General features: G+C 58.1%; 55 protein-coding genes, 1 tRNA gene and 3 pseudogenes (2 of these 59 cut by a window edge). 37 read left to right on the forward strand and 22 right to left on the reverse strand.

Annotated features, from left to right (window positions below):
* From flgG to O9X91_RS01370, 10 genes and pseudogenes are all read left to right on the forward strand, one after another.
* Positions 1–14 carry the end of a flagellar basal-body rod protein FlgG gene (gene flgG / locus O9X91_RS01325; RefSeq protein WP_077983409.1) on the forward strand. 775 nt of this gene lie to the left of the window's left edge, so the window shows 14 of its 789 coding nt (coding positions 776–789); its start codon lies off the left edge, out of view; its stop codon occupies positions 12–14.
* A gap of 20 nt (positions 15–34) precedes the next feature.
* Positions 35–523 (forward strand): flagellar basal body P-ring formation chaperone FlgA, encoded by a 489-nt coding sequence (gene flgA, locus O9X91_RS01330; RefSeq protein WP_080791378.1) that lies wholly within the window; start codon positions 35–37, stop codon positions 521–523.
* A 65-nt stretch (positions 524–588) separates the two neighbouring features.
* Positions 589–1,641 (forward strand): annotated as a pseudogene (locus tag O9X91_RS01335) (flagellar basal body P-ring protein FlgI); the annotation flags it as partial.
* Positions 1,638–2,174: a MotE family protein gene (locus tag O9X91_RS01340; protein WP_077983412.1), complete on the forward strand. Its 537-nt coding sequence runs from the start codon at positions 1,638–1,640 to the stop codon at positions 2,172–2,174. The pseudogene O9X91_RS01335 and the gene O9X91_RS01340, both read left to right, overlap by 4 nt.
* Positions 2,171–2,890 (forward strand): flagellar basal body L-ring protein FlgH, encoded by a 720-nt coding sequence (gene flgH, locus O9X91_RS01345; RefSeq protein WP_077983413.1) that lies wholly within the window; start codon positions 2,171–2,173, stop codon positions 2,888–2,890. Before O9X91_RS01340 ends, flgH begins: the two co-directional genes overlap by 4 nt.
* Positions 2,891–2,917: 27 nt before the next feature.
* Positions 2,918–3,418, forward strand: coding sequence for a flagellar basal body-associated FliL family protein (locus tag O9X91_RS01350; RefSeq protein WP_077983414.1), 501 nt, complete (start codon positions 2,918–2,920; stop codon positions 3,416–3,418).
* Positions 3,415–4,152: a flagellar type III secretion system pore protein FliP gene (gene fliP, locus O9X91_RS01355; protein ID WP_059760555.1), complete on the forward strand. Its 738-nt coding sequence runs from the start codon at positions 3,415–3,417 to the stop codon at positions 4,150–4,152. Before O9X91_RS01350 ends, fliP begins: the two co-directional genes overlap by 4 nt.
* A 372-nt stretch (positions 4,153–4,524) precedes the next feature.
* The gene (locus O9X91_RS01360; protein WP_077983415.1) at positions 4,525–5,400 is read left to right on the forward strand and encodes a flagellin N-terminal helical domain-containing protein; all 876 of its coding nucleotides are present in this window, start codon (positions 4,525–4,527) and stop codon (positions 5,398–5,400) included.
* Positions 5,401–5,806: 406 nt separating this feature from the next.
* A complete protein-coding gene (locus O9X91_RS01365) occupies positions 5,807–6,769 on the forward strand; it encodes a flagellin N-terminal helical domain-containing protein (RefSeq protein ID WP_142912751.1) in 963 nt (320 codons plus the stop codon).
* A gap of 241 nt (positions 6,770–7,010) precedes the next feature.
* A complete protein-coding gene (locus O9X91_RS01370; RefSeq protein WP_077985423.1) occupies positions 7,011–7,952 on the forward strand; it encodes a flagellin N-terminal helical domain-containing protein in 942 nt (313 codons plus the stop codon).
* 190 nt (positions 7,953–8,142) lie between these two features.
* On the opposite strand, the gene O9X91_RS01375 is transcribed toward O9X91_RS01370, so the two are convergent.
* Positions 8,143–8,217 (reverse strand) — tRNA-Thr (locus O9X91_RS01375).
* A 155-nt stretch (positions 8,218–8,372) separates the two neighbouring features.
* On the opposite strand from O9X91_RS01375, the gene O9X91_RS01380 reads away from it, so the two are divergent.
* The 10 genes from O9X91_RS01380 (at position 8,373) to O9X91_RS01425 (ending at position 15,222) form a co-directional block, all read left to right on the forward strand.
* Entirely contained in the window at positions 8,373–8,639 is a 267-nt protein-coding gene (locus tag O9X91_RS01380; protein WP_142912719.1) for a hypothetical protein, read from the forward strand.
* Between the two features lie 101 nt (positions 8,640–8,740).
* Positions 8,741–10,033: a UDP-N-acetylglucosamine 1-carboxyvinyltransferase gene (gene murA, locus O9X91_RS01385; protein ID WP_077985421.1), complete on the forward strand. Its 1,293-nt coding sequence runs from the start codon at positions 8,741–8,743 to the stop codon at positions 10,031–10,033.
* A 114-nt stretch (positions 10,034–10,147) separates the two neighbouring features.
* Positions 10,148–10,588 carry a DUF2948 family protein gene (locus O9X91_RS01390; protein WP_080791387.1) on the forward strand — a complete coding sequence of 147 codons (441 nt, stop codon included), beginning with the start codon at positions 10,148–10,150 and terminating at the stop codon, positions 10,586–10,588.
* A 133-nt stretch (positions 10,589–10,721) separates the two neighbouring features.
* Positions 10,722–12,020 (forward strand): histidinol dehydrogenase, encoded by a 1,299-nt coding sequence (gene hisD, locus O9X91_RS01395; protein WP_142912718.1) that lies wholly within the window; start codon positions 10,722–10,724, stop codon positions 12,018–12,020.
* Positions 12,021–12,023: 3 nt separating this feature from the next.
* On the forward strand, positions 12,024–12,497 hold the full coding sequence (locus O9X91_RS01400) for a UPF0262 family protein (RefSeq protein WP_137409753.1): 474 nt from the start codon (positions 12,024–12,026) through the stop codon (positions 12,495–12,497).
* Between the two features lie 2 nt (positions 12,498–12,499).
* Complete coding sequence (locus O9X91_RS01405) at positions 12,500–12,988, forward strand: arsenate-mycothiol transferase ArsC (protein WP_004432476.1); 489 nt, start codon at positions 12,500–12,502, stop codon at positions 12,986–12,988.
* 143 nt (positions 12,989–13,131) lie between these two features.
* Positions 13,132–13,350: a translation initiation factor IF-1 gene (gene infA, locus O9X91_RS01410; RefSeq protein ID WP_003503453.1), complete on the forward strand. Its 219-nt coding sequence runs from the start codon at positions 13,132–13,134 to the stop codon at positions 13,348–13,350.
* Positions 13,351–13,383: 33 nt separating this feature from the next.
* Positions 13,384–14,007, forward strand: a complete 624-nt coding sequence (locus O9X91_RS01415; protein WP_077985417.1) for a Maf-like protein — start codon at positions 13,384–13,386, stop codon at positions 14,005–14,007.
* Positions 14,008–14,010: 3 nt separating this feature from the next.
* A complete protein-coding gene (gene yacG / locus O9X91_RS01420; protein WP_077985416.1) occupies positions 14,011–14,238 on the forward strand; it encodes a DNA gyrase inhibitor YacG in 228 nt (75 codons plus the stop codon).
* Between the two features lie 147 nt (positions 14,239–14,385).
* Positions 14,386–15,222: a DUF6030 family protein gene (locus O9X91_RS01425; protein ID WP_162520461.1), complete on the forward strand. Its 837-nt coding sequence runs from the start codon at positions 14,386–14,388 to the stop codon at positions 15,220–15,222.
* 12 nt (positions 15,223–15,234) lie between these two features.
* On the opposite strand, the gene galE is transcribed toward O9X91_RS01425, so the two are convergent.
* From galE to mscL, 3 genes are all read right to left on the reverse strand, one after another.
* Entirely contained in the window at positions 15,235–16,266 is a 1,032-nt protein-coding gene (galE, locus tag O9X91_RS01430; RefSeq protein ID WP_142912717.1) for a UDP-glucose 4-epimerase GalE, read from the reverse strand.
* 327 nt (positions 16,267–16,593) lie between these two features.
* Positions 16,594–17,760 (reverse strand): pyridoxal phosphate-dependent aminotransferase, encoded by a 1,167-nt coding sequence (locus tag O9X91_RS01435; protein ID WP_269834267.1) that lies wholly within the window; start codon positions 17,758–17,760, stop codon positions 16,594–16,596.
* Positions 17,761–17,911: 151 nt separating this feature from the next.
* On the reverse strand, positions 17,912–18,340 hold the full coding sequence (gene mscL / locus O9X91_RS01440; RefSeq protein WP_077985413.1) for a large conductance mechanosensitive channel protein MscL: 429 nt from the start codon (positions 18,338–18,340) through the stop codon (positions 17,912–17,914).
* 218 nt (positions 18,341–18,558) lie between these two features.
* On the opposite strand from mscL, the pseudogene O9X91_RS01445 reads away from it, so the two are divergent.
* Positions 18,559–21,610, forward strand: a pseudogene (locus O9X91_RS01445) (sensor histidine kinase); the annotation flags it as partial.
* Between the two features lie 74 nt (positions 21,611–21,684).
* Positions 21,685–22,068 (forward strand): annotated as a pseudogene (locus tag O9X91_RS23855) (response regulator); the annotation flags it as partial.
* A 56-nt stretch (positions 22,069–22,124) separates the two neighbouring features.
* Here O9X91_RS23855 and O9X91_RS01450 read toward each other — a convergent pair.
* The 13 genes from O9X91_RS01450 to O9X91_RS01510 form a co-directional block, all read right to left on the reverse strand.
* A complete protein-coding gene (locus O9X91_RS01450) occupies positions 22,125–23,972 on the reverse strand; it encodes a methyl-accepting chemotaxis protein (RefSeq protein WP_142912714.1) in 1,848 nt (615 codons plus the stop codon).
* A 149-nt stretch (positions 23,973–24,121) separates the two neighbouring features.
* Complete coding sequence (visR, locus tag O9X91_RS01455) at positions 24,122–24,823, reverse strand: transcriptional regulator VisR (protein WP_162520484.1); 702 nt, start codon at positions 24,821–24,823, stop codon at positions 24,122–24,124.
* Between the two features lie 53 nt (positions 24,824–24,876).
* Positions 24,877–25,608: a transcriptional regulator VisN gene (gene visN, locus O9X91_RS01460; protein ID WP_162520460.1), complete on the reverse strand. Its 732-nt coding sequence runs from the start codon at positions 25,606–25,608 to the stop codon at positions 24,877–24,879.
* Positions 25,609–25,975: 367 nt separating this feature from the next.
* The gene (gene fliF, locus O9X91_RS01465) at positions 25,976–27,655 is read right to left on the reverse strand and encodes a flagellar basal-body MS-ring/collar protein FliF (protein ID WP_162520459.1); all 1,680 of its coding nucleotides are present in this window, start codon (positions 27,653–27,655) and stop codon (positions 25,976–25,978) included.
* 128 nt (positions 27,656–27,783) lie between these two features.
* Positions 27,784–28,167 (reverse strand): chemotaxis protein CheT, encoded by a 384-nt coding sequence (cheT, locus tag O9X91_RS01470; RefSeq protein ID WP_142912712.1) that lies wholly within the window; start codon positions 28,165–28,167, stop codon positions 27,784–27,786.
* Positions 28,168–28,181: 14 nt separating this feature from the next.
* On the reverse strand, positions 28,182–28,727 hold the full coding sequence (cheD, locus tag O9X91_RS01475) for a chemoreceptor glutamine deamidase CheD (RefSeq protein ID WP_077985407.1): 546 nt from the start codon (positions 28,725–28,727) through the stop codon (positions 28,182–28,184).
* Positions 28,724–29,113, reverse strand: a complete 390-nt coding sequence (cheY2, locus tag O9X91_RS01480; protein ID WP_003503467.1) for a chemotaxis response regulator CheY2 — start codon at positions 29,111–29,113, stop codon at positions 28,724–28,726. Before cheY2 ends, cheD begins: the two co-directional genes overlap by 4 nt.
* A complete protein-coding gene (cheB, locus tag O9X91_RS01485; protein ID WP_077985406.1) occupies positions 29,113–30,168 on the reverse strand; it encodes a protein-glutamate O-methylesterase CheB in 1,056 nt (351 codons plus the stop codon). The genes cheY2 and cheB overlap by 1 nt, the downstream gene beginning before the upstream one ends.
* Positions 30,165–31,073: a protein-glutamate O-methyltransferase CheR gene (gene cheR, locus O9X91_RS01490; protein WP_137409749.1), complete on the reverse strand. Its 909-nt coding sequence runs from the start codon at positions 31,071–31,073 to the stop codon at positions 30,165–30,167. Before cheR ends, cheB begins: the two co-directional genes overlap by 4 nt.
* A gap of 13 nt (positions 31,074–31,086) precedes the next feature.
* Positions 31,087–33,354 carry a chemotaxis protein CheA gene (locus O9X91_RS01495; RefSeq protein ID WP_077985404.1) on the reverse strand — a complete coding sequence of 756 codons (2,268 nt, stop codon included), beginning with the start codon at positions 33,352–33,354 and terminating at the stop codon, positions 31,087–31,089.
* Between the two features lie 16 nt (positions 33,355–33,370).
* Positions 33,371–33,736: a chemotaxis response regulator CheY1 gene (gene cheY1 / locus O9X91_RS01500; protein ID WP_003493773.1), complete on the reverse strand. Its 366-nt coding sequence runs from the start codon at positions 33,734–33,736 to the stop codon at positions 33,371–33,373.
* Positions 33,733–34,032, reverse strand: coding sequence for an STAS domain-containing protein (locus O9X91_RS01505; protein ID WP_077985403.1), 300 nt, complete (start codon positions 34,030–34,032; stop codon positions 33,733–33,735). The genes cheY1 and O9X91_RS01505 overlap by 4 nt, the downstream gene beginning before the upstream one ends.
* The gene (locus O9X91_RS01510; RefSeq protein WP_244614243.1) at positions 34,032–35,627 is read right to left on the reverse strand and encodes a globin-coupled sensor protein; all 1,596 of its coding nucleotides are present in this window, start codon (positions 35,625–35,627) and stop codon (positions 34,032–34,034) included. Before O9X91_RS01510 ends, O9X91_RS01505 begins: the two co-directional genes overlap by 1 nt.
* 516 nt (positions 35,628–36,143) lie before the next feature.
* Between O9X91_RS01510 and O9X91_RS01515 the strand changes: the two genes are divergently transcribed.
* The 7 genes from O9X91_RS01515 to mnhG all read left to right on the forward strand — a co-directional run bounded on the left by O9X91_RS01515 (position 36,144) and on the right by mnhG (position 42,628).
* Complete coding sequence (locus O9X91_RS01515) at positions 36,144–36,521, forward strand: hypothetical protein (RefSeq protein WP_269826074.1); 378 nt, start codon at positions 36,144–36,146, stop codon at positions 36,519–36,521.
* Between the two features lie 106 nt (positions 36,522–36,627).
* Complete coding sequence (locus O9X91_RS01520; protein WP_077985400.1) at positions 36,628–39,546, forward strand: monovalent cation/H+ antiporter subunit A; 2,919 nt, start codon at positions 36,628–36,630, stop codon at positions 39,544–39,546.
* A complete protein-coding gene (locus O9X91_RS01525) occupies positions 39,546–39,881 on the forward strand; it encodes a Na+/H+ antiporter subunit C (protein WP_020810384.1) in 336 nt (111 codons plus the stop codon). The genes O9X91_RS01520 and O9X91_RS01525 overlap by 1 nt, the downstream gene beginning before the upstream one ends.
* Entirely contained in the window at positions 39,878–41,524 is a 1,647-nt protein-coding gene (locus O9X91_RS01530) for a monovalent cation/H+ antiporter subunit D (RefSeq protein WP_269833357.1), read from the forward strand. Before O9X91_RS01525 ends, O9X91_RS01530 begins: the two co-directional genes overlap by 4 nt.
* Positions 41,521–42,009, forward strand: a complete 489-nt coding sequence (locus O9X91_RS01535) for a Na+/H+ antiporter subunit E (RefSeq protein ID WP_162520457.1) — start codon at positions 41,521–41,523, stop codon at positions 42,007–42,009. The genes O9X91_RS01530 and O9X91_RS01535 overlap by 4 nt, the downstream gene beginning before the upstream one ends.
* Complete coding sequence (locus O9X91_RS01540) at positions 42,006–42,287, forward strand: K+/H+ antiporter subunit F (RefSeq protein WP_077985397.1); 282 nt, start codon at positions 42,006–42,008, stop codon at positions 42,285–42,287. The genes O9X91_RS01535 and O9X91_RS01540 overlap by 4 nt, the downstream gene beginning before the upstream one ends.
* Positions 42,284–42,628: a monovalent cation/H(+) antiporter subunit G gene (gene mnhG, locus O9X91_RS01545; RefSeq protein WP_137409748.1), complete on the forward strand. Its 345-nt coding sequence runs from the start codon at positions 42,284–42,286 to the stop codon at positions 42,626–42,628. Before O9X91_RS01540 ends, mnhG begins: the two co-directional genes overlap by 4 nt.
* A gap of 9 nt (positions 42,629–42,637) precedes the next feature.
* Here the strand turns inward: mnhG and O9X91_RS01550 are convergent, their stop codons facing one another.
* Complete coding sequence (locus tag O9X91_RS01550; RefSeq protein WP_137409747.1) at positions 42,638–42,970, reverse strand: helix-turn-helix domain-containing protein; 333 nt, start codon at positions 42,968–42,970, stop codon at positions 42,638–42,640.
* 78 nt (positions 42,971–43,048) lie between these two features.
* On the opposite strand from O9X91_RS01550, the gene O9X91_RS01555 reads away from it, so the two are divergent.
* Together O9X91_RS01555 and O9X91_RS01560 are read left to right on the forward strand one after the other, a co-directional pair.
* Positions 43,049–43,327: a hypothetical protein gene (locus tag O9X91_RS01555; RefSeq protein ID WP_269833358.1), complete on the forward strand. Its 279-nt coding sequence runs from the start codon at positions 43,049–43,051 to the stop codon at positions 43,325–43,327.
* A gap of 54 nt (positions 43,328–43,381) precedes the next feature.
* Positions 43,382–43,642, forward strand: coding sequence for a helix-turn-helix domain-containing protein (locus tag O9X91_RS01560; RefSeq protein ID WP_137409746.1), 261 nt, complete (start codon positions 43,382–43,384; stop codon positions 43,640–43,642).
* Here the strand turns inward: O9X91_RS01560 and O9X91_RS01565 are convergent.
* The 3 genes from O9X91_RS01565 to O9X91_RS01575 all read right to left on the reverse strand — a co-directional run bounded on the left by O9X91_RS01565 (position 43,576) and on the right by O9X91_RS01575 (position 46,854).
* The gene (locus O9X91_RS01565) at positions 43,576–44,232 is read right to left on the reverse strand and encodes an alpha-ketoglutarate-dependent dioxygenase AlkB (RefSeq protein ID WP_269833359.1); all 657 of its coding nucleotides are present in this window, start codon (positions 44,230–44,232) and stop codon (positions 43,576–43,578) included. The two genes, O9X91_RS01560 and O9X91_RS01565, sit on opposite strands and share 67 nt — an antisense overlap.
* A gap of 305 nt (positions 44,233–44,537) precedes the next feature.
* Complete coding sequence (locus O9X91_RS01570) at positions 44,538–45,761, reverse strand: retron St85 family RNA-directed DNA polymerase (protein ID WP_269834268.1); 1,224 nt, start codon at positions 45,759–45,761, stop codon at positions 44,538–44,540.
* 493 nt (positions 45,762–46,254) lie between these two features.
* Positions 46,255–46,854: a hypothetical protein gene (locus O9X91_RS01575; protein ID WP_174030530.1), complete on the reverse strand. Its 600-nt coding sequence runs from the start codon at positions 46,852–46,854 to the stop codon at positions 46,255–46,257.
* Positions 46,855–47,797: 943 nt separating this feature from the next.
* Here O9X91_RS01575 and O9X91_RS01580 point away from each other — a divergent pair.
* Together O9X91_RS01580 and O9X91_RS01585 are read left to right on the forward strand one after the other, a co-directional pair.
* Complete coding sequence (locus O9X91_RS01580) at positions 47,798–51,838, forward strand: NACHT domain-containing protein (RefSeq protein ID WP_269834269.1); 4,041 nt, start codon at positions 47,798–47,800, stop codon at positions 51,836–51,838.
* A 173-nt stretch (positions 51,839–52,011) separates the two neighbouring features.
* Positions 52,012–52,581, forward strand: a complete 570-nt coding sequence (locus tag O9X91_RS01585) for a tyrosine-type recombinase/integrase (RefSeq protein WP_269834270.1) — start codon at positions 52,012–52,014, stop codon at positions 52,579–52,581.
* 33 nt (positions 52,582–52,614) lie between these two features.
* Here the strand turns inward: O9X91_RS01585 and O9X91_RS01590 are convergent, their stop codons facing one another.
* Positions 52,615–53,034, reverse strand: coding sequence for a DUF6626 family protein (locus O9X91_RS01590; RefSeq protein ID WP_107340462.1), 420 nt, complete (start codon positions 53,032–53,034; stop codon positions 52,615–52,617).
* Positions 53,035–53,155: 121 nt separating this feature from the next.
* Between O9X91_RS01590 and O9X91_RS01595 the strand changes: the two genes are divergently transcribed.
* The 4 genes from O9X91_RS01595 to O9X91_RS01610 form a co-directional block, all read left to right on the forward strand.
* Positions 53,156–53,626 carry a hypothetical protein gene (locus tag O9X91_RS01595; protein WP_107340461.1) on the forward strand — a complete coding sequence of 157 codons (471 nt, stop codon included), beginning with the start codon at positions 53,156–53,158 and terminating at the stop codon, positions 53,624–53,626.
* A gap of 337 nt (positions 53,627–53,963) precedes the next feature.
* Positions 53,964–54,944 carry a hypothetical protein gene (locus tag O9X91_RS01600; RefSeq protein ID WP_107340460.1) on the forward strand — a complete coding sequence of 327 codons (981 nt, stop codon included), beginning with the start codon at positions 53,964–53,966 and terminating at the stop codon, positions 54,942–54,944.
* 68 nt (positions 54,945–55,012) lie between these two features.
* Positions 55,013–55,795, forward strand: coding sequence for a hypothetical protein (locus tag O9X91_RS01605; RefSeq protein ID WP_107340459.1), 783 nt, complete (start codon positions 55,013–55,015; stop codon positions 55,793–55,795).
* 53 nt (positions 55,796–55,848) lie between these two features.
* Positions 55,849–56,351, forward strand: the 5' portion of a protein-coding gene (locus O9X91_RS01610) for an AAA family ATPase (RefSeq protein WP_269834271.1). 181 nt of this gene lie beyond the right edge of the window; the window shows 503 of its 684 coding nt (coding positions 1–503); its start codon is at positions 55,849–55,851; its stop codon lies beyond the right edge, outside the window.

The following is a 56,351-nucleotide window of genomic DNA, read 5'->3' on the forward strand; positions in this document are numbered from 1 at the left end:
AGAACCTGAAGTAAGAACGGAAAGGCAGGCGAACATGAGGTTTGGCCGGAAACATAGCAGCAGCAGAACGGCGCTCGTCCGTATGTGCCTTGCGTCTGCCTTTTCGCTGGGGGCGCTTGCCCCCGCCCTTGCACAGGCGCCGATGGCGCTGGTCCCGACGCGCACCATCTATCCGGGCGAGACCATCTCGCCTGACCAGGTGAAGCCTGTCGAAGTGACCAATCCCAATATTTCCTCGGGTTATGCGAGCGATATCAGCGAAGTGGAAGGCATGATCTCCAAGCAGACCCTGCTTCCCGGCCGCACGATCCCCGTTGCCGCCTTGCGCGAACCGTCGCTCGTCACGCGCGGCACCAGCGTCAAACTCGTCTTCACAATCGGCAATATGACGCTGATGGCTTCGGGGACGCCGATGACCGATGGCTCGCTCGGCGAAGTCGTGCGGGTACGCAACATCGATTCCGGCGTGATGGTCAGCGGCACGGTCATGAGGGACGGAACCATTCAGGTGATGGCGAAATGAGAGTGCTTCGTATCCTGGCCGCGGCCGTTCTGTTTTCGGCCCAACCTTTCCTCTCGCTGCCCGCAGCCCATGCGGATACATCCCGTATCAAGGATATCGCATCGCTGCAGGCCGGGCGCGACAACCAGCTGATCGGCTACGGTCTCGTGGTCGGCCTGCAGGGCACGGGCGACAGCCTGCGCTCCTCGCCGTTTACCGAACAATCCATGCGCGCGATGCTGCAAAACCTCGGCATCACCACGCAGGGCGGCCAGTCGAACGCCAAGAACATCGCCGCCGTGATGGTGACAACCAATCTGCCACCCTTCGCCAGCCCCGGCAGCCGTGTCGACGTGACAGTCAGCTCGCTGGGCGACGCCTCGTCGCTGCGCGGCGGCACGCTCATCATGACCTCGCTTTCGGGCGCAGACGGCCAGATTTACGCGGTCGCGCAGGGTGCGCTGATCGTCAACGGCTTTTCCGCACAGGGCGATGCCGCGACGCTGACGCAGGGCGTCACCACCTCCGCCCGCGTGCCGAACGGTGCGATCATCGAGCGCGAACTGCCGTCCAAGTTCAAGGACTCGGTCAATCTGGTCCTTCAGCTGCGCAACCCGGACTTCTCGACGGCCGTGCGGGTCGCGGATGTCGTCAACGCCTTTGCCCGCGCCCGTTACGGAGATGGCATCGCCGAGCCGCGCGATTCGCAGGAAATCGCGGTGCAGAAGCCGCGCACCGCTGATCTGACGCGACTGATGGCGGAAATCGAAAATTTGACGGTCGAGACGGATACGCCTGCCAAGGTCGTCATCAACGAACGTACCGGCACCATCGTCATCGGTGCGGATGTGCGCATTTCCCGCGTCGCCGTCAGCTACGGAACGCTGACCGTGCAGGTGACGGAATCGCCGCAGGTCATCCAGCCGGCGCCATTTTCGCGCGGCCAGACAGCCGTGCAGCCGCAGACGGATATCATGGCCATGCAGGAAGGCAGCAAGGTCGCCATCGTCGAAGGTCCCGACCTTCGCACACTGGTTGCCGGTCTCAACAGCATCGGGCTCAAGGCGGACGGTATCATCGCCATTCTGCAAGGCATCAAATCCGCTGGTGCCCTTCAGGCGGAGCTTGTGCTGCAATGATGGAACATCAGAAGAAAAACATATTCCCGAATGGCCTTACTCGCTTCGCGGCCGTCGCCTCGCTGCTATTCCTTCTGCCGGCCGCTGGCGCGGAAAGCCAACAGAATGTGGTGTCCGAACTCAGCACGCAGGATGAAATCCAGAAATTCTGCACCAACATCGCCGATGCGGCCCGCGACCAGCGTTATCTTATGCAGAAGCAGGAGCTGGAAAAGCTGCAGTCCGACGTCAATGAGCGCATTGCCGTGCTGGAAGACCGCAAGGCGGAATATGAGGACTGGCTGGCGCGCCGCGAACATTTTCTCGCCCAGGCGAAAGCCAATCTTGTTGATGTCTACAAGACGATGAAGCCGGATGCCGCAGCACCCCAGCTCGAAAAGATGCATGTGGAGATCGCCGCCGCCATCATCATGCAGCTGCCGCCGCGCCAATCCGGCCTGATCCTCAGCGAAATGGATGCGGCGAAAGCCGCAACCGTCGCCGGCATCATGTCGCAGGCAACCGACAAAAACACTTCGAAGGATCCTTCATGACCGCGCGTCGTCTTCCGGCCCTCCTCCTGCCGCTCGCTCTGCTTGCCGGCTGCCAGAACAACCAGACCCTGAAGGAAATCGGCAACGCGCCCGCGATGAGCCCGATCGGCAGCGGCCTGCAATTCAGCCAGACACCGCAGATGGGCATGTATCCCAAGCAGCCGAAGCACATGGCCAGCGGCTATTCGCTGTGGAGCGACAGCCAGGGTGCGCTGTTCAAGGACCTTCGCGCGCTCAACATCGGCGACATTCTGACCGTCAACATCCAGATCAATGACAAGGCCGATTTCGACAATGAGACCGAGCGCAACCGCACCAATGCCAGCGGCCTGAACTGGAAGGCCAAGGCCGAAATCTTCGGCTGGACCCCGGAAGCGGACTCGAGCATCAAATACGGCTCCGACACCGACACCCAGGCGAAGGGCAAGACCAAGCGTTCCGAAAAGCTGACGCTGCTGGTGGCCGCCGTGGTGACCGGCATTCTGGAAAACGGCAACCTCATCATCAGCGGCTCGCAGGAAGTGCGCGTGAACCACGAAATCCGCATCCTCAACGTCGGCGGTATCGTCCGGCCGCAGGATGTCGACGCCCAGAACATGATCTCCTACGAGCGTATCGCCGAAGCACGAATCTCCTATGGCGGCCGCGGACGTCTGACGGAAGTGCAACAGCCCCCGGTCGGGCAACAGGTCGTCGACCTGTTCTCGCCGCTCTGACGCCGGTACACGGGAACGGACTGACCCATGGAAAACGAACAGGTAGAGGGCAAGAAAAAATCCTCCCCTCTGGTCATGACCATCGCAGGCGTTGCCATCCTCACCCTGGTCGGTGCGGGCGGCGGCTGGCTCGTGGGCGGCATGATCGCGCCGAAGATCGCCGGCGCGGAGGCCCATGCCACGGCCGCTGCCGGCGGGCACGGTGAAAAAAAGGACGAGGGCATCGAGAAAATCTCGGCTGAGGCGAACGGCATCGTCCAGCTCGATCCCATCACCACCAACCTCGCCTATCCCTCGACGAACTGGGTGCGGCTGGAAGTGGCGCTGATGTTCAAGGGGCCGGTCGAGGTGGGGCTTGCGGAAGATATACACCAGGATATTCTCGCCTATGTCCGGACCGTTTCCCTTCAGCAGCTCGAAGGCCCGCGCGGCTTTCAATATCTTAAGGATGACATTCAGGAACGAGTTGACCTGCGCTCTCAAGGGCGCGTATCCAAGGTCATGTTCCGGACCTTTGTCATCGAATGATTCGATTTCTTGTAACCATCGCCGTCCTTCTCGCTTTGCCGGGCCTTGCCAGTGCCCAGCAATTCCCGTCCGATCTGTTCAACACGCAGATAGACGGCTCCGTCGCGGCGTGGATCATCCGCACCTTCGGCCTGCTGACGGTTCTGTCCGTCGCGCCGGGCATCCTGATCATGGTCACGAGCTTTCCGCGCTTCGTGATCGCCTTCTCGATCCTCAGATCCGGCATGGGACTGGCTTCGACCCCTTCCAACATGATCCTGCTGTCGATGGCGATGTTCATGACCTTCTACGTCATGTCGCCCACCTTCGACAAAGCCTGGACCGACGGCGTACAGCCGCTTCTGCAGAACCAGATCAACGAACAGCAGGCCGTGCAGCGCATCGCGGAGCCCTTCCGTACTTTCATGAACGCCAATACGCGTGACAAGGATCTGAAGCTGTTCGTGGACATCGCCCGCGAGCGCGGACAAGAAGTGATGACCGACAATGTCGTCGACTACCGCGTGCTGGTTCCGGCCTTCATGCTGTCGGAAATCCGGCGCGGTTTCGAGATCGGCTTCCTCATCATCCTGCCGTTTCTGGTCATCGATCTGATCGTCGCCACCATCACCATGGCAATGGGCATGATGATGCTGCCGCCCACCTCCATCTCCCTGCCGTTCAAGATCTTGTTCTTCGTGCTGATCGACGGCTGGAACCTGCTTGTCGGCAGCCTCGTCAGATCGTTCAACTGACGGCCTTTGTGCCGGATTGACACCCGTTAACCCTGTTTTTTAACCCCGCAGCCCAACGGCAGCGGGGTTTTCGCATTTTGATGCTTTGTTTACCATTTTCACTAGGGCCTGAGTAACTATATTTATAAACAGAAAAATCACCATTTAACTAAATAACTCAGTAACCATAAGTATTTTCCAGTATTTCTTGGCGCCCAAATTAATAATTGCGCAATTTTTCGCTGCGAAATTCCAATCACACGCAGCGGGTTTGGTTTCCGAAACTAAGAATTTCTGAACCGAGTGGCATGAAGCCGAAACGTTGCGACCGGTAATACCAAGTCCGGAATGTCCCCACTCCAGTATTTCGTAAAAACAAGGGACACATTTATTATGGCAAGCATTCTCACCAATGTCGGCGCAACCGCCGCTCTCCAGACTCTCCGCTCGATTGCTTCCAACATGGAAGACACGCAGGGCCGCATCTCCTCCGGTCTGCGCGTCGGCTCGGCTACCGACAACGCTGCTTACTGGTCGATCGCAACGACCATGCGTTCGGACAATGAAGCTCTTGGTGCCGTTCAGGACGCCCTCGGCCTCGGCGCTGCGAAAGTAGACACGGCCTATGCAGGCATGGAAGCTGCTATCGACGTCGTGAAGGAAATCAAGAACAAATACGTTGCCGCCAGCGAACAGACTGCGGACCGCGGCAAGATCCAGGAAGAAATCACCCAGTTGAAGTCGCAGCTTATTTCGATCGCGGAAAGCGGTTCGTTCAACGGCGAAAACTGGCTGCTCAATGATCTCAGCTCCGCGAACAAAACCGTGGTTTCCGGCTTCGTCCGCGCTGCTGACGGCACGACGTCCGTTAAGACGACGGCTTATACACTTTCGGCAACCAACGTACTGTTCGAAGCTGCTGCCGGCACCGGCGGTATTCTGGGCGCCACCTACGCTCTGGCGAACATGGACGCGACGACGACCGATGCAACCGTCGCAACCAACCTCAGCACCGTCGAAGCCGCTCTGAAGGCGATGACCAGCGCTGGCGCCAAGCTCGGCTCTGTTTCCATGCGTATCGACCTGCAGCAGGACTTCGCAACGAAGCTCTCCGACTCCCTCGAAAAGGGCATTGGCCGCCTCGTCGACGCCGACATGAACGAAGAGTCCACCAAGCTGAAGGCTCTGCAGACGCAGCAGCAGCTGGCAATCCAGGCTCTGTCGATCGCCAACAGCGACTCGCAGAACATCCTGTCGCTCTTCCGCTAAGAGCCGAGCTTCTCATAGCCCTTCGGGGCTGGGGGATCCATTTCTTCCCATAAGCAAACGGGGGCTGACCGAACGCGGATTGGGATAGAAAGCATAAAGGTCCGAAAGGCTGAATCGGACTGAATGCATCCACGAGGCCGCATCCGGAAACGGATGCGGCCTTATCTTTTTCTTAAACTTTCGGGGATACGCGCGCGTGCGCGCGAGAGTTGCAATTTTAAATTTTCCGGAGATGAATTTCTTTCCACGCTTATCAATTCATTAACCAAACCCGCGTTACCTAATGCACATCGAAACGGCGAGCTAACGTTAAAAATCAGCCAGTTAGCAGGCATGATGCTGTACGCCGTTCCCGGTGAAACCGGAATGTCCCTTCTTTAATCAGCCATTCAAGGGGCACACTACTATGACGAGCATTATCACGAATGTCGCAGCAATGTCTGCGCTCCAGACCCTGCGCTCTATCGGCCAGAACATGGAATCCACCCAGGCACGCGTTTCCTCCGGCCTTCGCGTTGGCGAAGCTGCGGACAATGCTGCTTACTGGTCGATCGCGACCACCATGCGCTCCGACAACATGGCGCTTTCCTCGGTTTCCGACGCTCTCGGCCTCGGCGCCGCCAAGGTAGACACCGCTTCTGCCGGTATGGAATCGGCAATCGAAGTCGTGAAGGAAATCAAGGCAAAGCTGGTCACGGCAACGGAAGAAGGCGTCGACCGCACCAAGGTTCAGGAAGAAATCGGCCAGCTCCAGAAGCAGCTCGCATCGATCGCACAGGGCGCATCCTTCTACGGCGAAAACTGGCTGGTAGGCGCTTCGACCCTCGGCGCAGCAACACCCGGCACGGCCCCGGACAAGTCGGTCGTTGCCGGCTTCGTTCGCTCCACCGGTGGCGCCGTTAACGTCACGACCACGAAATACGCCCTCGACAGCACCGCTACCGGCAATACGCTCTTCGGCTCGGTCGACTCGGCAGGCGTCCCCGACACGACCGGCATTCTCGGCACGACCGGAACATTCACAACTGTTGCCGCCCAGTCCGTCTACACGCTTGATATCACCCAGTATGCAGCCGCAGACCGCGCCACCAACATGGCCGAAGCCTTGACGCTGGTTGAAAACTCGCTCAAGGCAATGACGAGCGCTGCAGCAAAGCTCGGTTCGCTCTCCATGCGTATCGGCCTGCAGGAAGATTTCGCTTCCAAGCTGTCCGACTCCATCGACAAGGGCGTCGGCCGCCTCGTGGACGCTGACATGAACGAAGAGTCCACCCGCCTCAAGGCTCTGCAGACCCAGCAGCAGCTCGGCGTTCAGGCTCTCTCGATCGCCAACAGCAACTCCGAAAGCATCCTGTCGCTCTTCCGTTAATCGAAGACCGAAAGCGAAAAAATCAACCGCGCCGAAAGGCGCGGTTTTTGTTTGTCCAATTGCCCCGAAAAATTAAGAGATTTCTAGATTAAGAGTTCATTAACCAAATCACGGCTAAATCAGCGCATCGAAACGACTCGTTAACCAAGACGAAAAAGAGGTTAACAGGCATCACGCCGCTCAGTCGTTTCCGGCGATCCCGGAATGTCCCTTCCCATTTAGCCAGCTCAGAGGGGCAATTATGACAAGCATTATCACGAATGTCGCCGCCATGTCGGCGCTTCAAACCCTGCGCGCAATAAGCGGCCAGCTCGAAGAAACCCAATCCCGTGTCTCTTCGGGCCTGCGGGTAAAATCGGCCTCCGATAACGCCGCCTATTGGTCGATCGCGACGACCATGCGTTCCGATAACATGGCTCTGTCCGCCGTTCAGGATGCGCTGGGGCTTGGCGCCGCCAAGGTCGATGTCGCTTATTCCGCGATGGAAAGCACCGTCGAAGTCGTCAAGGAAATCAAGTCGAAAATCGTCGCGGCAACCGAAGAGGGTGTCGACAAGACCAAAATCCAGGAAGAAATCGACCAGCTGAAAAAACAGCTCGAATCGATTGCACAGGGTGCATCTTTCAGTGGCGAAAACTGGCTGCTGGGCACCGGCGCCAAGACCGTCGTTTCCGGTTTTGTGCGCGATGGCGCCGGCACCGTCAGCGTCACGAAAACGGACTATACGCTTGTCGACACCACCGCCGGCACAACAACCGCCAATGTGCTTTTCGGCCTGACCGGCTCGCCCGCAACGCTTGACACGACAAAGGGCATCATCGGCCAGCCCGGCACGGCGTCCGGCATTTCCGTATGGAATATCGATCTCAAGCTCTTCAATTCTGCAACGCCGCCGACCTACACTATCGGGAACCTTCTCACCGATGTCGAAACGGCATTTCAGTCGATCAGCAGCGCATCCGCCGCTCTCGGTTCCATCAAGATGCGCATCGGCCTGCAGGAAGACTTCGTCTCAAAACTCACCGACTCCATCGACAAGGGCATCGGCCGTCTCGTCGATGCGGACATGAACGAAGAATCCACCAAGCTCAAGGCTCTTCAGACACAGCAGCAGCTTGGCATCCAGTCGCTCTCCATCGCCAATACCAGTTCCGAAAATATCCTGTCGCTATTCCGCCAGTAAGCGGCGCCCGTTGGCTACGGGCGGTTTCGTCCCGCTCTGGCAGCAACAGAATATTCGGATGTGGAAACCGCGCTTCGCAAGGGGCGCGGTTTTCCGTTTGCCGCAAACTGCGTGGCACACGCATGGATCATGCAGCCGCAGGCGACACAGGTTCAACAACCATGTAAACATTTGAAACTTTGGAGAGAAATGGTGCTGCTAGAGAGATTTGAACTCTCGGCCTCTCCCTTACCAAGGGAGTGCTCTACCCCTGAGCTATAGCAGCATCCGGTGCCGAAGCATTTGCTTCAGCATCAAGCGTGGCGGCCTATTGCCATAGGTTTTTGACGAGCGCAAGTCGCAAAACGATATTCTTCATCAAGCGGGGCAAAAAAGCGTGCCCCCTGTTGAAAAATGCATTTTTCAGATATTGCTCATTCTATGAACGAACATCATGACAAACAGGCAAAGGCAGCGGTTTCCGCCGGTGCTTCCGCGGAGGCATCCGCCCCGGTGACCGATGGCAAGCTTCAGGCGGGGCCGGGCGAAAAGGCGCGACAGCGCGAGGCGGAGCGCAAGGCGCGCGCGGCCAAGAAGCTTCGTGAAAATCTTTTGAAGCGCAAACAGCAGGTTCGTGCGCGCCGCGCAGGCGAAGAAGACGAGACGATTGGCCTGCCTGCCGCAAAAACGGACGAATCATCCTCATAGAGAATTCACCAGCATAAAATTGAAACGCCGCGGAAACTGGTCTAAGGACACGCCTTTCCGCAAGGCACGATAGAAAGGCGGGCACAGGCCCGTAGGGACGCATGGATCGCATCAGAATTACGGGTGGCAACAAGCTCAACGGCGTCATCCCCATCTCCGGCGCAAAAAACGCCGCCTTGCCGTTGATGATCGCATCGCTTCTGACCAGCGATACGCTGACGCTCGAAAACGTCCCGCATCTGGCTGACGTGGAGCAGCTCATCCGCATTCTCGGCAATCACGGCGTGGATATTTCAGTCAACGGTCGCCGCGAAAGCCAGGGCGAGGCCTATTCCCGCACTGTGCATTTCACCTGCCGCACCATTGTCGATACCACCGCACCTTACGAGCTGGTGTCCAAGATGCGCGCAAGCTTCTGGGTCATCGGCCCGCTTCTGGCACGTGAGGGCCGCGCCCGCGTTTCGCTGCCCGGCGGCTGCGCCATCGGCACGCGCCCGGTCGACCTGTTCATTGAGGGCCTGCAGGCGCTCGGCGCAACGATGGAGATCGATGGCGGCTACATCAACGCCACCGCTCCCAAGGGCGGCCTGATCGGCGCTGTCTATACCTTCCCGAAAGTTTCCGTCGGCGCGACACATGTGATGCTGATGGCGGCAAGCCTTGCCCGCGGCACCACCGTCATCCACAACGCCGCGCGCGAGCCGGAAGTGGTCGATCTGGCCCAGTGCCTGATCGCCATGGGTGCGAAGATCGAAGGCGCCGGCACCTCCACCATCACCATCGAAGGCGTTACCTCTCTCTCCGGCGCGCGCCATCGCGTTCTGCCGGATCGTATCGAAACCGGCACCTATGCCATGGCGGTGGCAATGACCGGCGGTGACGTGGTGCTGGAAGGCACGCGCGCAGCGCTGCTGGACAACGCGCTCGACACGCTCAGGCTTGCAGGCGCCACGATCAGCGAGACGGAGACCGGCCTTCGCGTCGTGCGCAACGGCAACGGCATCCAGCCGGTCGATATCGTCACCGAACCTTTCCCCGGCTTCCCCACCGACCTGCAGGCACAGTTCATGGCGCTGATGACCCGTTCGCAGGGCGTCTCCCACATCACCGAAACCATCTTTGAAAACCGCTTCATGCATGTGCAGGAACTCGCCCGTCTCGGTGCGAAGATTTCGCTTTCCGGCCAGATGGCCCGCATCGAAGGCGTCTCCCGCCTGAAGGGCGCGCCTGTCATGGCGACCGACCTGCGCGCTTCCGTATCGCTGGTCATTGCCGGCCTCGTGGCGGAAGGCGAAACCATGGTGTCGCGCGTCTACCACCTGGATCGCGGCTTCGAACGCCTTGAGGAAAAGCTCAACCGCTGCGGTGCGCTGGTCGAACGCGTCAGCGATTGATCCTGTCTTCGCCGCTCATCCGTTTTCTACCCGTTGCAGAGTGGGCCCGGACTGCCTATTTCCAATGTAAGTCATGGAAATAGCGGTCCGCACCGCAGAAGAAGGAAGAAAAAGATGAGCGGCCTGAAATTACTCGCGCTGGATACTGAAGATCTCTCCGTCATTTCGACGCATATGCAGGACAGTGTCTTCAAGCTGAAGGATGTCGCCTTCGAGCCGAAGCATGGCCAATTCACGCTTTCCGCCAACCGTTTCGTCTGGGAAAGCACTGACAAAAAGAACCTGCCGCCGGAACGCTGCCGCAGCGTCGTTTTCCTGAAACGCGTCTCCGCCGTTCGCTCGCAGTCAATCAATCTTGCCGACAGGGAGCAGGTGCTTTCGCTTCTTGCGATGCGCTTCAAACCAAACGGCGAAGGCCCTGATGGCCTTGTGGAACTGGCGCTTTCCGGCGGCGGCACCATCGCTCTTGATGTCGAATGCATCGAGGCGCAATTGACCGATGTGAGCGGCGCATGGGAAACGGCTGCCAAACCGCATCATCCAGACAGCGAATAAGCACACCGCGCCATTGCAACGGTTGCCTTTCGTCACCGTTTCGATTTATGCCACATACCAGAGCCGCAATTTTTCTGCGGTGAGTTCGTGCACCTCGCGGGTCCACCCGCGGGGACTATGAAAGGGTAATGGCGTGGCAATCTGGCTGGAGCGGGCATCGGCTGATTTCGAACAGAAATTCGCGACCTTCCTGACAACCAAGAGAGAAGTTTCCGAAGACGTCAACGCAACCGTTCGCGACATCATCGACGATGTCCGCCATCGCGGCGATGCGGCCCTTGCCCATTATTCCCAGAAATTCGACGGTATCGATTTCACCAAGGTTTCGATGCGTGTCACGGCGGATGAAATCGACGCGGCCTTTGCCGCCGTCGACAGCGGCGTGATCGAGGCGCTTGAACTTGCCGCCCGTCGTATCGAAAAACACCATGCACGGCAGATGCCGAAGGATGACATCTACGAGGACGAGATCGGCGTGGGCCTCGGCTCGCGCTGGACCGCCATCGAGGCCGTCGGCCTTTATGTGCCGGGTGGTACCGCCAGCTATCCAAGCTCCGTCCTGATGAACGCGGTGCCGGCAAAGGTTGCCGGTGTGGAGCGCATCGTCATGGTCGTGCCGGCCAATGGTGGCGCGGTCAATCCGGCGGTGCTGGCTGCGGCGCGTATTGCGGGCGTCGAGGAAATCTATCGCATCGGCGGCGCGCAGGCTGTGGCCGCACTTGCCTATGGCACGCAAACCATCGCGCCGGTCGCCAAGATCGTCGGCCCCGGCAATGCCTATGTGGCGGCCGCAAAACGCCAGGTCTTCGGCACCGTCGGCATCGACATGATCGCCGGGCCTTCCGAAGTGCTTGTCATCGCCGACAAGGACAATGATCCGGACTGGCTGGCCGCCGATCTTCTGGCGCAGGCGGAGCACGATCGCGGCGCGCAGTCCATCCTCATCACCGACAACACCGAACTCGGCAAGGCCGTTGAAGCGGCTGTCGAGCGGCAGTTGAAGCGCCTGTCACGCTCCGAGACGGCGGCGGCAAGCTGGGCAGATTTCGGCGCGGTCATCCTGGTCGAAAATCTCGCCGACGCCATTCCGCTCGCCAACCGCATCGCCGCCGAGCATCTGGAACTTGCCGTCGATGACCCGGATGCGCTGATGGCCAACATCCGCAATGCGGGTGCGATCTTCGTCGGGCGTCATACACCCGAAGTAATCGGCGATTATGTCGGCGGTTCCAACCACGTTCTGCCGACGGCACGCTCGGCGCGCTTCTCCTCCGGCCTTTCGGTGCTGGATTTCGTCAAGCGCACGTCGATCCTGCGGCTCGGGCCGGAGCAGTTGCGACAGCTTGCGCCCGCGGCGATCACCCTTGCCTGCTCCGAGGGACTGGATGCGCATGCGCGTTCGGTCTCCATTCGCCTCAATCCGGAAAGTTAAGCGATGGCTTCAGGCGATTTCCGGCTCTGCGACGTGGTACTGGACGACAGCATCGGCCGGTCCACGCCCGACGTTGAGCATGAACGCGCCGTCGCCATTTTCGATCTGATTGAAGAAAACAGCTTCGAACCCTTCGGCCATGATGGCGGCCCCTATCGGCTGCATATATCGCTGGTCGATTCCAAGCTGGTTTTCTCAATCCGCACCGAAGACGAGAAGGATGTCGCGACCCATATTCTGTCGCTGACGCCGTTCCGCCGCATCATCAAGGATTATTTCCTGATCTGCGAAAGCTATTACGAGGCGATCCGCTCCTCTACGCCGAGCCAGATCGAGGCTATCGACATGGGCCGGCGCGGCATTCACAATGACGGCTCGCAGACGCTGATGGACCGGCTTTCCGGCAAGATCAGGATAGATTTCGACACGGCGCGCCGCCTCTTCACCCTTGTCTGTGTGCTTTATTGGCGGGGTTAGAGATGATCGATCCTGCCGCAGCACCAAACGAGGGACGAGCGCCCAAATCGGTCCTCTTCATGTGCGGCATGAACTCCATCCGTTCCCCCATGGCGGAGGTCATCGCCAAACGGCTGGTGGCGCCCGGCATCTATATACAGTCGGCAGGCGTGCGGGCCGGCGAGCGCGATCCCTTCGTGGATGCCGTACTGGAAGAGCAAGGATTTTCGCTCGGCAAGCACAAACCACGCACTCTTGACGAGATCGAGGATGATTTTTTCGATCTGATCATTACATTGACACCCGAAGCTCATCATGCCGCACTGGAACTGACGCGCTCGAATTCACTGGACGTGGTCTATTGGCCGACCATGGACCCGACGGTGATCACAGGCACGCGCGAGCAGATCCTCGACGCCTATCGCGAGGTACGAGACCATCTGGCTAAGCTGATCTCGGAACGACTGCCGAGGCGGCAGCAGCCGGTGGCGGATACGCTTTCAAAAGACTGAAAACTGCCTCGGCCTGTTAAAATCAATCGCGATTTCCAAGCCGATGCTTTAGAGGTTCACAAATGTGCCGGGATTGTGTAGTTTCCGCGCAATTTTCCCGGACTCGATATGTCCGGCACTATCAACAGGAAGAAAACCCTTACATGACAAAAGAAGAAGTCCTTGAATTCCCGGGCATCGTAACCGAATTGCTGCCGAACGCAACATTCCGCGTGAAGCTTGAGAACGACCACGAAATCATCGCCCACACGGCGGGCCGCATGCGCAAGAACCGTATCCGCGTTCTGGCCGGCGACAAGGTGCTGGTCGAAATGACGCCTTACGACCTCACCAAGGGCCGCATCACCTATCGCTTCAAGTAATCCACCTTCCGCATCGGACGCCCGGGCAGCGCAATGACCAATTCAAAACAAAAGCTCGTTCTGGCATCCGGCTCGCCGCGGCGTCTGGAGCTGCTGCATCAGATCGGCATCGAGCCTGCACGTCTGATGCCGATGGATATTGACGAGACGCCGGCCAAGCTCGAGCACCCGCGCACGCTCTGCCGCCGTCTGTCATTGCAGAAGGCGGAAGCCGCGCAGACGGCGCTGAAGAACGAGCAGGCGTGGAAAGACGCCTATGTCCTGGGATCCGATACGGTGGTCGCCGTCGGTCGCCGCATCGTCGGCAAGGCTGAATATACGGAAGAGGCCTCCGCGGCGCTGCATCTTCTCTCGGGGCGCAGCCATTGGGTCTATACCGGCATCTGTCTTGTGACCCCCGGCGGCAAAATCCGGCAGAAGGTGGCGGAGACCAAGGTGCGCTTCAAGCGCCTCTCCACGCGCGAGATCGAGGCTTACATCTCCTCGGGCCAGTGGCGCGGCAAAGCGGGAGCTTATGGTATCCAGGGCATTGCCGGCGCATTCGTACAGAAACTGACCGGCTCCTATACCAATGTCGTCGGCCTGCCGCTTTACGAAACCATGTCGCTTCTTTCTGGAGAAGGATTTGAAGTGACTTCGGGCTGGCTCGAAGGATAGGCCATGGCAAAGTCCACCACTGAAGGCGCCGGAACCGTCACCCCGCTTCGCAAATCCCAGCCATGCCCTGAATGCGGGCGGCCCTCGACACGCGAAGACTATCCTTTCTGTTCGGATCGCTGCCGCTCGCTCGATCTTGCCCGCTGGCTGAACGGCTCCTACGCCATTCCGGTTGCGGACGATGAAAGCAGCGCCAGCGGACAGGACGGCGGCAAGAATAACGCCGAATAGGACCCGCATCGCCGGAAACTTCGGCAGTGAATTGCATAAAATTTTCAGAGCGACCGCTCGAACCAAATATTCACCGGGCTACCAACGGCCCGAAAAGCCATATCAGAACCGGCTGACGCCCTCCCCCGCCAGCCTTGAGGTCTTGCGATGGACGCGGGCTTGCAGAAGAGAGTGAGCCATGGCGCGCTGCTGTTTGCGGTGCTGGCCGTTTGCCTTGCCATCGGCGCAACGGTGCTGCTGGCCAATGACAGGAAACATCTCAAAAGCCTGCTGATTTATCTCAATCTGGCATCCACCACAGGCTCCGTGGAACCACCGCCGAAGATGAAGCCCGTCAAACGGCAGAAACCGGTTGCCCCAAAAGTCTCTCTGCCGCCCCACCTGCTGAAATTCGAGCAAGCGGGCGACAGGGCATCTCTTGCCCGCGATTTCGTTGTTTCCGGCAAGGAGCTTTGCGACCGCATTACTGCCGCAGGTTTTTCCAACTCACAGGGCTGGCACGCGAGCCCGGTCAACATCCGCAATTTCGAATGCATGGCCGATCTTGCGGCAGGAAACGCATCAGACCCGGCCGAGCGGGCATCGCTCTTTCTCGAAATAAGGGGGCAAGCCTCGGGACAAATTCGCTCCATCAGGATGAAGGCCGTCGCGCCCAAGACACCGGACGGAGCGGCCGTTCTGACAAAGCTCGATGAAGCGGTCGCCATGATTATCGGACAGACACGCTGGGCCGATTTGGCGGACATGCTTGAGCCGGCACGCCGGATGCAGCCCTATCAGGCACAACATTTCGGTATTTCGGTTTCCATAAAACCGGAACCAACGGCGCCGCACCGCCTGAACGTGATTTTGCTCGCAAGCGAACAATCGCCGGGGTTGAAGCTGACACGCAGTTTCTTCGACCGGGATCGCTGGCTTAGCCCAGCCGCTCCACCGGATCGGCCGGCGATCTATGCTTCCGCCAAGAAAGACCGTGTACGGTAAGGCGAAGGCCGCTCAGCCTATTGCAGCCAGCTTGCGCCGCACCGGCGGAATCCTGTCGCTTTGCAGGGTCTGGCGTTTGGCCTCCCACTGAAGCGCCGTGCGAACGATTGTCGCCAGATCGTTGAAGCGGGGACGCCAGCCCAGTTCCGACTGGATACGCGACGAATCCGCCACCATGGCCGCAATATCGCCCGGGCGGCGCGGACAATGGATAATCGGGAAATCGCGTCCCGATTCCCGCTGCACAGCCTGCAGGACCTCCAGAACCGAATAACCGACGCCATAACCGCAATTGAGTGTGCGGGTGCCGCCACCGGCACGCAGATGCGCCATGGCCAGCATATGTGCGTCGATCAGGTCGCTGACGTGAATATAGTCGCGAACACCGGTGCCATCGGCGGTCGGGTAATCCGTTCCGTAAACTTCCACCCGGTCGCGACGACCGTTTGCCGTTTCGCAGGCGACTTTGATGAGGTTCGCAACGCCCGTGGGCGAAGGCCCGGCGCGGCCCTGCGGGTCGGCTCCGGCGACATTGAAATAACGCAGCGCCACATAGTTGAAATCATGCGCCTGCACGACATCGCGCAGCATGATTTCAGACGCCAGCTTCGACAGGCCGTAAGGATTTTCCGGGCTGAGGATCGCGGTTTCAGGAACGGGACCATCAAAGGGCTGGTTTCCATAAACGGCGGCTGTCGAGGAGAAGATGAAATTGCAAATGCCATGGCTCACCGCCGCAGCGACGAGGGCGCGGGTCGTGCCCGTATTGTTTTCGTAATATTCGAGCGGCTGGCTGATGGATTCAGGAACGCTGACAGAGCCTGCGAAATGGAAAATGGTTTCGATCCGGTTTTCTTCGAAAATCTGGTCGAGCAGGGCGCGGTCCGCCGCATCGCCCAGGTAAAAACGCGCCGCAGGCGCAACAGCCCAGCGCGACCCCGTTGAAAGCCGGTCGACAACAACGACCTCTTCCCCGGCGTCGAGCAAAGCCCACACCATGTGGCTTCCTATATAACCGGCCCCACCCGTGACCAGAACAGCCATGACACTACTTCCCTGTTTGCTTTTCTTGAGCTCATCAAAGCCAATAATTCTTCATCATTGATTACTTGCACAGCGAATACGCGGCCAATCCACCGCCCCATTAAAAAGGTGGCTTACGATTGGTTAGCGCAATGAAGTGCTTTTTATTTATTAGTGAAAATGTTCTCATAAATGGAACAAGGAGCGCATATCACAGAAAACGCCCCACGTCGATGGTTGCGCCGTGGGGTTGCAGTTTTAGGCCTTCGCTGTGATTTTGTTGTCGATTTCCCTACCGCAGCGCGATCCCGGCACGGCAGGGAAAACCCTGGCACGGAAAGCCGACGCTTACCTGCCGAGGATATAGGATGCCAGCCGATCGGCCGCGTCTTCCGTCTGCCTGGGGTTGCGCAGGAAGCAGGCGCGGAGAAAAAGCTCCCCTCCCGGGCCAAAGGCCGTGCCGGGCGCAAGACCGACCCCGGTCTTGTCGACGATATCGAGCGCGGTGGCCCGGCTGTCCGTCACGCCGTCTATCTTGAGAAAGGCATAGAGAGCGCCGTCGGGCTTCAGGGTTTCCACACGGTTCGTCGCGATGAGCGCATCGCAGAGAATGTCGCGGGAGGTCAAAGCGCGTTGGTAATTCTCGCGGACGAAACCATCGCCGTGATCGAGGGCGGCGACCGCGCCGCGCTGCATGAATTGCGCCACGCCTGAGGTGGAATATTGAATGAGATTCTCGATCACCTGGCCGATGGCAGGCGGGGCGACAAGCCAGCCGACGCGCCAGCCGGTCATGGACCAGTTCTTCGAGAAGGAATTGGCGAAGACGATCTTGTCGTCCGGCTCCATGACATCAAGGAAGGATGGCGCACGGCTGCCGGAATAGTGATAAAGCGCATAAATCTCGTCGGCGACGATCCACAGATCGTGTTTGCGGGCAAGCGCCAGAACGTCACGAAGATTGTCGAGGGTCGCCGTCCAGCCGGTGGGATTGGAAGGGGTATTGATGAAAAGCGCCTTCGTCTTATCCGTGATCGCGCTTTCCAGCCTGTTGATATCGAGATCCCAGCGGCCGTCGCGGAAATCGATACCGACCGGAACGGCCTTCGCACCCGCCACGCCAATGGCGGCGACGATATTCGGCCATGTCGGAGACAGATAGACCATTTCGTCACCGGGCGAGGTCAGCGCCTGCACGGCAAGCACGATAGCCTGCATGCCGGAACCGGTCGCGTAAAAATGCTCCGGCGGCAGCGACGCCGCGAAATGCCGCTCGTAATAACGGCTCAGCGCCTGGCGCAATTCCGGAATGCCGCGCTGCCAGGTGTAGAAGGTTTCGCCGTTGTTCAGCCCATCGATGGCGGCCTGATTGATGAAATCCGGGCTCGGCAGATCGCCCTCGCCGACCCACAACGGCAGGAGATTGTCCCGCCCCCGGGCATAATTCACGACTTCAACGATGCCGCTCTCGGGAGCCGCCAGAGAGCGCGCACTCAGACTGTTCAAAATGGACATTAAAGACACTCCGTTTGGTGCCTTCTTATCGCATCGAACCAGCCATGTGCATGATATTCCGTGAGGCGATCATGGATTTTCTTTATGGATCGGCGCTAACGGGAATCCGCCGGCCACTACAGGCCGGCGGATAAAGGCGGGCGTAACCGGATCAGCGCGTCTTCAAAAGATCGCGGATTTCGGTCAGGAGCCTGACGTCTTCCGGCGGCGGGGCAGCTGCCGGCTTTTCCTCTACCTTCTTGCGTTCAACGGAATCACGAAGCTTGTTGACGCCCTTGACCATCAGGAAAATGATCCAGGCAAGAATAAGAAAGTTGATGAGAACCGTCAGAAAGTTGCCGTAGGCGAAGACGGCGCCCTGATCGCGGGCGGCGGCGAGCGACGTGGCGTTGACATTGGAACTCAGCGGCAGAAAGTAGTTCGAAAAATCGAAACCGCCGAAGATCGCGCCAACAATCGGCATAATGAGATCGTTGACGACGGAGTCGACGATCTTGCTGAAAGCCGCACCGATAATAACACCCACGGCCAGATCCATGACATTGCCGCGGGCAATGAAGGTTTTAAATTCGTTAAGCATTCAGATTGTCCCTCTCTCCTGCTTCGCGAGCTGAAGCTATGTGACTGTCCCTACGGATGGAACCATATAAGGTCCGGGCATCATTTGGAATCCGCGGGATTGCATTTATTAGCTTTTCTGCACGCTCACCTTGAACTTTATGCTCAGACCGCGCTCATTCTCAACGGCGAAGAATTCGCCTATGCTCATATCAAGGAATTCCTGCATGGGGAGGATGCGTGCTTCCTGGGTGGATCATATTCGGTTCGGCCTTCGCTTACGTCCTGCTGCTGTTTGCGGTTGCAAGCTATGGGGACAGGAAGAGCCGTAAGAGAAACGCTCCGAACAAGGGGCGCCCGTTCGTCTATGCGCTTAGCCTGGCGATCTATTGCACCTCCTGGACCTATTTCGGCGGTGTGGGGCTCGCGGCAGACAGGGGGCTGGAATTTCTTGGCATCTATACCGGTCCGATCCTTGCCTTCACCATCGGCATGCCGATCATCCGCCGCATCGTCGAACTGGCGAAAACGGAAAAGCTGACGTCCGTTGCGGATTTCATTGCCGCCCGTTACGGCAAGAACTCCACCGTGGCGATGATCGTCGCCATCATCGCTCTCGTCGGCGCCATTCCCTATATCGCGCTGCAGCTGAAAGCCGTTTCCAGCTCGGTCGCGACGATGGTCGATCCCGGCGATTACGGCATTGGCAGCGGCAATCTTTATTTCCTCGATCTGCCGCTGGTCGTCACCATTGTCATGGCGGGTTTTGCCGTGATGTTCGGGACACGCCACACCGATGCCACCGAACATCAGGACGGGCTCATTCTGGCGATTTCGATGGAATCGCTGATCAAGCTTGTCGCCATGTGCACCGTCGGCTTTTATGTGCTCTTCGTGCTTTTCGACGGCCCCGTGCATCTGTGGCAGCTGGCCTCCGACAACGAACAGGCCATGCGGGCCATATCCCATCACACGCCCGTCAGCCGCTGGGTCGTGATGACGCTGCTTTCCTGCTTCGCCATCATCCTGCTGCCGCGCCAGTTCCACGTTACCGTGGTTGAAAACCGCACGCCGCAAGAGCTGCGCATGGCGGGGTTCCTGCTGCCGCTCTACCTTGTCGCGATCAATATCTTCGTGTTGCCGATTGCGCTGGCCGGCATTCTTACGCTCGGCGCCAATGGCGACGCCGACCTCTACGTGCTGCAATTGCCGCTCAATCATCAGATGCCGGTGGTGTCGCTGATCACCTTCATCGGTGGATTTTCGGCGGCAACTGCGATGGTGATCGTCGCTTCAGTGGCGCTATCGATCATGATTTCCAACGATATCGTCATGCCGATCTTCCTGCGGCAGAAGCTGCTGAACCGTTCGCCGCACCGGGACGACTTCGCCAAGACGCTGCTCAACATCCGCAGGACGGCAATCTTTGCGGTGCTGCTTCTGGGCTATGGCTATTATCGCGCCGCCGACAGCGCCACGGGCCTCGCCTCCATCGGCCTTCTCGCATTCGCCGCCATTGCCCAGATGGCCCCTGCTTTGTTCGGCGGGCTGTTCTGGCGGCGCGCCAATGCGCGCGGCGCAATCGCCGGGCTGACTTCCGGCTTTTTCGTCTGGGCCTATCTGCTGTTCCTGCCAAGCTTCGGCGGACCGGATAATTCCGAAGTCGCCGCAAATATTCTCGGCTTCCTGTTTTCCGGCAGCACGGTGTTCAACGGGCCTGAAGCCGATCCATTCGTGAATGCGGTCATTCTCAGCCTGCTCGTCAACAGCCTTGCCTTTGTGCTCGGCTCGCTTTCGCGCAATCCGAGGCCGGTGGAGCGCATCCAGTCCGGCATCTTCGTCAAGCGCCACTCCAAATCGCAATTCGCCACGCGCGGCTGGAAAACCCGTGTCAGCGTCGGCGATCTCAAAAGCGCGGTCGCCCGTTATCTCGGCGAGGAGCGCATGCTGCGGTCACTCGCCACCTATGAAAAGACGGCGGGCAGGAAACTGAATGACGACCAGCCGGCGGATATGGCGCTGATCCATTTCTCCGAACAGCTGCTGGGCAGCGCCATCGGCTCCTCTTCCGCCCGCCTTGTGCTCTCGATCATTCTTCAGAAGGCGGAAGACACCAGCGCCGACACGGCATGGCTGCTCGACCAGGCAAGCGAGGCCCTGCAATATAATCAGGACATGCTGCAAACGGCGCTGGCCCAGATGGATCAGGGCATTGCGGTTTTCGACAGTTCGCAGCAGCTGACCATCTGGAACCGGCGCTTCCGCACCCTTCTGGATTTGCCCGAGCAATTCGGGCAGGTGGGCGTACCGCTCACGGATATCGTTTCGATGTTGCAGGAACGCGGCGACATGCCTGACGGCGACACGAATGAGCTGATTACCAGCTTCCTGACCATGGACCTGCCCTTCTCGCTGGTGCTGGCGGGCGGCGAACGCATCATCGAAGTGCGCTCCAACACCATGCCGGACAAGGGCATTGTCGCCACCTTCACCGATATTACCCAGCGTGTGGCGAGCGATCAGGCGCTGAAACAGGCAAACGAGACGCTGGAGCAGCGCGTGGCGGAGCGAACCGTGGAGCTTACCCGGGTCAACCGCGAACTGGCGGAAGCGAGGGCATCCGCCGACGAGGCGAATATCGGCAAGACACGGTTTTTCGCCGCCGCCGGCCACGACATTCTCCAGCCGCTGAATGCCGCCCGCCTCTATTCTTCCTCTCTGGTCGAGCGGCTTGGCGCATCGGGAGAAAGCGATCTCGTCCACAATATCGATTCGGCGCTGGAATCGGTCGAAACCATTCTCGGTGCGGTTCTCGATATTTCCCGCCTCGACACCGGCTCGATGAAGGCCCGCATGACATCGGTGCCGCTGAATGAGTTGCTGAAACGCATCGAAACCGATTTCGCACCGATGGCGCAGGAGAAGAACCTCGACCTTGTCGTCATGCCGACCTCGCTCACGGTCCGCTCCGATCCCAATCTGCTGCGGCGTCTGATCCAAAATCTGGTTTCCAATGCCATCAAATATACGTTGAGGGGCAAAGTGATCGTCGGTGCGCGCCGCCGGGGCGGCGAAGTGGTCATTCAGGTGACGGACTCCGGTATCGGCATCCCCTCATCCAAATTTCGCACCGTCTTCAAGGAATTCGCCCGATTGGACGAAGGCGCCAAAACGGCATCCGGCCTCGGGCTCGGTCTCTCCATCGTCGACCGGCTGTCGCGCATGCTGCACCATCCGGTACAGCTGATTTCCACCCCCGGGAAAGGCACGACCTTCCGCATTCACCTGCCGCGCGAAGCGGACCGCCTCGAACCGGCCAAAACCGATGGCGGGACAATCGGTCCCGCAGCCAGCGACCGCCTTCAGGGCGTCCGCGTCCTTTGCATCGACAACGAGCCGAAAATCCTCGAGGGTATGACTCTGCTCTTGACGGGATGGGGTTGCGAGGTTTTACCCGCAGGTTCCGTGGCGACGCTGGAGGAACCCTTCCTCGCTTTGGCCGCAGCACCCGACGTCATCGTTGCCGATTACCATCTGGACGATGGCGACGGCATCAGCGCTATCCGTCTCATCCGGACATTTTACGGCAAGCCGATCCCCGCCCTGCTTGTGACGGCGGACCGCAGCCCGGAAGTGCGCAGCGATGCCGAGAAATACGGGATTTCGGTTCAGCACAAACCGGTCAAGCCGGCGGCGCTACGGGCCTATATCAACCAGATATCCATTACAGTCCGGACGGCGGCCGAATAAAAACTCCCGGACCTTGCGATCCGGGAGCGGTATTGGCCTTCAAAAAAACAGAGGTATCAGGCCGCCTGATTGTAGCGATCCTTGCCGGCCACTGCCCCCTGCTCCATTTGGAACCGCTGCACCAGATCGAGCAGCGCTTCCACCTCACCGGACAGTACCCGGCTGGCCGCACTCGACTGTTCGGCAAGCGCCGCATTCTGCTGCGTCATCTGGTCCATCTGGTTGACGGAGCTGTTGACGTTGTGAAGCGCGGAAGACTGGTCCTGCGTTGCCGTTGCGATGGTTTCGACATGCTGGCTGACGGTCACGATCTGCTGGCTGATGGCGGAAAGAACCGTACCCGCCTCCTGTACCAGCTTCGAACCGGAGCTGACCTCATGCGTCGACTGGTTGATGAGCTGCTTGATCTCGCGGGCCGCGTCGGCGGAGCGCTGGGCAAGCTCGCGCACTTCCTGGGCTACAACAGCAAAACCCTTGCCCGCCTCGCCCGCACGCGCGGCCTCGATGCCGGCATTGAGCGCGAGAAGATTGGTCTGGAAGGCGATGTCGTCGATAACCTCGATGATCTGCTCGATCTTGCGCGAGGCGTCTTCGATGCGGCCCATGGCGTCCACGGCGTTGCTGACGACCGAACCGGAACTGTCGGCGCTCCGCTTGGTGACGAGGACGGCCTCATTCGCCTCCCGCGCCCGCTCGGCCGATGATCTGACGGTAACCGTGATTTCATCTACGGCGGCGGCGGTCTCTTCCAGCGAAGCGGCCTGATTTTCGGTACGCTTCGACAGATCGACCGACGACTGCTCGATTTCAAAGCCGCTATGCTGGATGATAAGCGTGCGCTCGCGGATCTGCCCCAGCGCATCGCGCAGGTTCAGGAGGGATTCGTTGAAGTCCGTGCGCAAGCGGTCAAGGCGGCCCGCAAAAGGCGTCTCGATCGTGCGGCTCAGATCGCCACGCGAAAGCCTGCCGAGACCGGAAGCAATCTCGCTGACGGCAAATTCGATCTGGCTATCCATTTCCTGCTTCTCGGCATCGTTGCGAGAACGTTCGGACTCGGCTGCGGAGCGTTCCTCGGCGCTCTTGCCCTCAATCGCCAGTTTCTCGATCGCGTTCTCGCGGAAAATTACCAGCGCGCGGGCGATATTACCGAACTCATTGGTGTTGGCGGCGTAGGGAATTTGTGTCTCGAGATTACCGTCCGAAAGCGATTTCACCGCATCGGTCAACTTGCCAAGCGGCTGAAGTGTGCGCTTGATGACGAAATAGGCGAGCAATCCGACGCCAAGCATGGCGAGCGCGCCACAGATCAGCATCAGGTCACGCAGGCTGTATATCTGCGCATTGTAAACTTCCATGGGAACACCCACGAACAGGATGCCAACGGTTGCGCCTGTCTTGTTCAGAACGGGCATGTAACCCGTCATGTAGTTGGTGCCGAAAAGTGTGGCGGGACCGAAATAGGATTCGCCTTTCGAGACTTTCGCGAAAGCAGGGTGATCGGCGGCGAGTTTCGTGCCGGTTGCCCGTTCGCCCTTTTCATTTTTCAGATTGGTGGTCAGACGGACGTAATCCCCGGCCCTGGTTTCAAAGACGGTGGCGATGCCTCCGTTTGCTGCGGCCGTGCGATCGACGAGATCGTTGTCGCGCAATGTCCCGATACTGGCGCGGCCGACACTCTTCAACTCCGCTTCGACCAGTTCAAGAGCGACGCCGCCGACTTTCATCTCGTAGAGGATAGCCATGCTGCGCATCGCGCCGCGCGTGTCGCGCAAGGCAGTGGTGATAATGTTGTCCTTCAAGCGAATGTAGGTCGAAAACCCAACTGCCGCCACACTGAGCGCGATCATGCCGATCGTCAGTGCGACGACCTTTCCAGCAACGGACTTAAAGAGGCGGTTATGCATGAAACAGTTCCCCAAAGCCAAACCTGCGACAGTTTTAGCTGGCAACTGTTAAAAAACGCGAAATACAGGAAACCGCCGGTCCCCGGCCCATATACGGCAATGGAGCGGCCCGAAACGACTGGTTTACGGCACGGGAAACCCGTTCACCATCAGTGGATATAACCGAGCCGGATGGCTTTGGCGATCGCCTGGATGCGGTTGACGCTATCGAGCTTGATCGTCGCCGAGCCGAGATAGGCGTTGACGGTGTGCACGGAAAGCCCGAGCTTGACCGCGATCTCTTCGCTGATACGGCCGTCCCCCGCCAGTTGCAGGCAGGCGATTTCCCTCTCGCTCAGCGCCTCGGAAGGCGCCGCCTTGCGCTCGTCCAGCGCCAGCATGTCCACCATGATTTCACAGCATTTGATGTGCTGTTCGATGACGACCTCATTGTCGAGAACGAGGTTGGTGCCGCAGAAAACGATGTAACCATTGCCAATGGTGCCGAGTCGAACCGGAAGCGCGAGCCCCGCATAGGGCAATATGTCGTTCTCGATGCGGCGCAGAAGTGCAGGCACATCGGGAAGGTCGGCAAAACCGCCGGCGTTCTTGTTGCGCCAGATGACCGGCAGGAGCGATGTCTCGATATGATCGAGCAGAATGTCGCCGACCGCGCGGATGAACTGCGCGCTCTGTTCTGCGGCATTCATGCCCCAGTTTTCCAGCTCGCAGGTCATCTTCTTCTTGTTCGGGAAACCGGAAGCGGCAGCCTTCGTGACCACGAAGTTGCGCGCGCCAACCAGCTTCTGCATGGCGACAAGCTTCGGAAAAAGATCCGACCGGCTCGTCACGACAGGGCTGCGGTAAAACATGCCCATTTGACCTGTACCCTCATTGTCTTTCGTCTGTACCATCCGTCCGACCATTATACGAGGTTGTTGCGCACGGCGTAGGCAATTGCCTCCGAGCGGGTTTTCGTCGCGGTTTTCCGCATCACGCTTGTAATGTAATTATTGATCGTATTGCGCGAAATGCCAAGGATCATCGCAATTTCATCGCTCGTCTTGCCTTCCGCGATCCAGAACAGGCATTCGAGCTCGCGCTCCGTGAGATCGATATCGCGAACGGTCTTTGCTTCGCTGGCGATGCCGAAGCTGACGCAATACCCCGTCAGCAGGGCGATTTCCCGCAGGCGCTCCGGTGACGGAACCGCTTCTTCCGGAAACAGCAGCAGAAGGGAAAGGCGGATGCGGCCAACGCAGAAGGAGAGTGCCGAATATTGCCTGTCTATGCCATAGGGAACCAGAACGTCGTCAGGCAGGAGAAGCAATCGTGGCTGAAGCAGCGAAAGGCATTTCTCCATTTCGCTAGACCGGTTCTGGCTGTTGGTGAGTTCAATACCCAGCCTGCGGACCAGATCGAAAGGCCAGTCGGACGTGACGATGAATTTCAGTCCGGTTTCTTCGAGAAGATCATCCCGCGCCAGCAGATAGTGCGAGGCGCCAGCGTAGGTTACGAGCAGATCCAGTGCGCCTGCAACGTTACCGGCAGCAGCCGTGGCTGCGACGTTTTTAGCAAGCTGATCGCGCGGCAAGGGCTTACCCATGCCCTCCATAGGCTTGGCAGACAGCCTGCGGATATCAACATCGACTTTCAATCGCCTACGCCCTCTTGCTCCCAGTGGGAGATTATACCTCGGGATGGAATCATTCCATTCGAGAACTTACCAAAATGGGACGGCAAGCCCCGGAGACCGAATCACTTCATTTTATGGAACGGACTGGGATTTGCCATTAGCTGACAACAGCCTTTCCACGTATTTCCCTGCTCGTCTATTACTAAAAAAACATACTGAAAAGCTGTTCAATCCATAAACGGCATTCTCAGCCAATTCCCAGCAAACTGTATCGTTGCTGAATTTTTTGTAAACACTGTCCCGAAACGAGATTGCCACGGCTCGCCCGCCAAGCATAGCAAAAAGCCCAAAAACGGAAAAAGGCCGGGTAAAACCGGCCTTTTCGATATTATGCTGCTTTTTCCACGGCCCATTTGCGCAGGATCTTGGCGGCTCTTTCCTCGCTGATTTCCACCATGCGGGAGAGCCTGCGTTCCGGCCCTTCGCGCACCCGGCGGTTGAATGTGCCCTCGCCATCGTTTCCTGCCAGAAGGTCGTCGGTGCTGTCGAAGCCGAAATCCGCCCCGAAACCTTCCATGAGACCGCCTGCGCCCGCATCCATGCCGGGAGAGAAATCCGGTAGTTCGAGACCGGCGGCCTCCTGGCTGAGCTGACCGGCGGCGGCGTTGCCGGTCACCGTGCGGACCAGGGGGCGCACACCGAGCCAGACGACAAGGAAGGCGACGGCGACAAAGGCGAGCGAGTTGATGATACCTGCGGAATTGCGGCTCAGCACTTCCATGACGCCGGGTCCGGTTGTGGCCTCGTCCAGCAATTGCGTTTCGAGGAAGTCCATTGCCGTCAGGGTGACCATGTCGCCACGATCGGAAGAAATGCCCGCTGCCGAGGTGACGATCTTCTGCATTTCGGCAAGATAGGCGTCGATCTTCGCCTGATCGGCTGGCTCGCCGACCATCTTGGCGATCCGGCCCTTGTTGACGACGACTGCGACCGAAATCTTTTCGACGGTGTAGCCGTTCTTGACCGTGGCTACCGTCTTGGAATTGATCTCGTAATTGGTCTGTTCTTCCTTCTTGGCCGATTGGTCGGAGGACTGCGGGCCGCCGCCGCCGCCCTGGGGTGCAGCCTGCGGTACGTTCTGTTCCACGGTCGCGGCCGTGTCCGGCTGCGTTTCCTGGGACTTCTGATCTTCCTTTACCGTGCGCACGGAGCGCTCGACGCGCGATTCCGGATCGTAGACGGTTTCCTGGATCTGGCGGCTGTCTGTATTGAGCTGGGCCGTGACGCTGGAGCGGAAATTGTCCATGCCGAGGAAAGGCGCCAGCGCCTTGTCGATATTGGTTTCGATTTCCTGCTGCACGTTCTGCGCCAGCGTCAGCGAACGGTTCATGGCGGCATTGGTGACATCGTCGCCGGAAGCCAGAAGCTGGCCTGTCGAATCAAGCAGGGTCACATCATCGACTTCAAGGCCGGGAACCGCCGAGGCGACAAGGTGACGGATGGATGCGGACGCCTTGCGGCCGGCCGAGGCACTGGCGCGAATCATCACCGATGCGGTGGGCTTCTGTTCGCCTCGGCGGAAATTGCCGACGTCAGGCATGACGATATGGACGCGTGCAGCCGCGATGCCGTCGATCTGCTGGATGGAGCGGCCGATCTCGCCCTCAAGGGCGCGAACGCGTGTCACTTCCTGCATGAAGGAGGTCAGACCGAGGGAGCCGACATTGTCGAAAAGCTCGTAACCGGCATTGGCGCTGTCAGGCAGGCCGCGTTCTGCCAGAAGCAGCCGCGCCTTGGACGTGAGCCCGACGGGGACCTGAAGACTGGAGCCATCGGTTCCCACCTGAAAGTCGAGACCCGACTCGGCGAGCGCAATGCTAATCTTGTTGAGGTCGCTCTTTTCAAGCCCCACATAGAGGGTCTCGTAAGCGGGACGGTTCACATAAAGAGCCGCCGCGAGGATAATGGCCATGGATACAACGCCCACGCCGCCCAACATCAGCAGCCGCGTCTGCCCCAGCGCCGCGACATTCTTCAAGACCTGAGGGATTTGATTTAACAGATTCATTCTGTTCCGCACCGTCATTCATAGAGTCCGAGACCTTTTGGCCCCGTAATGACAATAGGGTGCGAAGCTTGCGCGAGCGTTGCCTTTCTCCGCATTCCGCGCGGGAAGGCAGGAAACGCAGATCTGCTCTAGAACAGGTCGAAGTCGCCCGAGGCCTTGTCCAGGGGCTGCGAGTGGCCGTGGCGGTAGGCAGCGCCAAGGGCTTTTTGCATCTCGGCCAGCTTCACCAGGCTGAGCGCGGTGCTGACATCCACGATCCATTCACTGGATATGGAGCCTGTGATGGTATCGATGAATTCGGCAAGGCCACGGGTCTTCTGCACGGCCAGGTCGATACCCTGCAGAAGCTTTACGCCGTCGGCGGACAATTGACCGCTGATCACATCAAGCAATTGCGGTTCGATGCGCTCGATGAGATAGGCGACATCGTGCAGTTCCGATACCACCCGCATCAGCACATCCGGCAGGGCTTCTTCGAACGGAGTTGCGGCGGTGGGTTCTGCAAGCTGCATTGGAAACTCCGTGACTAAAAAAATTCGATGTCGTTGGCGACTGGCTTGGGGGCCGGCGCCGGACGCGTTTCCAGAGCAACCGTCTTCTGGGTTTCCGCGCCGCTGAGCGGATGTTGACGGGCGCGACCGGAGACCGGCCAGAATTCGATCTTGCGACCATGATCGCCCCCCGTGGAGGAGCTTATGACCGGAATGCCTTCGTCCTTCAGAAACTGCATGGCGAAGATGGCGTTCTGCTCACCGACATTGGAGAAGCTGGCGATCGTCTTGGCGCCGCCGAAAACCTTGGCTTCCAGCCGGTCGCGCCGCGCACCCTTCTTCAGCAGCCCGTTGATGAGAAGCTCCATGAGATGCACGCCATAACGCGTCGCATCTCCGCCGGTCACGCTCCCCGTTCCCGGCAGCAGGAAGTGGTTCATGCCTCCCACGCCGGCAACGGGATCTCTCAGACAGGCGGCCACGCACGAGCCGAGTATCGTCGTCATCACCACATCGGGATCGCTGACGACCTTGTACTCGCCCTGAATGATATGTACGCGCTTGGCCGCAGCTTCAATCATTTCAGCGATCCGAAAACCGCCTCGATCGCGGCGCGCATCTTGTCGATCGTGAAGGGCTTGGCCAGCACGTTGTTGGCGCCGAGCTGGGCCGCCTTCTGCACCAGCGCGCGGTCGCCCTGCGCGGTGAGGATGATGAAGGCGGCTTTCTTGGTGGTCGGGTTGGCCCTGACGGCGTGCAGGAAACCGAGACCGTCCATCTTCGGCATGTTGAAATCGGAAATGACGAGATGATGGGGCTGCTGCTCCATGATCTTCATTCCCTGCTCGCCGTCACCGGCGGCGGTGATCTGCTTGAAGCCGAGCTGTGTCAGCGCATCGCTGAGGAGCAGCCGGCTGGTCACCTGATCGTCAACGATCAGAACTTTGATCTTTTCTGCGAGAGACATTAGTCAGCACCTTCTTTGCGGGCAGTGGTTAGTTTCAGGATTTCTTCGCCGATGGAGGCCAGCGGGAGTTGCTGTTCCACGGCGCCAAGTTCATAGGCCACGCGGGGCATGCCGTAGACGACACATGTTTTTTCGTTCTGGCCGACCGTGCGTGCGCCGGCATGACGCATCTTCAACAGGCCGGCAGCGCCATCGCGGCCCATGCCTGTGAGAATGACGCCGACGGCGTTGCGACCGGCAAGCTCGGCCACCGAATCGAACAACACATCGACTGAAGGACGGTGGCCGTTGACGGGATCGCGCTCAACAAGCCGGCAGCAGGGTGCGGACCGGTTGGCGATCTGCAAATGGCGCTCGCCGCCTGGCGCAAGATAGATCTTGCCGGTCTGCAGACGCGCACCGTCCGTTGCCTCTTCCACCACGGGCGCGCAGATGCGGTTCAACCGTTCGGCGAAACTCTTGGTGAAGGTCGGCGGCATGTGCTGGGTGATGACGGTCGGCGGGCAATTGGCCGGGAACTTCTGCAGCACGGCGATCAACGCTTCGACACCGCCCGTGGAGGAACCGATGGCCACGACCTTGCGCCCTGCGCGATATTCACTGACCGGGGTTGGCTGCGGCGCTGCGGCGGCGTCCGGGCGCGTCGCGCGGTAGGCGGCGTGTTGCGAGCGGGCGGCGGCCTTCACCTTGTCGGCCAGATCGCCGAAAGGGCGTACATCGCCCGGCGCCGGCTTGCCGACACAGTCGAAGGCGCCGATTTCAAGCGCGGCGAGCGACGCATCCGCGCCGCGATGGGTCAGCGACGAGACCATGATGACCGGCATGGGCCGCAGGCGCATGATCTTTTCGAGAAATTCCAGCCCGTTCATTTCGGGCATCTCGATATCGAGCGTCACGACATCGGGATTGAGCTGCTTGATGGCGGCGCGCGCTTCCATGGCATTGCCGGCCTGCCCAACCACCTCAACCTCCGGATCGGCCTTGAGGACAGCCGAAATCAGGCCGCGCATGGTGGGGGAATCATCGACGACGAGTACCCGTGCGAGTGCGCTCATGCCTTCCTCCCCGAAGCGTTGCCAGTGAAGCGGTAGGTGGTGATGCCGGTATTGTCGAACAGGTTCTTGGCGTCACCGGAGACGCGTTCGGAATGCCCGATATAAAGATGACCGCCTTCCGGCAGCAGGCCTGCGAAACGCGACCAGATGCGCATCTGCGTCGGCTCGTCGAAATAAATCACGACGTTGCGGCAGAAGATCACGTCGAAATTGCCCTTGAAGGGCCATTGCGTCATCAGGTTCAATTCGTTGAAGGTGATGAGGCGCTTGACCTTGTCGTCGATGCGGAACTTGCGGCGACCGCCGGCATCGACCTCCGTGAACCATTGCTTGCGCATGGCGGGAGACACGGTTTCGAGCGCATTGTCGTCATAGACCCCTGCCCGGGCCTGCGCCAAAATCTTCGGGTCGATATCCGTTGCGAGGATCTTGAAATCGTAATCCGCCGCATTCGGAAACATGGCGAGCACGGTAAGCGCGATGGAATAGGGCTCCTGCCCGTCCGAGCAGGCCGCCGACCAGATGCGGACACGTCCGCCGCTCTTCGCCCGCGCGATGAGACCCGGCAGGACCTCGTCACGCAGATGTTCGAAATGATGGTTCTCGCGGAAGAAGCGGGTGAAATTGGTCGTGAGATGCGACAGCATTTCGCGCCGCGCCTGCGCGCCATCCGGCGAGGACACCAGTGCGCAATATTCGCGGAAACCCGACAGGCCGAGATTGCGGATATGCTTCGACAGGCGGGAATAGACCAGCGACGCCTTGGTGTCGTTGAGATAAATGCCTGCATCGGCATAGATCATCGCCGCGATTTCCGACAAGTCGCGTCTCGTCAGCGGGTATTCGCCGCTGGCAAGAACCTCGTCGGGAGACTGGCGCTGATCGCTGAAATTAAGTGCTGCCATGAACGATCCGCTTTCAACCTGTCGCCGCAAGCGACATTTCCTGCTTCAGGGGCTGTCCGCGCGAGGCGCTGACGATGGCATCGACATCCAGGATGAGCGCAACGCGTCCGTCACCGAGAATGGTGGCGGCGGCAATGCCCGGAACATGGGTATAGTTGGCTTCCAACGACTTGATGACAACCTGGCGCTGACCCTGGATCGCGTCGACCATCAGGGCGCGCTGGCCGCCGCCTTCCGATTCAACCAGAAGGGCGACGCCCTCGACCGGATCGGCCTGGGTCGGGCGGAAGTTCAGAACGCGGCCGACATCGACCAGCGGGCAGAAGGAGTTGCGGATGGAGATCAGCCGCTGGTTGGAACCGAAGGAGTGAATGTTTTTCGCTTCCGGCTGCAGCGTTTCCACGATTGCCGTCAGCGGCACCACCAGCGTCTGGCCGGCGACGGTCACCACCATGCCGTCGAGAACCGCGAGCGTCAGCGGCAGGCTCATGGTGAAGGTCGAGCCTAAGCCGGGGCGCGATGAGATGTTGATGCGGCCGCCAAGCGCCTGAATGGAACGCTTGACGACATCCATGCCCACGCCGCGGCCGGAAATATCGGAAATCTTGTCCGCCGTGGAGAAGCCCGGCGCGAAGATCAGATTGTCGATCTCCTCATCGGTCAGGTTCGCATCGGCAGCAATGAGGTCGTTGTCGATCGCTTTCTGGCGAACGCGTTCGCGGTTGATGCCGGCGCCATCATCCTGAAGTTCGATGAGAATACGGCCAGAACGGTGCTTGGCCGAAAGCTTGATGGTGCCTTCCGGGTTCTTGCCCGCTGCTTCGCGTTTTTCCGGCGTTTCGATGCCGTGGTCAACGGCGTTGCGGATCATATGCGTCAGGGGTTCGGCCAGCTTGTCGATGACCGTCTTGTCGACTTCGGTGTTCTCACCTTCGGTGACGAGGCGGATCTGCTTGCCGATCATGTCGGCGACTTCGCGGACGATACGCGACATGCGCTGGAACACGGGCTTCACCGGTTGCGCGCGGATCGCCATGACGCTGTCCTGGATTTCGCGCGTGAGCTGCTGCAGCTCGTCGAGGCCCATATTGACGGCGGAGGTGCCGCTCGCATCGTTTTCGATGACGCTCTGCGACAGCATCGCCTGATTGATGACGAGCTCGCCGACGAGGTTGATCAGGCGGTCGACACGGTCGAGGTCGACGCGGATGGTCTGGCCGGCGCTGGCATTGGCCGCGGCACTGGCGTTCGCCTGGGCTGCGGCAGGCGCTGCCGCCGCTTCGCGCTTTTCGATGGCGGCATTGACGCTCTGGGCGATCTGCGTCGTCGCGACAGCCGTTTCAACGGCTGCGGCAACATAAGGCGCTTCCGCCTTGGCGATTTCAACAACGGGCTGCTCTTCCGGTCCGCTATCGAGGGCCGAAAGATCGAACGGCACCGGGATCATCGGAAGCTCTTCCGCATCGTCTGCGACGTCCGAAACAACCGGCACGATTTCCAGATCGCAATCCCATTCGGCGAATTCGAAGACGCTGCGGATGCCCTCTTCGCCCTTGTCGGTCGTGATCGAAACCGTCCAGGAGAGATAGGATGTTTCAGGATCGAGCTTGTCGAGAGAAGGCAGTTCCGACAGGTCGCAATTGATGCTCATCTCGCCGATGCGCGAAAGATCGCGCAGGAGAAGTGCTGCCTCGTTGCCCTTCGAATAAAGCGCTGCATGCGGCTTGAAGGTGATCTGGAAGGACGGCGCCTCCATCAGCGGCGTGGTTTCGTCGGCAAAGTCGGTGAAGGAAAACGGGATCGGCTCGAAGCCGCTCTCATCCGTCGGCTTGGCTGCGACGGGTTGCGGCGCCTTGACGGCAGCCGGCGCTGCCACAGGTGCGGAAACCTGCACGGTCTCGCCGTTCGCCAGCGCTTCCAGTTCCTTGACGAGGCCGCGTGTGCGGGTTTCATCGACGCTGCCGCCGTCTCTTGCCGCATTGGTCAGGTCCGCCAGCACGTCGGCGGAGCGCAGCATGACTTTCAGAACATCCTGTGTCGGTTCCAGCTTGTTGGAGCGAACACAGTCGAGGGTCGTTTCGAAAACGTGGGCGAAGGCCACGAGATCATCGAGACCGAAGGCACCCGCCCCGCCCTTGATGGAATGAACGGCACGGAAAACAGCGTTGACGGTTTCCGGATCGCGGTCGCCGTCATTCAATTTAAGAAGCCCCGATTCCAGTTCGGCGAGTTGCTCCTCGCATTCCTGGAAAAAGATTTCCTTGATTTCGTTCATATCCATCGTGAAATGTCCCGTATCAGGCGGTTACGCGTTCAATGGCATCGATGAGTTTCGCGGGATCGAACGGCTTGACGATCCAGCCCGTCGCACCGGCCTGACGGGCGCGGTTCTTCTTCTCAGCGTCGCTTTCGGTCGTCAGGACGAGGATCGGGATCGCACGATACTTTTCGTTGCGACGCACACCCTCGATGAAGCCGAAACCATCCAGACGGGGCATGTTGATGTCCGTCACGATAACATCGGGGTTGCTCTGCTCGAGCACTTCGAGACCCTCAATGCCGTCTTCGGCCTGAATGGTTTCGAAACCGGCATTGTTGAGCGTGACCAGGAGCATGTTCCTGATCGTCCGGGAATCATCCACGGTAAGAACTTTTTTCTTCACTTTTGCATCTCCTTGGGGAGCAAATGGTCAATATCGACGCCTATCAGTTTCATCGTCTTGTCGAATGCATCGGACACCCTGGCAAAACCGAAGGGCTTGCCGTCCTCTTCCCAGGACTTCGCGCCGGCCATGAGGACTTGGACGCAAAGCGCACCGATACGCTCCACCTCGGACGCGTCTACCGACAAAGGCGCTCCCCTCAGCGTCATCAGCTTGCCGTGCAGGGCCGATGCTTCGTTGAGATCCAGCACCGGTGACAGTTTCAGCGTCGCCTCAGCTGCTTTTCTGGCTGCCATTACATGACTCCCTGACGTCTGAATTGTTGGTAATCCTGGCCGTAATCCGGGCGGTTATCCGCACGGGCCATGAATGAAGCGTCCTGCCGGTCCGCGCCGGACGCCGCTCTCGCCTGCCCCTGACGGGCGATGCGGAATTCGCGGACGGTGCGGCCGAGTTCGAGAATGACGGTTTGAAGCGCGTCGGCCTCGGAGGCGCTCGCGCTGATATCGACGGCGTTCCGGCCTGCCTGCCTTTGCTGCTCGCCGATATCGGCGGCAACCGATTGCAGTTCGCCGGCCTGCTCGGCCGTATGCCGGGAGACTTCCGCGATCATGTCGTTAATGCCCGAGACCTGCCGGACGACGCCGCCGATTGCGTCCTGCGTGCGGTTGACCATGCGCACGCCGTCCTCGACTTGCGTCTTCGTGGTGCCGACGAGACTCTTGATCTCCCTTGCAGCGTCGGCGGAACGCTGGGCGAGCGCCCGGACCTCCTGCGCGACGACCGCGAAACCACGTCCGCTTTCACCCGCCCGCGCCGCCTCGATGCCGGCATTGAGGGCGAGAAGGTTGGTCTGAAAAGCAATCTCGTCAATCGTACCGATGATCCTGCCGATCTGTTCGGCGGATTGTTCGATGTCCGACATGGCGTCAATGGCCTCGCCGATCGCCCGGCCGCTTTCGACCGCCGCCTCACGGGCGCGGGAAACGGCCGTTTCCGTGGCCGATATGCGCGCGCCGTTTTCAGCGACGTTTTCGATCATCGTCTGAATGGCGCGGGAGGTTTCAACAAGGGCTTCGGCCTGTTGGCGGGAACGCTCGGCAATCGAGCGGCCCATATCGGCAAACCGCGCGCCCAGCGCCTCAGCCTCGCCGATGCTGCTCTGTGCCTCGATCAGCGATGCGCCAATCGTTTCCAGAGCCGCATTGAAGGACGCCGCAACATCGCGATAGGCTTCCGGCACATCGCGGCCGATACGGGCCTGCAAATCGCCCGCCGCAAAGGCCGTCAGCGCCGTGCCCAGCAACCTCGCCGCTTCCGAGCGGTCATTGTCGCGCTGTTGCGCCAGTTCGCGGCCGTGGCGCAGGCGCAATTCGTTAAAGCGCAGCGAGACGGCAATCTCGGTATCGACCATCACCAGACGGACGACATTCTTGACCGCTTCCGCCAGTTCGCGGCTCTTTTTGCGGTTTCCGGGCAGGATGGAGCGCGGTGCGTGTTCGGCCACCAGCCCGCCGACGAGATGTTCCAGAACCACCGCATGGCTGGCGATCTGCCAGCGCGGATCGAGCCCCATGCGGCTGGCATTGTCGGAAAGAACCTTCACGCGCTCTGCATAGAGCGCATCGAAACGCGCATCGGTCAGAACGCTCCAGTGCGAGGATTGCAGATCGTGCAAGCGCTCAAGCTGGTTTTCACTTTCGAAAGACGGGGAACAGTCCGGCATGGACTGGAAACGGGTCATCACGTCCCGCAGCCCGGCCTTGACGTAAGGCTCCAGCATGCTGCGATAGCTGCGCAGGAAATCGGACTGCGTCTCGTCGAGGCCGGCAAAACGCAACCGTCCCGCCAGGCTTCCGCCTGCCGATCTGCGCGCTTGATCTGATGGCAAGTCCTGCCCCAACCGACATCCCCAACAACATGACGGCCGGTGAAACCCGGCCAATTTTGCCAAGGTTCAGAATGCCAGCACCCTAAGGGGATTTTTGAACGAACATACCCATCGCGGACGATGCGGCATCGACGCTTGCCAGACCTTCTTGAACCAAGAAACGAAAATACCGGATCGGCACCGGTACGGCAGTGCGGCGTCATGCCTGGAAGGGGAGAGAACCCCATTCCGCCGTCGAAATACCATCAATCTTTATGGTTAATTCCTTGCTTGAAAGTTAAGAAACAAAGGCGACGGCGTCAAACGGTAAAATTTGTAAAAGCTTTTAGCCAATGGCGCCCTCACTTTGCCGCAAACGCACAAAAACAAAAATGAATCGAACACGGTCGGCGCTTTTTCCCGCACGCGCGCTGGACAAGCATGTCAGGCTTCCCCTAAAACAAATCAACACGATATTCGCTCAACGGTGACGCTTAAAGAGACCTTTACGATCAAGGAGATGCCAACTTGCCATGGATGGAGAAAGGCCGCAGTTCAAGGCGCCATCCGCAAGTGCTGATCGGTATCGTGGTCGCGAGCCTGCTCGTCATGATCGGCTTTCAAGCCCAGGCTGGCGTCAAGACCCTTTCCAAAACCAGCCGCCTTGAGCGATTGCAGAGCGCCGATCCGGGCCGTTCGGTTTCTCTTCGCGAAAAAGCTTGCGATAGCGGCAACGATTTCGGCTGCAGGATCGGCGACACCGGTTCGGACTTTCGTTATAGCGAATTCGCTTCATTCGCCCCGAACCTCAGGGATGACGCCGAAGTCTCGCTCGCTGCTGTTGCCATCGTGCCACAAACTTCCCGAGACTTTGCCAGTGTGGTTCCACGCGCGCCTCCGCATATTATGTACTAGTCATTCCGGCGGTCAGCATCATCAGGTTCATCGCGAACCTTGAGGGATCGGAGGCGTCGGAAACCCGCCGTAGGCTCCCATTCCAGAGAGAAAACCGCCGCCGCATATGACACTTGCAACCATTCTTCCATTCATTGTCGCATTGCCCTTCGTCGGCGCGCTCCTGACGGCTTTCATGCCGCGTGAGGGTGCGGCCGCCGGTCCCGCCGCCGTCGCGGGCGCAGTCGCCCTTTTCGGCCTTGTCAGCAGCATCTTTCTTTATACAAGCGTCAGCGGTGGCGCGGTCCTTAAATATGATGTGGAATGGTTGCCCCAGCTCGGCCTGAACTTTACCCTGCGGCTGGACGGATTTGCCTGGATTTTCACGATGCTGATTACCGGCATCGGCCTGCTGGTGGTGCTCTACGCCCGCTATTACATGTCGGCCGAAGACCCGATCCCGCGCTTCTTTGCCTTCCTGCTCGCGTTCATGGGTTCGATGATTGGCGTGGTGCTCTCCGGCAACGTCATCCTGCTGTCGATCTTCTGGGAAATGACCAGCATCTTTTCGTTCCTGCTCATCGGATACTGGCATCAGAACGCCGGCGCACGCGACGGCGCGCGCATGGCGCTGACCGTGACCGGGATCGGCGGCTTCAGCCTGCTGGCCGGTTTGCTGATCCTCGGGCACATGGCGGGAAGCTATGACCTCGACAAGATCATCGAGGCAGGGGCCACCATCCGCGCCCATTCTCTCTATCTACCGGCGCTTATCCTTATCCTCGGCGGTGCGCTGACCAAGAGCGCACAGTTTCCGTTCCATTTCTGGCTGCCCAACGCCATGGCGGCGCCCACACCCGTTTCCGCCTATCTGCATTCGGCCACCATGGTGAAGGCCGGAGTTTTCCTGCTGGCGCGGTTCTGGCCGGTGCTGGCGGGCACGCCGGAATGGTTCTGGCTGGTGGGTGCGGCCGGCATCATAACCCTGCTGCTCGGCGCCTATTTTGCCATGTTCCAGCAGGATCTGAAGGGGCTGCTGGCCTATTCCACCATCAGCCACCTCGGCCTCATCACCACGCTGCTCAGCCTCGGCAGCCCGCTTGCGGCGGTTGCCGCCATCTTCCACATGGTCAACCACGCCACCTTCAAGGCCTCGCTCTTCATGGCGGCCGGCATCATCGACCATGAAACCGGCACCCGCGACATGCGGCGCTTAAGCGGGCTTTACACCTATATGCCGGCGACCGCGACGCTCGCCATGGCGGCGAGCGCGGCCATGGCTGGCGTGCCGCTGTTCAACGGCTTCCTTTCCAAGGAAATGTTCTTTGCCGAAGCCGTCGAAACCCATGCCGACTCGCTCCTGGATCGGGCGCTGCCCTATGTCGCGACGCTGTCGGGCGCATTCGCCGTCGCCTATTCGCTGCGCTTCATCCACACGGTCTTCTTCGGCCCCAAGCCCGTCGATCTGCCGAACCCGCATCCGCACGAGCCGCCGCGCTGGATGCGCTTCCCCATTGAATTCCTCGTCTTTGCCTGCCTGATCGTCGGCATCGTACCGAGCCTCTCCATCGGCCCGTTCCTGCATTCGGCCGTGCTTTCCGTTCTCGGCGCGCAAACGCCGGTCTACAGCCTGTCGATCTGGCACGGTTTCAACCTGCCGCTGATCATGAGTATCGCGGCGCTGATCGGCGGCGTCACGATCTATGCCCTGCTCGGCGGTTATTTCTCGCGCTGCGACGACGGCCCGCCGGTCTTCCGGCATTTGCGGGGACAGCGCATCTTCGAGCGCATTCTCGTCACCGTATCCTGGAAATGGGCGCGGTGGCTGGAAAGCACGCTCGGCACGCGGCGTCTGCAGCCGCAGCTGAGGCTCCTCATCCTCGTGGCGCTTCTTGCCGGTTTCTCGCCGCTCTTCCTTTCGGAATTCTCTCTCTCGCTGCCGCGCGTCACGACATTCGATCCGATCTTCGCCATTCTCTGGCTGATCGGCATGATCGCGGCCATGGGTGCGGCCTGGCAGGCGAAATATCATCGCCTCGCCGCGCTTGTCATGCTGGGCGTCTCGGGACTTGTCACTTGCCTCACCTTCGTCTGGCTTTCCGCGCCGGATCTCGCCATCACCCAGCTGCTGGTGGAAATCGTCACCACGGTTCTCATCCTGCTCGGTCTCAGATGGCTGCCGAAACGCTTCGAGAAAGTCGACAGCAGCAACGAGTTCCCTGCGCAGCTTCGCCGCGCCCGTGACTTCCTGCTGGCGGCCGCAAGCGGCATCGGCATGTCCGTCATCGCCTATGCCGTGATGACGTTGCCCGTGCCGAACGCGATTGCGACCTATTTCCTAGAACGCGCCTATACCGAAGGCGGCGGCACCAATGTCGTCAACGTCATTCTGGTCGATTTCCGCGGCTTCGATACCTTCGGTGAAATCGCGGTTCTGGCCATCGTCGCGCTCACCGTCTTTGCGCTGCTTCGCCGTTTCCGCCCCGCCCATGAAAGTGTCGGAGTGCCGGAACAGCAGCAGATGCAGAACGCCTTCGATGCCGAGCGGCCGGACCGCAGCAAGGGCGATACGGTGCGCGACTATCTCTATGTGCCGTCCATCGTGATGCAGTGGATGTTCCCGGTCATCATCACCTTCTCGATCTTCCTTTTCATGCGCGGGCACGACCTGCCGGGCGGCGGCTTTGCGGCCGGCATCACCATGGCCATCGGCTTCCTGCTGCAATATCTCGCCGGCGGCGCACGCTGGGCAGAGGACCGCATCCGCATCCTGCCGCTGCGCTGGATGGGTTTCGGCCTTTTGATGGCGGCGGCGACGGGTATCGGCTCATGGTATTTCGGCTACCCGTTCCTGACCTCCTATTTCCAGTACACGGAGATACCCTATATCGGCAAAATGCCGACCGCTTCCGCCCTGCTGTTCGATCTCGGCGTGTTCTCGCTGGTCGTCGGCTCCGTTGTTCTTATCCTGATAGCACTGGCACACCAATCGTTGCGCAACTACCGCGTTCGCACGCCTGAAGCCGCAAGAGCGGAGGACGTGTAATGGAACTCATTCTCGCCATCGGCATCGGCATCATGACCGGCTCCGGCGTTTGGCTGGTGCTGCGCCCGCGCACCTATCAGGTCATCGTCGGGCTTTCGCTGCTGTCTTACGCTGTCAATCTCTTCATCTTCGGCGTCGGCGGCATCAAGACCAACGCGCCGCCGGTGCTGGTCAACGGTGTCGACAGCTCCACGCTGGCCGACCCCGTGCCGCAGGCTCTGGTGCTGACGGCCATCGTCATCGGTTTCGCCACCACCGCATTGTTCCTCGTCGTACTGCTTGCCGCCCGCGGCCTCACCGGCACCGACCATGTGGACGGGAGGGAGACGAAATGATGTCTTTCCCCTTCCACATCGTCATAGCGCCCATCCTGCTGCCGCTGATTACCGCGGCCCTTCTGCTGTTCTTCGACGAGCGCCAGCGCGTGGCGAAGGCCGCCATCAGCCTCACCTCTACCGTGCTGTTGCTGGTGGTCGCCATATTGCTGTTCCGCGAGGTGAACTCGACGGTCAATACAGAGATCGCCGCCGTGGTTTCGAGCGGCGTCTATCTGCTCGGCAACTGGCCGGCGCCCTTCGGCATCGTGCTCGTCGCCGACCGTCTTTCAGGCCTGATGGTGTTGCTGACGGCGCTGCTTGCCATTCCCTCCTTGGTCTATTCGATGGCGAAGTGGCACAGGTCGGGCGCGCATTTCCATTCGCTGTTCCAGATGATGCTGATGGGTGTCAACGGCGCGTTCCTGACCGGGGACCTGTTCAATCTCTTCGTGTTCTTCGAAGTGATGCTGGCGGCTTCCTATGGCCTGCTGCTGCATGGTTCCGGCCAGCAGCGCGTGAAGGCAGGGTTGCATTACATCGCCATCAACCTTGTCGCCGCGCTGTTCTTCCTGATCGGCGTCAGCCTCATCTATGGCGTGACAGGCACACTGAACATGGGCGACCTCGCCCATCGTATCGAGGGCCTCAACCCCGATCAGCGTATGCTCTTGGAAACCGGCTCTGCCGTCCTCGGCATCGCCTTTCTGGTCAAGGCCGGCATGTGGCCGTTGAATTTCTGGCTGCCCTCCGCCTATGGTGCGGCGTCGGCCCCGGTGGGCGGGCTCTTCGCCATCATGAGCAAGGTCGGGATTTATGTCATAGCCCGCCTGTCCTTTCTGCTCTTCGGGCAGACGGCGGGAGAATCTGCAGGCTTCGGCCATGATGCCCTGCTTGTCGGCGGCATCGCAACCATCATCTTCGGGGCCATCGGGGTTCTGGCATCGCAGGCCCTCGGGCGGCTGGCTGGTTTTTCGGTTCTGGTGTCGTCGGGAACGCTTCTCGCCGCCATGGGCACCGGCAATCCGACGGTTGCGGCCGGTGCGCTCTATTACATGGTCAGCTCCACCCTCACCATCAGCGCCTTCTTCATGCTGATCGAACTCGTCGAGCGCGGACAGGATGCGGGCGCAAACGTTCTGGCCGTGACCATGGAGGCCTATGGCGAGGGCGAGGAAGAAGAGGAGGAAGAAGAAGTCGGGGTGACCATGCCCGCCACCATGGCGGTGCTCGGCGCCTGTTTTGCGGCCTGCGGTATTCTTCTGGCCGGCCTGCCGCCGCTTTCGGGCTTCATCGCCAAATTCTCGATGCTGACCGCCATTCTCAACCCTTCGGGCCTTGGCGCCAATGACAGCGTCTCAACGCTGTCCTGGTGGCTGGTCTTCCTGATCGTCTTTGCCGGTTTCGCCTCGCTGATTTCGATGACCCGCGCCGGCATCCGCACCTTCTGGGCCTCCATCGAAGGCACCGTGCCACGCGTGCTCGTCATCGAAATCGCCCCCGTGATGCTGCTGCTCGGGCTGACACTTGCCATGACCGTGCAGGCGGGACCGGTGATGCGATACATGCAGGAGACGGCGCGTATTCTCGACCTGCCGGCGAGTTATATTCAGGGCGTGATTTCCGCACCGCGAGCGGGTACCAATCCGGAGGCCGAACCATGATGAGCCGTCTCCTGCCCTACCCGCTGCTGACGATCTCGCTGATTTTCTTCTGGCTGACGATCAACAGCTTTTCGCCGGGGCATTTGCTGCTTGGCACCGGTGTCGCGCTCATCGCCTCCTGGGCGATGGCGTCGCTCAGGCCCGCCAAGCCGCGCATCCGCAACTGGCACAAGCTCGCGATGCTGATCCTGATCGTGCTTTACGATATCATCAGGTCCAATATCTCAGTCGTGAAGATCATCCTGTTCAAGCGCGAAAGGGACCGCAAATCCGGCTTCCTGGCGGTGCCGCTCGATATTCGCGACCCGATGGCGCTGGCCGTTCTGGCGACAATCCTCACCTCGACGCCCGGAAGCGCATGGCTCGAATATAATTCCAGCCAAGGCACGCTTCTGCTTCACGTTCTCGACGATGTGGATGAGGCGGCCTGGATAAGCCTCATCAAGAACCGATATGAAAAACTGCTGATGGAGATATTCGAATGAGTTCGATTATTCTTTTCTGGTCCTTTTCGCTGGCGCAGCTGATGCTCGCCATCGCCATGGCGATCTCCGTCTATCGTATCGCCATCGGCCCGCGCGCGCAGGACCGCGTGCTGGGCATGGATACGCTCTATGTCAACGCCATGCTGCTTCTCCTGACCTTCGGCCTGCGCACCGGCAATGACATCTACTTCGAGGCATCGCTGCTGATCGCCATCCTCGGCTTCGTCTCAACCGTCGCCCTTTCCAAATTCCTGATGCGCGGCGAGGTGATCGAATGAGCGAGGCACACGAATTCCCGCTCTGGGCGGCCATTGCCGTGGCCTTCTTCGTGCTGCTCGGCGCCTCGCTGACGCTGATCGGCACCATCGGCTTTGCCAGACTGAACAGCTTCTATGAGCGTCTGCATGCGCCCACGCTCGGCACCAGCTGGGGCACCGGCGGCATTGTCATGGCCTCGATCATCTATTTCTCCGTCTCCGGCGACCGCTTCGCCTTCCACGAAATCTTCATCGGCATTTTTATGACGGTGACGACCCCGGTTTCCCTGATGCTGCTGGGGCGCGCTGCGCTTTATCGCGACCGGGCAGAACAGAATTCGGATAATCGGGAGCATCTTTAGAGCGCCGGGCTACTTTGCCCGGCTGTTCGCCACTGCCTCTATTGCGATGGCCATGACTTCCAGATCGCTTTCCGGCAGTGCATTTGCTGCCGAAGCGATCTTTGCTTTCAGCAGATCATGGCCAGTCAGCGCGGCTGTTTTCTTCTCAAAATCAAGCAATGCGTTCGGAGTGCTATCCAGAACGGTGGCTATCCGAACGAGTGTCGCCAGATCGGGCTCCCTTCGGCCCATGATGTAATTGCCGTAACGACGCTCCGTAAGTCCCGCTCGGCGGGCAACTTCCGCATTGGAGAGACCAAGCTCCTTCGCGCGCCTTTTCAGATTTGCTGCAAATGATTCCATAGGAACAGATTGTTCCTGACAGAAACCACGGGTCTATGTACATTATGGCGTTAACGATCACGTCATTATAGGTAGGCCATGCCGCTCAGCGCCGATTATCTCTATCTCATCGCGGGCTGCAGTTTCGTCCTGGCGGCTTACCTCTGGCTCGAATGGCAGACCCGCATTCGACCCCTGCTCTTACCAAGCTCGGAGATTAAACGCCTTGCCGATGACCTGATTGAACGACATGGCGAGCGCGCGGAGGAATTCGCCGCAATGGAAGAAGACCGGGCATGGCGCTATTCGCGAAGCTTCGAGCAGGGCAAATGGCGGCGTGTGCGCAGAGAACTTGAGCGCCGCGACAATATCCCGTAGCAGGATAATTCAGGGTCGACCCTTGACACTGCGATTTTTGAGATTTTTCGGCACATGACAAAGTCTACGCATACACCCGAGTATCGGCTTCTTGTTGAGATACTGACCGACACGCGGCGAAAAGCAGGGTTAACCCAGCAGCAAATCGCAGATCGGCTGGGTAAGCCACAGTCCTATGTCGCAAAGGCCGAAGGGGCTGAAAGACGCATAGATGTCGTTGAGTTTGCAAAACTGTCGGCGGCGATGGATCAAGACCCGATACAGCTTCTCAGCCTTTTACTCGAGCGAATAAAAGAACAATGCTCTCCTCTCTGATCAAGACTGTTTCGAAGCAATAACTTTGCGAAAAGTGAGGGAAATTCGTCGCTTCGGGCTGTCCTAACTCCATTCACGATATCCGATTTTCGAGCCGGAATTTCATGGGTCCACCCGTAGCGGCCAGCGTCTCTCAGCAAGACGCCGGAGCGAGGTTGAAGCAAGACGCCGCATATGGCTGGTCCACGCAATTCGCGGAAAACCATCTCGCAGGCAGATAGAAGGCTTAGCGATACGATCCCATCGTCAAAACAGGGCACACAATCGACATGCGCGCTGATGCCCTGCCCGGGAAGATATTCGTTCGCGATAACCTGATCGGGCAAATCCCGGCAATAACCTGTGGTAACCAACCGCTCCGCGAACACGCCAAGCCATGGCGGCAACGGCCCGATATACGCATCCGCGGTAACAGCGCGCGCTTTATAGTCGTACCGATAACCGAAATGCTGCACGCGGCGTTTCAACTCCGTGCTCCACACACCCGCATCCAGTTTGTCGGCGACGGCGATCTCCTCCTCTGGAGAGAGAAAGCCGTCAAAATAGACAATGCCGGGAGGTAGAAGAGGTGGGCTTGTGACACGATCCATTTGCGGGCTGCTCTCCAACTGCCTGCAACAAACAGGGTTGGCCTATGGTTACACCGGGCCTATCAAAAGCATATGATGGCGGGAGCTACTCATCGAAATTTGCCTGCAAATGGACAAGCCGTCCATGCGCACAATCCATCAACAATGCAATTGGAGATAAATGGTGCCCGGAGGCGGATTTGAACCACCGACACGCGGATTTTCAATTGACTGAATCCACAATAAACATTTGATTACATTGTAATCTTACGGGTACGCGCTAGATCTGCGCTACTTTCACTAGGGCAATACGCTGGAACACTTTTTTACAGATTTTCATCTGCCCATTGTTTAGCTTCAATCCTATCTGTCACCGAAACCTTCTTAAAAACTTCCTGTAGTCGTTTTTTAACTGCCGCCTCCGTCGTTCCGAGTTCATAAGCTAGCTCTGCGTTTGTCTTATGCGGCCGAAGCTTTACCAAAACCTCTGCCTGTCTAAGAGTTAACCCACTCGGTAATACCGGCTGCTTACCCCTTCCGATAACAGTATGTGACTTTTGTTTTAAGATATTTTCAGCCTCAAAAGCCAAACTCTGCATCTGTGGACTATCCGGGAATTGGACTGACATGCCCTTTATCCCAAAGAGAAATGCCACCTCTTTCCGAGTTAAACGTGCGGCATCACGCAATCGATGAAGCTTTGAGCGCGTTGTCTTGCGCCAATCTCTGGAAGGCTGGAGTTTTTCATTAATCACTACTCCAGTTACCTCCATCCGCCCCCCTCTTCCGGAAAAGCGGGTCTTCGCGGGCTTAAGCGCGAACCCGGCGCGATTAACAGCCTCATACACCTGATCAAGGAATGTATCTTCAATCTTAGTCATAGAGCTGAATGTCAAATCATCAGCATACCGGGAATACTTATACCACTCTGCCTCCGCAATCCTCGACAGATCGCTATCAAGATCTCGCAAAACGAGATTTGCTATTGCAGGGCTCGTTGGTGCGCCTTGAGGGAGGCGGTCATGTAAGCAGCAGAGCTCAGACAACACAGTGGCAACCTCCTCGTTAAATCCTAATGTAGAAAAAATCGCGCGCACCCGCTCAATCGAAATCGAGGGGAAAAAATCCTGAATATCTACATTTAATAGATGCTGAGCCCCCAAGTGATACTGGGCATTCTGGATAGCGCTTCTCCCCGGAACAAAGCCGAATATATTTGAATTAAAAACCACTTTGTTCAATATATTATCAAGTATCCACCACTGAACAACTTTCAAGTAAGTCCGAGGAGTGTCAATATTGCGCAGACTACCATCACTTTTTTTCATACAAAATGAACGATAGTGCTTACTTTGATTTCTTCTTATAGAATATATAGTTTTCGGGCTTATACCCAAAAAGATTGCGATGGTTCCCGCACGTAAAAGTGGAGGCATGTTCAAGTTGCGAAAATGATCTAGATCCGCACTTGATAAGCCATCAACCTCCAACTTGATGATTTCATCTAAGTGTCGAAAATCTGAGGGGAAATAGTAGGAGCGAGTTGGCATCTACAGCAATTTCCAGTCTATATATTCGAGACTGCCTTGAGCACGTGGTCTAAGTCCGAGAGGCGATTTGGCGAAAGCCTTCGGCAAATTGCCTCTCGGACTTAGACCACGAGCCTCTTCAAACCAAACCTGATCACCGGCTCGCCGAAACAGCGAACAAGCTGAAAGCGATACCAACTCGCCCATCACTTGTACCTCTTTCGCTGTGCCTTCATCAAGAACAATCGTCGATTATCAATTGAACGTTCTAAACCAGCACGACGCACTATTAGTTTGGCTTTCGGTGTTAGGAAATAGACCCCTCGGCGTACCGCTACCACAAATTCCGCTAGACGAGCACCTTCATGAGCTTCACGCAGTAACCCCCTCTCCAAAAGCCATCCCGCCAGCTCTGTTCCTAGGAAATCCTTCGCGCTTTCCTCTACATCCTGGATCCGTGCCGGTTGGATGACTGATAATATTGAAAGATACGCGAAAAGAGGATCAACTCGCTTCATGGTGCTACGATCCCTCTTGCTGCCTTCTTTCTCGCTCTTGCGATGATGTGTTTTTGAACGGCTATCCAGCAATCTTCATAATTCGCATAATCGATAAACTGAACATCCGCATGATTATTTTGGGCATGTTTGATAGGACCACTGTTCATGTAATTCTTGTGATCGCGATACTTCGCATCCACAATAATAAGCATTTTTATGCAGATATCCTCAAGATGCGAGAATGCACCAAGTTCTAAAAACGACCCCGGACTACTAGGCAGCATTATGATCGCATCTGTATCCACGGATCGCGCATGACTGATTTCAGCTAGCGCCGCATTGTTATGATCGCCCAGCAACGGATCAGCAGCATCAATTAGCTTTTCATACTCTCCAAGCGTTACTATCCAGCCTTCTGCCTCTAAAGCGTGGTACAACTTGTATCGCAGCACAGCGGCCTTGTTTGTGGAATTCCGTCTTGGTGGCTTGGCCGTTTCAATATATGGACCGGCTAGAAAAACGACGCGTTGCAATCCGGCAGCGCGCGCCGCATTACGGAATTTTTCCTGATCTAATATTCTAGTCGTATTGACGGGAGGGGAATTGCCGATCACGCGCACCTATCCGTTTCTCAACCGCATCAACCAGCTCTTGACCGTCCAAAAGAACACTTTCAATACCATTACTGTCCTAAAGATTTACGATTTTACCGTCAGCGATAAACTGCCTACCCGGCTAAAGCCTCTTTGGAAACATCCCATAACTTTCAGATCACAAAAACCGTAATTTGACCGCGTCTGCATGGATATTCGACCTCAACCTATAGATGCTTGTCAATGCGAAGGAAATGGTCGCCGACAAAATCGCTGTGGGCTTTTTTTATAATGTCAGCAAAGAAGTACTCTGCCTCTATGTTTTGATCGTAATCTGGCGTCTCACTCTTTCTGGAGAGCTCAAAAGCGATATATCATAAAACGCACATTTGCTGAATGTTCTGGCGCGAAATCGCCCGCAGCTGCTGCTCAGTTTTCACAAATATCAAAAGTTGCGCTTCCCACAAGTTACGGGAAACCCTCCCTCATTATTCGAAGCACGAATGCCACATGAAAGGGACGAACGTGGGAGCCACAGAGACAAGATCATATCGATCTCCTTCGCACGTACGGCGCGTCTCGATAGCAAACGATCCGGTATTTGAGCGCTTCAACTGCATTGCCTATTTCTTCGCGGCCTCAAAATCGGTGGCGGCTCGCACTTGTTGGGGTCGTTGTGGGAGAGTTTTCCGTCGGGTGAGCTGGCACTAATGCCGGGCTGGCTTTCAGGCTGTTGGAAGCACAAAGCCACTCGGACAAGCTCCGCGTCTTCGCAACACTCGTTCTGCTCGCCGTCTTGGGAGTGATCATTTTCGCGGCCGGCTCGTTTCTTTCATGGCTTGCCCTTCATCACTGGCATGAAAGCGAGGCTACGGGGCAAAACTGACGCTTATTCCAGCAAAACTGAGTGGATTACCTGATTACGCAAGTGGAGATTGCCTAGAAGACGAGATATCTTCGCTATATGACGGAACTGTATATCAATCGACGCCTAAAGGTCGGGGACGATTATTTTTCGGAAAGCGAAGTTCTCGCACGTGGCACAGTCTTTGTCGTCCTTGCAGAACCCGGCGCCGGGAAGACGCAATTACTCATTGAATTTGGGCGGCTACTCGGCGCAGCGCCTATTCGCGGCAGCAGGTTTCGCCATCAAACTCAAAATCTTGTCCACCGCTCGCTGATCGTAGACGCACTCGATGAGGTTGCGAAGGTCGACCAGTCGGCCGTCGACAACATAATTGTCAAAGCGCGCGAAACCTCCACTGGGACTGTTGTGTTCGCCAGTCGTTCAAGCGAATGGCAAGATGCGCGCACACGGTTGCTTCGGGACTGTTTTGGAGCAGATCCTGTCGTTGTCCGTATCGAGCCTTTAGCTATTGAAGAACAAAGAGGCCTATTCACAGCATATCTTCCGACCGAGAACTTCGATGCCTTTGTGGAAGAAGCCAATCGCTTCGAGCTGTCACCACTTCTTGGTAATCCGCAATTCCTCCAACTGTTCGGAGATGCATTTGTACAAAGCGGCCGGAAATTCACCACCAAGGCGCAAATCTTCCGAGATGCTGTTCTCCGTCTTGCCATCGAGGCTGGCGATGCGGTTCCAGGCATTCAACGCCCCGCGACAGGAGAAATTGTCGATGCCGCATCCGAGGCCATGGCAAAGATACTACTATCGGGCGCTTCCGGCATCTCTGTTAAAGAGTTTCCTGACGATATAGATTACCCCTATCTAAGGTCTCTCGGGCTGGCCGACGCAAGCGCTGCTATTAACGCCTTGGATACACGATTATTCAAGCCAGCGTCGGAACCAGACCGCCATGAGCCGGTGCATAGAATTGTCGCCGAATACTGTGCAGCGCAGTACATCGTTGGCCGGATAACGGATAAGGTTCACTCACTGTCGCTCAAACGCGTCCTCTCTGTAGTCGCCCCCAACGGTGCAGTTCGAGATGAGTTACGCGGATTATTGGGTTGGATGGCATCGGTTGGGACAGAGCGGATACAGCGGGCGGCCATTGAGCTTGACGCTTATGCGATTTTGGCCAACGGCGACCCTTCACAGCTCACTAGTAAATCGAAGAAACTTCTTCTTCAGCAGCTTGCCGATATTGCGGAGAAAAACCCCGGCTTTCGACGGGGTGACTACTGGCGACGTTTTAGCGTTGGCGGCTTCATCACGATAGATCTCGTCGATGACATCAGGAGCATGTTACGTTCCACGGCACTCACTTCGCCTCTGCTCGACTTGGTTCTCGAACTTATCAGCAATTCGGGAGGGCCAGCGTCGCTGCTCAATGATGTGCGTGCGATCATGCTTGACGCAAAAGCAGACCGACATGCGAGAACTCTTGGTGCACGGGCGGCCCTTAAGCTTGGAATGGTTCCAGCCGATGGCGATTGCGAAACCCTCATTCGAGAAGGTAGCGTCGTATCGTTGCGGCTAGCAGCGGATCTAATATCAGACGCCGGAGTTAAAAAATTTCCACCGGAAACCGTCGACATCCTGTTGCAAGGGTTCATCGACATGTCTCCACCACGGCATGCTTATCGCGATGACGATGACTACATGGCTGAGCATTATTTGAAGCATATTATCAGCCAAATATCCGTAGAAAGGTCCGTAGAAATCCTCGATCGTCTGACGACGGGACTGAAATGTACTTGTGAAAATCCAGAATATGATTGTCATTGTCGCCATGGCGTGAGCAAGATCGTCGGAAGATTTCTTGACCACTACTTTGAAAAGGCAACGACATCCCATGATCCCGATCGCGTATGGGGATGGGTCCGGAACCTTTGGTATGAGCATGGCGGCAACGCAGAGAAAAGCGCGTCGATCAAAGCTTTGTTCGAAGACAATGAGCTGAGACACCAGCTCCATCGTCGAGCCTTTGAAGGTGCCGTTGATCCAGAAACAGCTTGGGGAGTCCATTGGCATATCAATGGCGGCCATAGCCATTCTGGTCTCGCCTACTGTGAAGGCGATCAGATGCGGATGGCAGAACATGCATTTACGACCGAAAACCCAGGCCTTTGGAGTGCATTTTGGGCGAGACCTAAGAATCAGAAGGAAACACGAGGGCCTGATCCATATCGCCGACGCCTTCGCGAACAAGCCGCGCAAAACCCAGACTTTCTAAAGAGATGGGTACTTCTTGAGCGGAATTTCCGAGTGATGCGCCTTGAGCAGCAGCGGCAGTGGGAGCGCCGGCAGCGGCGATGGGGACGGCGCAGGCAAGAGCAAGCGGAGAATGATCGCACGCATCTGCGTGAAAATTTAGAAGCGGTTAGAAATGGTGAACACTGGGGATGGGTGCGCACGCTTGCCCGCACCTTCCTGTTCGAGCCAGAACACCTTTCAAAATACACCGACGACATCAGTTTAGTTGAGGACGCACTTCGAAACTGCTTGCAGCATATTGAAGAACATATCCCAACGCTTGAGCAAATGGCCGAAAGCAGTTTCTCTTCTTCAGTCGCATATGTTGCGTTTCTTTCATGCTGGTTCCACTTCAAGGAGCGTGGCAGCCTTGCGCAATTTGGTTCGGCTATTTTGAGTGCTGCGAAAGTCGAGAGTGGAAAATATTCTTCGATGTCCGCGGATGACTATGAAGCGTTCGAGCGTGAACTCGACAACCAGTTGTTTAGGGAAACTGATAGCGCAGAGCGATTTGTACGAGCCCTCATCGAGCCGGGATTGTTAGGCCCCAGAGACGGCCATACCCGTGTATGGCATCTAGCCAACAAGACGGCGTTCGCTCATCTGCGCGGTAGCTTGTCGATGGAGTGGCTTCGAGCGCATCCTATGATGCCAGTATTGGCCCGGGACACCCTATTCAATCTCGCCGCAACCCACGCAAATCGCGGAGATCTTCTCGAATTGATCGAAGAGCGTACGAAGCAAGGCATATGCGGACCAGAATTGGAAGCCGCAACGGAGGCTGAACATCGAAGCCTCGACCAGCGCTTTTGGGAGCTTCGTAAGTTCTTCTTTGCACAGTCCCACGATGACGGCTGGGTCAATCTCAAGAACGATCCCAATGCAATTTTTTCAATTGATGAGAAGGCCGGGCGCTTTGGGGATAGAGAGGACGGCTGGCCTGCACTAAACGCCGACAAAATTTTCAAGATCGTGGACGCATTCGTGGAAAAGTGGCCGCCAGTATATCTTCCAAGCTCGTATGGAACGGGAGATCCACCAAGCGAGCGAGCTTTCAGGTTTTTAACCGACGTGGTCTGGCGCATCGGAACAGATGCGCCAGACAGGTCTCTGCCTGTTCTCGATAAAATGCTTGGCGACAAAAGGTTTTGCAGCTTCGATGAGGCGTTACGCACACAACGTGCAGAGGCCGTGAAAAAGCTAGCACTGTCCGGCTACAATGCCCCTAACCCGGAAGACGTTGTTTCACTGTTTGCCGCAACCGGCATAGCAAGCGTGGAGGATTTGCGGGCTTTAGCAATAGAAGAACTCGCCTTTTTGCAAGAATGGCTGCGTATGGCAGAAACAGATCCACTAGCAACCTACTATAATGGGGGACGCCATGTGGACGAGAATACAGCCCGAAACAGGGTCGTAGACAGTCTCGCGTCTAGAATGACAGCCATGAATATGCCCATTGCCATCGAACATCATATGGCTGAGGGGAATCGTTGTGACTTTACTGTCTCGGCGGCAGTAGCTGGGCGTCGCCGGTTACTGGTAATCGAGGCAAAGGGACAGTGGCACCCACAGCTGTATTCGGCAGCGTCGGCACAATTGAATGAGCGATACGCGAGCCATCCAGATGCGGAGAAGCAAGGCATTTACCTCGTGTTCTGGTTCGGTACGGAAATCAACGTAGCCGGTCGCCGGCGACACGGAATATCCTCCGCGTCTGAGCTTCAAAACAAAATCTTCGACGCGATGCCCGAAGAATTAAAAGGGCTTATCGATGTGGTCGTCCTAGATTTAAGCCGGGCACAGGGAGCTCCATACCGTCAATCGAGAGCGGCTGTCGTAGCGTAGACCGTGCCTAGCTACAAACCTCATAAAACGCACATTTTCTTAGGTTTCGGCTCAAGCCGCCCCTAGCGCCTTGAACCCGCAGAGCAATTTTCAGTTTGTCGACAGCGCTCGCCCTTTCTGCTCATCGGCAACATAACGAAAGGCATGGAAATCCTGCTTTTCGTGAGGTTCTGGTGAAGCAAGCACGCGTGCTGACGGATGTTGAATTCAAGCGGCTGCTGGTCGTGGTAGCGCAGATGAAGCATGCGGGACGCAACCGGCTGGCGTTGATGCTGTCGCATCTCGCAGGGCTCCGCGTCGGAGAAATCGCCGCCCTGACGGTGCGCGACGTGATCGACAGCGAGGGCAAGGTCCGCGAGCAACTGCGCTTGAGCGCGGAAGTCACAAAGGGCGGGCATGCGCGGGTCGTGTTCCTAAACGACAAGCTGCGTCGGGAGATCGAAAGGCACCGGAACGAATGGCCCGTAGAATGCGATGCTGATGCGCCGCTGCTGCTGACACAGAAACGGACGGCGTTTTCGGCGAACACGCTCTGCCAGTTGATGGGACAATTATATAGGAGCGCCGGTCTCGATGGGGCGACCTCGCATAGCGGTCGCCGCTGGTTCATTACCCGGCTTGCACATTCCGGGGTCAGCCCGAAGGTCATCATGACGCTGGCCGGTCATCGAAACCTGACGACCACCCAGCGCTATATCGATGTGCGCGATGAGATGATGAAAGCTGCCGTCGATCTGTTGTAGCCGAGTTGTCGTGAAACACGACAAGTTCAATGGTCACGGCTTTGCCGTGCGGCCGCGTGACAGCCAGCCGATGAGCTTCCGCCGGATTGAGAAACCCAGCACAATGCTTTTCGGCTGCGCAAGTACCTTAGCCGTGTCATCCATCGGCAACGCCCGGTGGTGTGCGATCCAGCCGAGCAGGTCATGGCGGTGATCCTGATCGCGTCGGCGCTGGTTGCATTGTTCGGATAGAATGAAGATTGCGACATCGTCGGCCTCGACATCTGCCGTCAGTTGGTCGCTAAGAAACGCCACAACTTCCTCCGGCACTTGCCGGTCCCGCGCACTCATCGACGTCAAATAGCTCGGACCCTTGCCGAGCATCCGCGTCGAAAACTCGGCCTTGCTCTGCACAAGCCCTACCTGCTGCATGCGCTCGCAGACTGCTTCCAAAAGTTCGATATCGCTGACCATTGTTTCCCTCCTTCAAAACCTGCGGTTCTGACCCGTTTGATGCGGGGTTCTGCTGCTGACCGCTAAATAACTGAAATATTTATCGGAATAGCGCTGCTGACCGAGCAGCAAGGAGAGGCGCATGGTGCAGACGAAGGACATGAACTATCGCGAACTGCGGGACGCTTATGTGGAACTCATGGCGAAGACCATTCGGCCCAATGGCTTCCTGACATTGGTTACGAATGGTGAGGGATCGACACTCGGCATACGAAAAGACCTGAAAAGCCTGCTTGCCCGTATTGACCGGGCACTGCTGGGGCCGAAATGGCAGAAGCTGGCGAAAGATGAGCGGACCGAAGGCGTGTTCATCCTCGAACACGTCGAGGGAAAAATCCACGCCCACGGCATGCTGCGACTGCCGCCCCACGATGAGAGCGATATTCACATGATCATCGGCACCCACTGGACGACGCTATGTCCGGGCGGCAACTCCCTATTGCTGCCGGTCGGAGATGCCGAAAAGCGCGCACGCTACTGTACGAAAGAAATGTCATTACCGTGGTTCAGCGGCGATCAGGTCGTCTGCACCTGGGACTTTATGAACCGATAAGTCATCTTTGCACGCTTCCGGCGCTGTTGCCACGCTATGCGCATGAGAGGCTGCAATTCTGGTAGGTCTCCTGCTGCCCTGTTCGCAGAGCGGCAGATGTAGTCTACCAACAGATGACAAGGTTCACGAGAACCAAGAACGTCTTCGAAACGCATGCTCAGAGCATGACAAGGTCGAAGACAACAACAGATGCTCAGACATCGACACCATCAAACATCCCACCGAATGATCCGTCCGAATCGAATTTCCCCGAAACAGCGCACGCGGCTTTGCCGAAAACGCAAAGCGAGACTATCGGCAACAACAGATTGGCAAGAAATTCATCGCAATCTTGGCCATGACCAGCATTTCTCCCCATAACGGCAACTCTCTTTTCCCCGACCATACGCAAGTTCCTGCGGTTCAGCGCCTGCGCGACATTTTCCGCGAAGATGTCGTTCCGCTGAGCACCATCGCGGCTATCGATCTGTTTGAGCGGTTATGGGCGTTGCACGAAACCGCCCGCGTCGACCATTTTCTCCGGCAGAAAACTCCTATGCGTCGTTATGGAAAGGGACGCGGGCCGTTCCGCAAAGTATTACCCCCACACGTTCCGTTGCGCGGCTTCAGCTTGCAGCAATTGGCCCTCATCAAGCTCTATTGGCCCGAACCTTGGCCGATCCCTGACCAGATCGAACGATCCCCCGCACGCTTGGTCCGAGGTGCTGCCATCATCCGCAAGGCCCTTTACGATTTCCTTGATGATGGGATGTTCCCACGCGAGCGCGCCATCAAACAGGAACTCGAACGGCGGCTTGGCGCGCCAGTTGCCAGCCTGGTACGGCCGGATGCGTTCGCATTGATGATGCGCGACACTCCGCAAGAGCGGTTCGAAGCGATCAGTCATTATTATGAGCAGAAGCGTAAGAAGGGTTCCGCGTTCGCTGCGGGGCCGTTTCAGCAACGGCTCAAGGAGTGGCAGGCGAAGCCGTCTTACGATGCTTGCGCCATTCTGAGGAATGTCGAGCGGGAACTTGCGAACCCACGATACTTCTCCCCCGTCGATATCCAGAGGCTCGAACAGCGTTATTGCGTGGCCTCGCTGCCGCCCTTTCCGACGATGAAGTCAATCCAGTCGCGCACCGCCAGACTAGCCATATGTATCGAAGCGGCTGTGCAAATCGGTCAGCATAGCAAGCGCCTTCGCTTGGACCCGGCATTAGCCGAGAAGGTCGCGGGCAAATATAACGCATTTCTAATGTCCGAAAATGCACCGCAAAAATCCACCTCATCTAAGCAATTGAAAATAAAAGAATATCTCCGATACCTTCGCAAATAATACTCGGTGATGATTTTGCGGGTTCGGGCGATCTTCTGGCTGTCAATCACGACATACAGGAGAAACAAATGTCTGAAATCACACAGGAAAACACCATCGTTGAAGCCTCCGCTGCCCCGATCAGCTTGGCCGAACAGGTGCAGGCAGAGACAAGCCTGAAGTCCAAGGTCACCACACTTCGCAGCGCCCGTCAGGCATGGGAAGCCGGTGAGCTTGCTGTGAGCAATCGCCGCAAATACGAGATCCTTGCCGAGACCTATCGGCTGCTGCGGTCGACGACGGCGGAAGAGCTTCGCGAGGTTGCGACCGTGTTCGACATCAGCATGAATGCGGCAACCTCTGCGGCCTCGCTGGCCGTCAAGATCGTGTTCGGTGATGCGGACCGCCGCCGTGCAAGCTCGCTCGGCAAGGTTCTCGAAGCCGCGCAGGCCAAGGAGAAGACGCCCGAAGACTTGGTCCAGTGGATCAAGGATGAAGGCGGCGTCGAGAATATCCGTCTCCAGAAGGCAAAGTCGTCGGTCGAGAAGCCGTGTGAAATCGGCAAGGCGAAGGCGCGTAAGCAGCACACACCGGTTTTCGTCATTCCCGCAGCACAGGCTGCGGACATGAAGGATGGCGCCGATGGCTTCCTCGTCCATATCAGCCGCCGCAGCCCGGATAGCGGCCACGACGTCCTATTCACGCTGAACAGCGATGCGGTTCTCAACGCGGTGTTCGCTGCCATCGCGAAGATCAGTGAGGGCGAAGACGCCGAGGCAACGGACAGCAAGAGCCAAACGCGATCCATCGAGGTCAGCGGCGTTACGGCGACTGGCCTCAAGGTTGCGATGGAAGACGCCGTGCAGGCCTGATTTTACCGGGGTGGCTCAGGGCCACCCCACAATTCCCGAACATGGAGATTACGATGAATTTTGCCGTTACCTACGGACCGAAAGCGCTGTCCGACTTCCACCACTACGATCAGAAGCTTGCCGCCATGAGCTATGTTGGCGGCAACAACACACGGCCTCTGCTGCTGTTCGGTCCAGCCGGGACCGGTAAGACTGCATTCGCGCGCGCACTCGCCGAAAACCTCTGCGCAGATGTGTCGCAGCACGACATCATGTTCATCAACGGCAGCATGGAGAACTCCATCGATACCGTGCGTGAGAAGATTGCAACCTTCGCATCAGTTACGAAGTTCAACGAAAGAGGGTTGAGCATCATCATCATCGATGAGGCTGATGGTTTTTCCGGTTCGGCGCAAAATGCTCTCAAGGCCGAAATCGACAGGGTGATGCCGTACACGCTGTTCATCCTGACGACCAACCATCTTGAGAAGCTGGCCGCCCCTATTCGCGACCGCTGCAAGGTCGCCCATTGCCCTTGGCCGATGCCGGGTGAGCTCCTGCCGCTGGCGCAGAAGAT

Source organism: Agrobacterium salinitolerans (genome assembly GCF_027498475.1).
In the GTDB taxonomy this organism is placed as follows: domain Bacteria; phylum Pseudomonadota; class Alphaproteobacteria; order Rhizobiales; family Rhizobiaceae; genus Agrobacterium; species Agrobacterium salinitolerans.

Excerpts from the sequence above, each read along its gene's own strand:
- flgA (WP_080791378.1), top strand. The coding sequence starts at position 35 with ATGAGGTTTGGCCGGAAACATAGCAGCAGCAGAACGGCGCTCGTCCGT.
- O9X91_RS01340 (WP_077983412.1), top strand. The coding sequence starts at position 1,638 with ATGATGGAACATCAGAAGAAAAACATATTCCCGAATGGCCTTACTCGC.
- flgH (WP_077983413.1), top strand. The coding sequence starts at position 2,171 with ATGACCGCGCGTCGTCTTCCGGCCCTCCTCCTGCCGCTCGCTCTGCTT.
- O9X91_RS01350 (WP_077983414.1), top strand. The coding sequence starts at position 2,918 with ATGGAAAACGAACAGGTAGAGGGCAAGAAAAAATCCTCCCCTCTGGTC.
- fliP (WP_059760555.1), top strand. The coding sequence starts at position 3,415 with ATGATTCGATTTCTTGTAACCATCGCCGTCCTTCTCGCTTTGCCGGGC.
- O9X91_RS01360 (WP_077983415.1), top strand. The coding sequence starts at position 4,525 with ATGGCAAGCATTCTCACCAATGTCGGCGCAACCGCCGCTCTCCAGACT.
- O9X91_RS01365 (WP_142912751.1), top strand. The coding sequence starts at position 5,807 with ATGACGAGCATTATCACGAATGTCGCAGCAATGTCTGCGCTCCAGACC.
- O9X91_RS01370 (WP_077985423.1), top strand. The coding sequence starts at position 7,011 with ATGACAAGCATTATCACGAATGTCGCCGCCATGTCGGCGCTTCAAACC.
- O9X91_RS01380 (WP_142912719.1), top strand. The coding sequence starts at position 8,373 with ATGAACGAACATCATGACAAACAGGCAAAGGCAGCGGTTTCCGCCGGT.
- murA (WP_077985421.1), top strand. The coding sequence starts at position 8,741 with ATGGATCGCATCAGAATTACGGGTGGCAACAAGCTCAACGGCGTCATC.
- O9X91_RS01390 (WP_080791387.1), top strand. The coding sequence starts at position 10,148 with ATGAGCGGCCTGAAATTACTCGCGCTGGATACTGAAGATCTCTCCGTC.
- O9X91_RS01400 (WP_137409753.1), top strand. The coding sequence starts at position 12,024 with ATGGCTTCAGGCGATTTCCGGCTCTGCGACGTGGTACTGGACGACAGC.
- O9X91_RS01405 (WP_004432476.1), top strand. The coding sequence starts at position 12,500 with ATGATCGATCCTGCCGCAGCACCAAACGAGGGACGAGCGCCCAAATCG.
- infA (WP_003503453.1), top strand. The coding sequence starts at position 13,132 with ATGACAAAAGAAGAAGTCCTTGAATTCCCGGGCATCGTAACCGAATTG.
- O9X91_RS01415 (WP_077985417.1), top strand. The coding sequence starts at position 13,384 with ATGACCAATTCAAAACAAAAGCTCGTTCTGGCATCCGGCTCGCCGCGG.
- yacG (WP_077985416.1), top strand. The coding sequence starts at position 14,011 with ATGGCAAAGTCCACCACTGAAGGCGCCGGAACCGTCACCCCGCTTCGC.
- O9X91_RS01425 (WP_162520461.1), top strand. The coding sequence starts at position 14,386 with ATGGACGCGGGCTTGCAGAAGAGAGTGAGCCATGGCGCGCTGCTGTTT.
- galE (WP_142912717.1), bottom strand. The coding sequence starts at position 16,266 with ATGGCTGTTCTGGTCACGGGTGGGGCCGGTTATATAGGAAGCCACATG.
- O9X91_RS01435 (WP_269834267.1), bottom strand. The coding sequence starts at position 17,760 with ATGTCCATTTTGAACAGTCTGAGTGCGCGCTCTCTGGCGGCTCCCGAG.
- mscL (WP_077985413.1), bottom strand. The coding sequence starts at position 18,340 with ATGCTTAACGAATTTAAAACCTTCATTGCCCGCGGCAATGTCATGGAT.
- O9X91_RS01450 (WP_142912714.1), bottom strand. The coding sequence starts at position 23,972 with ATGCATAACCGCCTCTTTAAGTCCGTTGCTGGAAAGGTCGTCGCACTG.
- visR (WP_162520484.1), bottom strand. The coding sequence starts at position 24,823 with ATGTTTTACCGCAGCCCTGTCGTGACGAGCCGGTCGGATCTTTTTCCG.
- fliF (WP_162520459.1), bottom strand. The coding sequence starts at position 27,655 with ATGAATCTGTTAAATCAAATCCCTCAGGTCTTGAAGAATGTCGCGGCG.
- cheT (WP_142912712.1), bottom strand. The coding sequence starts at position 28,167 with ATGCAGCTTGCAGAACCCACCGCCGCAACTCCGTTCGAAGAAGCCCTG.
- cheD (WP_077985407.1), bottom strand. The coding sequence starts at position 28,727 with ATGATTGAAGCTGCGGCCAAGCGCGTACATATCATTCAGGGCGAGTAC.
- cheY2 (WP_003503467.1), bottom strand. The coding sequence starts at position 29,113 with ATGTCTCTCGCAGAAAAGATCAAAGTTCTGATCGTTGACGATCAGGTG.
- cheB (WP_077985406.1), bottom strand. The coding sequence starts at position 30,168 with ATGAGCGCACTCGCACGGGTACTCGTCGTCGATGATTCCCCCACCATG.
- cheR (WP_137409749.1), bottom strand. The coding sequence starts at position 31,073 with ATGGCAGCACTTAATTTCAGCGATCAGCGCCAGTCTCCCGACGAGGTT.
- O9X91_RS01495 (WP_077985404.1), bottom strand. The coding sequence starts at position 33,354 with ATGGATATGAACGAAATCAAGGAAATCTTTTTCCAGGAATGCGAGGAG.
- O9X91_RS01505 (WP_077985403.1), bottom strand. The coding sequence starts at position 34,032 with ATGGCAGCCAGAAAAGCAGCTGAGGCGACGCTGAAACTGTCACCGGTG.
- O9X91_RS01515 (WP_269826074.1), top strand. The coding sequence starts at position 36,144 with ATGGAGAAAGGCCGCAGTTCAAGGCGCCATCCGCAAGTGCTGATCGGT.
- O9X91_RS01520 (WP_077985400.1), top strand. The coding sequence starts at position 36,628 with ATGACACTTGCAACCATTCTTCCATTCATTGTCGCATTGCCCTTCGTC.
- O9X91_RS01525 (WP_020810384.1), top strand. The coding sequence starts at position 39,546 with ATGGAACTCATTCTCGCCATCGGCATCGGCATCATGACCGGCTCCGGC.
- O9X91_RS01530 (WP_269833357.1), top strand. The coding sequence starts at position 39,878 with ATGATGTCTTTCCCCTTCCACATCGTCATAGCGCCCATCCTGCTGCCG.
- O9X91_RS01535 (WP_162520457.1), top strand. The coding sequence starts at position 41,521 with ATGATGAGCCGTCTCCTGCCCTACCCGCTGCTGACGATCTCGCTGATT.
- O9X91_RS01540 (WP_077985397.1), top strand. The coding sequence starts at position 42,006 with ATGAGTTCGATTATTCTTTTCTGGTCCTTTTCGCTGGCGCAGCTGATG.
- mnhG (WP_137409748.1), top strand. The coding sequence starts at position 42,284 with ATGAGCGAGGCACACGAATTCCCGCTCTGGGCGGCCATTGCCGTGGCC.
- O9X91_RS01550 (WP_137409747.1), bottom strand. The coding sequence starts at position 42,970 with ATGGAATCATTTGCAGCAAATCTGAAAAGGCGCGCGAAGGAGCTTGGT.
- O9X91_RS01555 (WP_269833358.1), top strand. The coding sequence starts at position 43,049 with ATGCCGCTCAGCGCCGATTATCTCTATCTCATCGCGGGCTGCAGTTTC.
- O9X91_RS01560 (WP_137409746.1), top strand. The coding sequence starts at position 43,382 with ATGACAAAGTCTACGCATACACCCGAGTATCGGCTTCTTGTTGAGATA.
- O9X91_RS01565 (WP_269833359.1), bottom strand. The coding sequence starts at position 44,232 with ATGGATCGTGTCACAAGCCCACCTCTTCTACCTCCCGGCATTGTCTAT.
- O9X91_RS01570 (WP_269834268.1), bottom strand. The coding sequence starts at position 45,761 with ATGCCAACTCGCTCCTACTATTTCCCCTCAGATTTTCGACACTTAGAT.
- O9X91_RS01580 (WP_269834269.1), top strand. The coding sequence starts at position 47,798 with ATGACGGAACTGTATATCAATCGACGCCTAAAGGTCGGGGACGATTAT.
- O9X91_RS01590 (WP_107340462.1), bottom strand. The coding sequence starts at position 53,034 with ATGGTCAGCGATATCGAACTTTTGGAAGCAGTCTGCGAGCGCATGCAG.
- O9X91_RS01595 (WP_107340461.1), top strand. The coding sequence starts at position 53,156 with ATGGTGCAGACGAAGGACATGAACTATCGCGAACTGCGGGACGCTTAT.
- O9X91_RS01600 (WP_107340460.1), top strand. The coding sequence starts at position 53,964 with ATGACCAGCATTTCTCCCCATAACGGCAACTCTCTTTTCCCCGACCAT.
- O9X91_RS01605 (WP_107340459.1), top strand. The coding sequence starts at position 55,013 with ATGTCTGAAATCACACAGGAAAACACCATCGTTGAAGCCTCCGCTGCC.